The following is a 40,556-nucleotide window of genomic DNA, read 5'->3' as shown; positions in this document are numbered from 1 at the left end:
GCCCGGTTCACGAAGTGGTCGAAGTCCTCCAGCGTCCCCAGCTGGGGGTGGACGCTGTCGTGACCGCCCTCCGGCGAGCCGATCGCCCAGGGCACCCCGACGTCGTCCGGGGTCGCGGTGAGGGTGTTGTTGCGGCCCTTGCGGTGGGTGGTGCCGATGGGGTGGACCGGCGGGAGGTAGACCACGTCGAAGCCCATCTCCGCGATGGCCTCCAGCCGGCGTTCCGCGGTGCGGAAGGTGCCGTGGGGCTGAGCCTCCGTTCCCTCCGAGCGGGGGAAGAACTCGTACCAGGAGCCGTACAGCGCGCGCTCGCGTTCCACCAGCAGCGGCATCGGGTCGGACGCGGTCACCAACTCCCGCAGCGGGTAACGCTCCAGCACCTCCAGCACCTCGGGAGCGAGGGCCGCCGCCAGCCGCCAGGACGCCGGGCGGTTCTCCGCGCGCAGCGCGGCCGCCGCCTCCAGCACGGTCTTCCGCCGCTCCGCCGGCACCCCGGCGGCCGCCCGCTCGTGCAGCCGCGCCCCCTCGTCCAGCACCAGGGCGGTGTCGATACCGGCGGGCACCTTGATCCCCGCCGCGTGCCGCCAGGTGGCGATCGGGTCCGACCACGCCTCCACGGTGTAGGTCCAGTGCCCCGTCGCCTCCGCGCTCACGTCGGCGCCCCAGCGGTCCGTGCCGGGCGCCAACTCGCGCATCGGCGCCCAGGGTCCGGTCCGGCCGCCGGGCCCCCGCAGCACGACATTGGCGTTCACCGCGTCGTGCCCCTCCCGGAACACGGTGGCGCTGACCTGGAACGTCTCTCCCACCACGGCCTTGGCAGGCCGGCGTCCGCGCTGGACGACGGGGCGCACGTCGAGAACAGGGATACGGCCCACGACGGTGGGAGGTTCCTTGGAGTGGGGCGGTACGGGAGGGGCTTCGGCGGACGAGGCCGAGGGCCGCGCGGCGACGGATTCGGCGGGGGAGGAGGGGCGCACATGCTCGGTCCCCGCCGGTCCGGGCCGGGCCCGCGTGGCCTCCGGTCCCGGCCCTCCGCGCTCGCTTCGCGTCGCCTTCGCCGACGCGGCCTCCGGCCCCGGGCGGTCGGCCTTCGCTCGGGCCGTGCCGCTCGCCCCGGTGGGTTTCGGTGTCGCCTGCCCGGGCTCCGGGGCAGCGGGCGGGCTGTCCTGGGGCCTCGGCGGTTTTCTGGCGGTGGGCTTGGGAGTGGGACGGGGGGATGGCGTGTGGTGCTTGGCGGGCATGACCGCTCCTGTCCGCGTCAACGTGGCTATGGGCGGATGGACATGGGGAGGTGGGTCCTGCGGTGGTGCTGTGGTGCGCCTGTGAGGTCGTACCGGAGGAGCCTTCCCACCCGGTTCGGGTGGGCAATCCGGCACTTTGTTAACTACTCGCGCGTATGTCTACGTACAAGACCGGCCCCTTTCCCGGATTCCCGCCGGGACCGCGTTGACTCCCCAAGAGAAGGTCAGCAACCGCCCTCGTGGGAAACAGGGTTGACTCCTGCCCAGGCTGCCCCGGGAGACACGCCCACCCGGCGCCGCCGACCGCGTATTCGGCCGGAAGACGCCGGTGCCCCCGGGTAAAGGCATGTCACCGTTTGCGCCACGTTCCCACCGCTTCACCCGGATGCGTCCCCACCGACCCCCCGGTAACCACTACCGTCGAGGATGACGACGAGACGCACAGCGCTGTGCGTCTCACCTAGCGACGCGTCCGAGGTGGAATGTGAAGGCCATCCGTCGGTTCACCGTCCGTCCCGTTCTCCCCGAACCCCTGCGCCCGCTGAGCGATCTCGCGCGCAATCTGCGCTGGTCCTGGCATGTGGAAACGCGCGACCTGTTCCAGGCGGTGGACCCCGAGCACTGGAAGGCCGCCGGAGGCGACCCGGTGCGGCTGCTGGGCCGGGTGAGCCCCGTACGGCTCGCCGAGCTGGCCGAGGACCGGCGCTTCCTGCGCCGTCTCGCGGCGGTGGCCGGGGACCTCGGGGACTACGTCAGCGGCGACCGCTGGTATCAGCACCAGGGCGACGGGCTGCCCGCCGCCGTCGCCTACTTCTCGCCCGAGTTCGGCATCACCGCCGCGCTGCCCCAGTACTCCGGCGGCCTCGGCATCCTCGCCGGGGACCACCTCAAGGCGGCCAGCGACCTCGGCGTCCCGCTGATCGGCGTCGGGCTGCTCTACCGGCACGGCTACTTCCGCCAGACCCTCTCCCGCGACGGCTGGCAGCAGGAGCACTACCCGGTGCTCGACCCCAACGAGCTGCCCGTCACCCTCCTGAAGGAGGCCGACGGCACCCCCGCGGGCGTCCGGCTCGCGCTGCCCGGCGGCCGCGCCCTGCACGCCCGGATCTGGGTGGCCCAGGTCGGCCGCGTGCCGCTGCTGATGCTCGACTCCGACGTGGAGGAGAACGACCTCGGCGAACGCGGCGTCACCGACCGGCTCTACGGCGGCGGCAGCGAGCACCGGCTGCTCCAGGAGATGCTGCTCGGCATAGGAGGTGTGCGGGCGGTGCGGACGTACTGCCGCCTGACCGGCCACCCCGAGCCCGAGGTGTTCCACACCAACGAGGGGCACGCCGGATTCCTCGGTCTGGAGCGGATCGCGGAGCTGTGCGAGCGAGGACTCGACTTCGACGCGGCGCTGGAGACCGTGCGCTCCGGCACGGTGTTCACCACGCACACCCCCGTCCCGGCCGGGATCGACCGCTTCACCCAGGAACTGGTCGCGCGGTTCTTCGGCGCGGACGGCGAGCTGCCCGGCCTCGACGTGCGGCGGATCCTCGCGCTCGGCACCGAGACGTATCCGGGCGGCGAGCCGAACCTGTTCAACATGGCCGTGATGGGGCTGCGCCTGGCCCAGCGGGCCAACGGGGTGTCCCTGCTGCACGGGCAGGTGAGCCGGGGGATGTTCGCCGGTCTTTGGCCCGGGTTCGACACCGAGGAGGTGCCGATCACGTCGGTCACCAACGGGGTGCACGGACCGACCTGGGTGGCCCCCGAGGTGCTGCGGCTCGGCGTACGGCAGCTCGGCGCACAGCGGGCCGAGGACGCGCTGGCCATCGGCGCCTCGGAGCGCTGGGACGCGGTCGCCGACATCTCCGCGGAGGAGATCTGGGACCTGCGCCGCGTCCTGCGCGAGCAACTCGTCTTCGAGGTGCGCGACCGGCTGCGCGCCTCCTGGCGGCAGCGCGGGGCGGCCGGGGCCGAGCTGGGCTGGATCGACGGGGTGCTCGACCCCGACGTGCTCACCATCGGGTTCGCCCGCCGTGTGCCGTCGTACAAGCGGCTCACGCTGATGCTGCGGGACAAGGAGCGGCTGACCGAGCTGCTGCTGCACCCGGAGCGGCCGGTACAGATCGTCGTCGCGGGCAAGGCGCACCCGGCGGACGACGGGGGCAAGCGGCTGGTGCAGGAGCTGGTGCGGTTCGCGGACGATCCGCGGGTGCGGCACCGGATCGTGTTCCTGCCGGACTACGGCATGGGGATGGCGCAGAAGCTCTACCCGGGCTGCGACGTCTGGCTGAACAACCCGCTGCGCCCGCTGGAGGCGTGCGGCACCTCGGGGATGAAGGCGGCGCTCAACGGCTGTCTCAACCTGTCGGTGCTCGACGGCTGGTGGGACGAGTGGTTCCAGCCCGACTTCGGCTGGGCCATCCCGACGGCCGACGGCGCGGCCACCGACCCCGACCGGCGGGACGACATCGAGGCGGCGGCCCTCTACGAACTGCTCGAACAGCGGGTCACCCCGCGCTTCTACGAGCAGGGCCGGGGCGGGCTGCCCGACCGCTGGATCGAGATGGTCCGCCAGACCCTCACCCTGCTCGGCCCGAAGGTGCTGGCCGGGCGCATGGTCCGCGAGTACGTCGAGCGGCTCTACGCCCCCGCCGCCCAGGCCCACCGCGCGCTGGACCCCGACACCGCGCGGGACCTGGCCGCCTGGAAGGCCCGGGTGCGGGCCGCGTGGCCCGGGGTCAGCGTGGACCACGTGGAGACGACGGCGCCCGTGGCCACCGCCGAGCTGGGGACGAGCGTCGGACTGCGGGTCCGGGTCGGCCTCGGCGACCTCACCCCGGACGACGTGGAGGTCCAGGCGGTCTCGGGCCGTGTGGACTCCGGCGACCGCATCACGGACGCGAGCGCGGTCCCGCTGAAGCCGGTCGGCAACCCCGACCTGGAGGGCCGCTGGCTCTACGAGGGCCCGCTCTTCCTCGACCGCACCGGCCCCTTCGGCTACACGGTGCGCATCCTCCCCACCCACCGCCTCCTGGCCTCCGCGGCGGAGACGGGCCTGGTGACGGTCCCGCCGGAGGACGTGGTGGAGACGTCGGGGGTGGTGCTGCGGTAACGCGTCCGCGGGCGGCCTACGCCTCGTCCTCGTCGGCGCACAGGCGCTTGAGGGTCCTGCCGCAGCGGCGGGCGTAGGCGTGCTGGAAGGCCCGGGCGGCGGGGCCGGCCGCGTGGGCGTACCACTTGGCGGGGCGGCTGTAGGCGGCGACGGTGAGCCAGACGGTGCCGTCGCCGGTGCGGGTGACGACGAAGGCCTCCTCGCCGCACTCGGGGTGGCCGGGGAGGGTGCCGTAGGCCCAGCCGGCGCGGCGGGGCTCGTCGGTCGTCCAGACGACCCGGCAGGGGGCCTTGATCAGGCCCGCGAGGCCGACCGTCACGTCCACGCCGGGGGCGGCGCGGTCGGCGGTGGTGTCCATGCCGATGCCCATCTCGCGGTGCATCTCCCAGGTGAACAGCGCCTGGACGGCCCGGTGGAAGACGCCGGTGCCCTCGCCGATGCGGGTGCGGACGTAGAGGTGGTGGAACCCGGGCGGGCAGACGGTGAGGTCGTCGCGGGTCGCGCCGACGGGTTCGTACGTGTAGGGCGCCGAGGACATGGGTCACAAGAGTAGGGCGCCCACCGGAAGAGCTCCTTCCCGGGGGCGCCCTGACTCAAGTGGCTTTCGGTCAGCTGACGTTGACCGCCGACCAGGCCGCCGCCACCGCGTTGTACTCGGCGCTGCCGGAGCCGTAGAGGGCCGCCGCCGCGTTCAGCGTGCCGGTGCGGGCCGCCTTGTAGTTGGTCGTCGACGTGAAGTACGTCGTGAGCGCCTTGTACCAGATCTGCAGCGCCTTGGCGCGGCCGATGCCGGTGACGGTGGAGCCGTTGTACGTCGGGGAGTTGTAGGACACCCCGTTGATCGTCTTCGCGCCGCTGCCCTCGGACAGCAGGTAGAAGAAGTGGTTGGCGACGCCGGACGAGTAGTGCACGTCCTTGTTGCCGACCGTGGAGGACCAGTAGTCGGCGGAGCCGCCGTCCTTGCTGGGCTTGTCCATGTAGCGCAGCGGGGTGCCGTCGCCGTTGATGTTGATCTTCTCGCCGATGAGGTAGTCACCGGGGTCCGAGGCGTTGTTCGCGTAGAACTCCACGCCGGTGCCGAAGATGTCGGAGGTGGCCTCGTTCAGGCCGCCGGACTCGCCGCTGTAGTTGAGTCCGGCGGTGTTCGACGTGACGCCGTGGCTCATCTCGTGGCCCGCGACGTCCAGCGCGGTCAGCGGGTGGTTGTTGCCCGAGCCGTCGCCGTAGGTCATGCAGAAGCAGGAGTCGTCCCAGAACGCGTTGACGTACGAGCTGCCGTAGTGGACGCGGGAGTAGGCGCCGACGCCGTTGTTCTTGATGCCGGTGCGCCCGAACGTGTTCTTGTAGAAGTCCCAGGTCTCCTGCGCCCCGTAGGCCGCGTCGGCCGCCGCGGTCTCGTCGGTGGTGGAGCTGGAGGCGGTGCCGGTGCCCCACGTGTTCGTGGTGTTGGTGAACAGGGTGCCGGTGCCGGAGCCGCTGGTGTGCTTCAGGTTGTACGTCTTGTGGTTGCCGCGGGAGGCGTCGGTCAGCGAGTACGTCGAGCCCGACAGCGAGGTGGTGAGGCTGACGGTGCCGGAGTAGAGCGTCTTGCCGGTGCCGGTCGCGTTCTCGATGCCCTGGTACTCGTAGAGCTTCTTGCCGGTGGCCGCGTCGGTGATGACGTGCAGCTGGTTGGGGGTGCCGTCGTCCTGGAGACCGCCGACGACCGTCTCGTAGGCGAGCACGGGCTTGCCGGAGCCCGCCCAGATCACCTTGCGGGCGCCGTCCGCCGAGGACTTGGCGGAGCCGAGCGTCTCGGCGGCGCCGACGGCCTGCTTCTCCGCCTTGGCGGCGGTGATCCGCGGCTTGAGCGAGGCCACCTTGATGGTGCTCCTGGTGGCGCGGGTGACGCCCTCGGCCTTGCCGGACTTGGCGGTGTGGACGACGAGGTCGCCGCCGAGCACGGGCAGGCCCGCGTAGGTGCGCTCGTAGCGCGTGTGGACGGTGCCGTCCGCGTCCTTCACGACGTCTCTGACGACCAGCTTCTCCTTGGCGCCGAGACCTATCCGCTGCGCGGTCTCGGGGGCGTCGGTCTGCGCCTGCCGGATGAGTCCGGTGCGGGCGGCCTCCGAGAGGAGGGTGGGGGCGCCGGCCAGCGGCTTGGCGGCGGCCGCGGTGGGCTGCGCGCTGGCGCTGGTGGCCAGGCCGGTGGAGAGGAGGGCACCGGCGGCGACGGCGGTGGCGATGACGAGGGTGGTGCGCTTGCGACGCGCGTAGAGGGGGCTCACAGTAGCTCCTTCACGTGGGGGAGTCCGGGCGGCGTGGGGTCACCGTCCGGGGTGGTGCGTAGGGAAGTTGCTGTGCTGCTGCGGCGGGTGGGGGAAGCGTGGCACCACGGACGCGTACATGTCATGACCCCGCGGTGATGTTGGCCGAAAACAGGCGTCCGATAGTTGTTGCGGCTGTGTGAACGGGTGCCGTCCGGGGCGTGGAAACCCCGGACGGCACCGGGTTCACCGGGCCGTCGGTCGCGGCCCGGCGGCTGTTTACGGGAAGGTCACCTTCCAGCCGTTGATCCGGCCGGTGTCCTGTGCCGCCTTGTCCTGGACCTTCAACGTCCAGGTGCCGTCGGCCGGTTCGGCGGAGGCGTTCACCACATAGGTGTCGTCGACGTCGTCGGCGGAGTCGGAGGAGCTGAAGTCCTTCAGGCGGTACGACGTGCCCGAGGGTCCGAGCAGATCGATCACGAGGTCGCCGCGCCAGGTGTGGGTGATGTCCACCGTCACCCGGAGGTTGCTCGGCGCGTTTCCGCCACGGCCTGCCACCGTGATGGCCGAGGTGACCGCGGGTCCGTTGTCCGGGATCGCCACCTGCGTGGTGCTCTCGTACGAGGTGCCGGTCTCACCGCCGGGCCGGGTGCCGACCCCGACGCCCGCCCACGCGTCCTGCACCGCCGTGTACTCCGGGCTGTCCGTGCCGTACAGCTCCCCGGCGGCCGCCAGGGTGCCGGTGCGGGCGGCCTTGTAGTTGGTGGTGGAGGTCCACTTGGTGGTCAGCGCCCGGTACCAGATCTGGAGCGCCTTGTCCCGGCCGATGCCGGTGACCGGGAGGCCGTCGGCGGTGGGGGAGTCGTAGCCGACGCCGTCGACGACCTTGGCGCCGCTGCCCTCGCTCAGCAGATAGAAGAAGTGGTTCGCCGGGCCCGACGAGTAGTGCACGTCGAGGCCGCCGAGTCCGGAGTACCAACTGTCCTTCGACGCACCGTCCTTGCTCGGCTTGTCCATGTAACGCAGCGGCGTGCCGTCGCCGTTGATGTCGATCTTCTCGCCGATGAGGTAGTCGCCCGGGTCGGAGCTGTTGTTCGCGAAGAACTCCACACCCGTGCCGAAGATGTCGGAGGTCGCCTCGTTCAGCCCGCCCGACTCGCCGGAGTAGTTGAGCCCGGCGGTGTTCGACGTGACGCCGTGGCTCATCTCGTGACCGGCCACGTCGAGGGCGGTCAGCGGGTCGGCGTTGTTCGCACCGTCGCCGTAGGTCATGCAGAAGCAGGAGTCGCTCCAGAAGGCGTTGATGTACGCGTTCCCGTAGTGCACACGGGAGTAGGCGCCCACGCCGTCGTTCCTGATGCCGGTGCGGCCGAACGTGTCCTTGTAGAAGTCCCAGGTGACCGCCGCCCCGTAGTGCGCGTCCGCGCCCGCCGTCGCCGCGTCGGAGATCGTGCCGTTGCCCCAGGTGTCGGAGGACTGGGAGAACAGGGTGCCGGTGCCGGAGGAGCCCCGGTTGAGGTTGTACGTCTTGTGGCCGCCGCGCGCCCCGTCGGTGAGCGTGTACGCCGACCCCGACTGCGTGGTGGTGAGCGGGACCTGCCCGCTGTACTGGGTGTTGCCGACGCCGGTCTCTATCCCCTGGTACTCGTAGAGCTTCTTGCCGGTCGTGGCGTCGGTGACGACGTGCAGCTCGTTGGGCGTGCCGTCGTCCTGGAGACCGCCGACGACCGTCTCGTAGGCGAGCACGGGCCTGCCGGAGGCGGCCCAGACCACCTTGCGCACACGGTCCGCGGCGGACTTGGTGCCGCCGAGGGTCCTGGCCCGGCTCACGGCCTGCTTCTCGGCGGCGCCCCTGGTGACGGCCGGGGTGAGACCGGCGACCTTCAGCGTGGCGCCGGTGGCCCTGATGACGCGCTTGGTCGCGCCGGACTTCGCGGTGTCCACGATCAGGTCGCCGCCCAGCACGGGCAGTCCGGCGTAGGTGCGCTCGTAGCGCGTGTGCACGGTGCCGTCGCCGTCCTTGACGACGTCCCGGACGACGAGCTTCTCCTTGGCGCCGAGCCCGATGGAACGGGCCGTGGCGGCCGAGCCGGTGTCGGCGTGCCGGATCAGCTCGGTGCGCTGGGACGGGGTGAGCCGTACGGCCGTGTGCGCGGCGTCGGCCCTGCCGGGGTGCGGGGCGGCCGGCGCGGCGCTCGCCACACCCGACTGGACGGCGGCGGCCAGCAGGGCGGCGACACCCGCCACGGCGACGACGGCGGTGCGACGGGGGGTGGGGGCGGTGCGTCTGCGGGAGGAACTGCTGCTCAACACTGACTCCTTCTGCGTGGCCGCCGGTCGTGCGGCCAGGGGAGACCGGACGTTGGTCGAGCGCCCGGGCAGAACAGGGCTGTGCGCGGAACCTGTACGCGTGCGGGAACCGGCCCACACGGTGCGCCGTGAGAGCTGTGGGGCTGCTGTGAGCCGGTGCGACAAGGTTGTCAGGTAAGCGGGACGGCTGTCATGACCGCATCGAGAACTTGGCCGGAATGGGCTTGGCCGGGGGCGCGGGCCGGGCGCGGTCCGGCCTCCCGCGCCCGCCGTTCAGCGCTCCGCCAGGCTCTCCCGCCAGGCCCGGTGCAGGTCGGCGAAGCGGCCGGTGCCCTCGATCAGGGTCTTGGGTTCGCCGTCCTCGACGACGCGGCCGTGTTCCATCACGAGGACGCGGTCCGCGATCTCGACGGTGGAGAGGCGGTGGGCGATGACGACGGCGGTGCGGCCCTGGAGGACGGTGGCCATCGCCTGCTGGACGGCGCGCTCGCCGGGGATGTCCAGCGAGCTGGTCGCCTCGTCCAGGATGAGGACGGCCGGGTCGGCGAGCAGGGCGCGGGCGAAGGAGACCAGTTGGCGCTGCCCGGCCGAAATGCGCCCCCCGCGCTTGCGTACGTCGGTGTCGTAGCCCTCGGGCAGGCGGCTGATGAACTCGTGGGCGCCGATCGCCTTCGCGGCGCGCTCGATGTCGGCGCGCTCGGCGTCGGGGCGGCCAATGGCGATGTTGTCCGCGATGGTGCCGGAGAACAGGAAGGACTCCTGGGTCACCATCACGACCGCGCGCCGCAGTTCGGCGGTCGACAGCTCGCGCAGGTCCACCCCGTCGAGCAGCACGCGCCCGGCGGAAGGGTCGTAGAAGCGGGCGACCAGCTTGGCCAGCGTGGACTTGCCCGCGCCCGTCGAGCCCACCACGGCCACGGTCTGCCCGGCCGGGAGCGTCAGGTCGAAGCGGGGGAGCACCTCGCCACCGGTGCGGTAGGCGAAGCCGACCCCCTCGAAGTCGACCTCGCGGCCGGTGAACCCGTCCTGGACCGGCGGGAGTTCACGCGGTGACTCCGGCTCCGGCACCGAGGGCGTCTGGGCCAGCAGGCCGGCGATCTTCTCCAGCGAGGCGGCCGCCGCCTGATAGGAGTTGAGGAACATGCCGAGCCGGTCGATGGGGTCGTACAGCCGCCGCAGATACAGCACCGCCGCCGCGAGCACACCGAGCGCGAGCGAACCGCTCGCCACGCGGTAGGCACCCCACAGCACGATCGCCGCGACCGTGGTGTTGGCGACCAGCCGGGAGCCGACCACGTAACGCGCCATCTCCAGCAGGGTGTCGCCGTTGCGCAGCTCGTAGGTACGGTTCAGCGCACCGAAGGCGGAATCGTTCGCGGCCTCGCGGCGGAAGGCGCGCACCGGACGGATGCCGTTCATCGTCTCCACGAACTTGACGATCACCGAGGCCATCGCCGTCGAGCGCGCCCGGTACGCCCGCCCCGCGCGCCCCTGGTAGATCCGCACCAGCACGTACAGCGGAGCGAACGAGGCCACCGCGACCGCGCCGAGGCCGAGGTCCAGCCACAACAGCAGGGCCGCGATGTACACGAACGACAGCACCACGCTGACGAGTTCCTGCAGGCCCTCGCCGAGGAGTTCGCGCAGGGCCTCCACGTCCGCCGTGGCGCGGGAGATCAGCCGCCCCGAGGTGTACCGCTCGTGGAAGTCCACGCTCAGCGCCTGCGCGTGCCGGAAGATACGGCCGCGCAGATCCAGCAGCCCGTCCTGGTTGACCCGCGCGGACGCCTCGACGAACGCGAACTGGAAGCCCCCGGAGCCGAGCGCGCACAGCGCGTACCCCACCGCGACGGCGAGCAGCGGCCCGTGGTCGTGCCGTCCGAGCGCGGGCACGGCGGTGTCGATGGCGTACGCCACCAACAGCGGCCCGGTCTGCGCGGCCGCCTGCTGGAGCAGCAGCAGGAGCACGGCGAAGAGGACGCGGCCCTTCATGGGGGCGAGGAGCGAGCGCAGCAGGGCACCGGTGGCGCCGTCCGGGGCGGGCAGGACGTCACGGTCGAAGGGGTCGCCGTCCGGAGCGGGCGCGGGCGCGGCGGACTCGGCTTCCGGCAGGTCGTCGCCCGTGCCGGGCGCGGCGGACGCGGTCGTCGTCATCGGCGGTCCTCCGAGGCGTGGGGGGCGGGTTCGTGGGGGACGGGCTCGTGGGAGGAGGTGGGCTCGTGCGAGGTGGGCCCGCCCGACATCAGACGGGCGTACTCGGCGTTGGTGCGCAGCAGTTCGCGATGCGTGCCGACGGCGGTGATCCGGCCGCCGGACAGCAGCGCGACCCGGTCCGCGAGCAGCACGGTGGAGGGGCGGTGCGCCACGATCAGCGCGGTGGTGTCCGCGAGGACCTGTCGCAGCGCCGCCTCGACGGCCGCCTCCGTGTGCACGTCCAGCGCCGAGAGCGGGTCGTCCAGGACCAGGAACTCCGGGCGCCCGACGACCGCGCGGGCCAGCGCGAGCCGCTGCCGCTGGCCGCCGGAGAGGCTGAGCCCCTGCTCGCCGACCCGGGTGTCGGGGCCCTCGGGCAGCTCGTGCGCGAAGTCGGCGCGGGCGACCGCGAGCGCCCGGTCCAGGTCGGTACGGTTCGCGTCCTTCCCCGCGCCCATCAGCACGTTCTCGGCGACGCTCGCGGAGAACAGCGTCGGCTCCTCGAAGGCGACGGCTACCCGGGTGCGCAACTCCGCGCGGGACATCGCGGTGATGTCGACGCCGTCCAGGGTGATCCGGCCGCCGGTCACCTCGTACAGCCTCGGGACGAGCGCCGTGAGCGTCGTCTTGCCGCTGCCGGTGGCCCCGACCAGCGCCATCGACTCGCCGCGCCGGACGTGCAGATCGACGCCGTCCAGCAGCGGAGCGGAGCCGTCCGGGACGTCGGGGTGGCGGAAGGCGACCCCCTCGAACCGCAGCCCGCCCGCCTCCGCCGCCTCGCGCGGGGCGGGGCGTCCGCGCGCGCCGTCGGTGTCCCCCGCGTCCCCGATGTCGCCGGCGTCCTCCGGCGCCTCGTCCATCACCTCGAAGTACCGCTCCGAAGCCGTCGCCGCCTCCTGGCTCATCGCCAGCAGGAAGCCGATGGACTCCACCGGCCAGCGCAGCGCCAGCGCCGTGCTGAGGAACGCCACCAGCGTGCCCGCCGACAGGTCGCCGTCCGCCACCCGCAGCACGCCCAGGACCAGCGCCGCGCCGATCGCCAGCTCGGGCAGCACCATGATGACCGCCCAGATCGCCGCCAGCAGCCGCGCCTTGTGCAGCTCGGTGCCGCGCAGCCCGACCGCCAGCTCCCGGAACGCGCGCGCCTGGCTGTGATGACGCCCGAAGCCCTTGACGACCCGGATGCCGAGCACGCTCTCCTCGACCAGTGTCGTCAGATCGCCCACCTGGTCCTGGGCGCGCCGCGACGCCAGCGCGTACCGCCGCTCCACGACCGCGCAGGTGACCAGCACCGGCAGCGCGGGCCCGAGGACGACCAGACCCAGCGCCCAGTCCTGCACCAGCATGATCACCACACCGGCGGTGATCGTCACCGAGTTGACCACGAGGAACGTCAGCGGGAAGGCGAGGAACATCCGCAGCAGCATCAGGTCGGCGGTGCCCCGGGAGAGCAACTGGCCCGAGGGCCAGCGGTCGTGGAAGGACACCGGCAGCCGCTGGAGGCGCCGGTAGAGCGCGGCCCGCATGTCCGCCTCCACCCGCGACAGCGGCCGCGCCACCAGCCACCGCCGCAGCCCGAACAGCAGCGCCTCGGTGATCCCGAGCAGCAGCAGCCACAGCGCGCCGAGCCACACCCCCGCCGGGTCGCGACGGGCGACCGGGCCGTCCACCATCCACTTCAGCACGAGCGGGATCACCAGCCCGGTGCACGAGGCGACCACCGCCACGAAGACGGCACCGCCCAGCCTGGCCCGCACGGGCCGGACGAACGGCCACAGCCGCAGCAGGGTGCGCACGGTGGAGCGCTGGACCTCGGAGTTCTCGTGTGTAGTGGCCATCAACGCGAGCGTACGGACGGACACCGCCGCCGCCCACCGAGTTTCGGCCGGACCCGCGTCCGTCGCTGGTCCTACGACCAGGGGTTTCCCGCGCGAGCACGCGGAGGTCGTAGCCGAGGATCAACCGATCGGATGATGCCGCTTCGAGCGCGACGGCCGATGCGGCGGGCTTCCCGTACCCGCGAACCTCGGAGCATGGCATCCGTCATCGAAGTCACCGACCTGCGCAAGTCGTACGGCGGCCGCGCCGTGGTGGACGGCGTCTCCTTCACGGTCGAGGAGGGCGAGATCTTCGGCGTCCTCGGCCCCAACGGCGCCGGCAAGACCACCACCGTGGAGTGCGTGGAGGGGCTGCGCGTCCCCGACGCCGGCCGCGTCCGTGTCACCGGACTCGACCCCGTCGCCGACCACGCCGAGGTCTCCCGGGTCCTCGGCGCCCAGCTCCAGCAGAGCGAACTCCAGCCCAAGCTCACCGTGCGCGAGGCCCTGGAGCTGTACGCCTCCTTCTATCCGGCCCCGGCCGACTGGCGCACCCTGGCCGAACGCCTGGAACTCACCGCCACGTCGGACACCCGGTTCGCCAGGCTCTCCGGGGGGCAGCAGCAGCGGCTGTTCATCGCGCTCGCGCTGATCGGCAGCCCGCGTGTCGTCGTCCTGGACGAGCTGACCACCGGGCTCGACCCGCGTGCCCGCCGGGACACCTGGCAGCTCATCGAGGAGGTCCGCGCGAGCGGGGTAACCGTCCTGCTCGTCACCCACTTCATGGAGGAGGCCCAGCGCCTCTGCGACCGCGTCGCGGTGATCGACAAGGGCCGGGTGGCCGCCCTCGACACCCCGGCCGGGCTGATCCGGCGCTCGGCGGGCGCGACCGTCATCGGCTTCACCCCGTCCGCCCCGCTGGACGACAAGGACCTCGGCGCGCTTCCCGGTCTCGCCTCCGTCGCCCACAAGGACGGCCGGATCACGCTCTCCGGCACCGACGAGACGGTCGACGCCGTCCTCACCCTGCTCGCCCGTCACCGCGTCACCGCCCACCAGTTGCGCGTCGTCGACGCCACCCTCGACGACGCGTTCCTGGACCTCACCAAGGAGGCCGCCGTATGAACACCCCGGCCCCGAGCACCCCGGACCCCCACACCGCGCTTCTCAACACAGCGGTACTGCGGACCGAGTTCCGCCTCTTCCGCCGCGAACCCGGCGCCGTCTTCTGGATCCTGCTCTTCCCGACCCTGCTGCTGGTGATCCTCGGCTCCATCCCCAGCTTCCGCGAGAGCGACGACGGGCTCGGCGGGCAGCGGCTGATCGACGTCTACGTCCCCGTCGCCGTCCTCGTCTCCCTGATCATGGCCGGAGTCCAGTCGATGCCACAGACCCTCACCGGCTACCGCGAGCGCGGCATCCTGCGCCGGATGTCCGCCACCCCCGTACGCCCCGCCGCGCTGCTGACCGCCCAGATGACCGTGCAGGGCGTCGCCGCCCTGTGCTCGGCGCTGCTCGCGCTCGCCGTCGGCCGGACCGCCTTCGGCGTACGCCTGCCCGAGCAGCCCCTCGGCTATCTGGTCGCGCTCGCCCTCGCGGCCCTGGCAGCCCTCGCCCTCGGCTCGGTCGTCGCCGCGCTGTCGGGCACCACGAAGATCGCCGGGGCGGTCGGCACGATGGTGTTCTTCCCCATGATGTTCTGCGCCGGGCTCTGGCTGCCCGTGCAGTCCATGCCGCGCACCCTCGCGCACATCGTCGCTCTCACGCCCTTCGGGGCCGCCGCCCGCGCCATGGGCGAGGCCGCCACCGGTCACTGGCCGGGCTGGGAGCACCTCGGCGTGCTCGCGATCTGGACGGTCCTGCTCACCGCGGCGGCGGCCCGCTGGTTCCGCTGGGAGTGAGCCCGTGCCCGGCACCGGCACGGGAGTACCCGACACTGAGGGGATGACGCAGGCGGCGGAGCGCGACCGACGAGCCTTCTTCGACAGTTGGGGGCCCTACGCCCTGCTCGCCGCCGGGGCGCTGACAGCGGCCGGTTCTGCCCGGCTCGTCGGCATGAGCCGGGCCGGACTGTACGTCTCCGGTGTGCTGGTGGTGTTCGCCGTCGCCCTGCAACTGGCCTGGGGACGCGTCAGTCGCGGCCGGCCCGGACCGAGCCGGACCGGGGCGGCCTTCTACTTCGTGCGGTGGGCCAACGGGTTCGTCCTGACGTGGCTCAACCCGTTCTTCGCCTTCTACGCCGTCACCGGCTACTACAACGGCGCCCGGCGCCTGCCGCGCCGGCTGATGATGCCCGGCCTGTGCCTGACCGCCGTCACCATGGCGGGCAGCGAGATCGGCGGGATGCCCCCGCGCGGACCCTTGCTCTGGCTGGGCTTCGTGGTGGTGTTCGGGGTCAACATCGGCATGGTCGCCCTCTTCACCCGGTTCAACGAACAGGAGGAGGCCCGCGCCCGCGTACAGGCCGGGACCATCGCCGAACTGGAGCGCACCAACACCGCGTTGCAGCAGGCACTCGACGAGAACGCGGCCCTTCACGCCCAACTCCTCCTCCAAGCACGGGAAGCGGGAGTGGCCGACGAACGCCGCAGACTCGCCGCCGAGATCCACGACACCATCGCCCAGGGTCTGACCGGCATCATCGCCCAGCTCCAAGTCGTCGCCAACGCACGCGACCTGGCCACCGCCCGCACCCATCTGGAACGCGCCTCCGCACTCGCCCGGCACAGCCTCGGCGAAGCCCGCCGCTCGGTGCACAACCTCGCCCCCGTGGCCCTCGCCGCCGACGGACTTCCCGAGGCGCTGAAGAAGACGGTCGCCGAATGGGGCGAACGCACCGGTGTCCGCGCCGAGTTCACCCTCACCGGCACCGCCGAGCAGCTCCACGAGGAGGTCGCGGCGACCCTGCTGCGCATCGCCCAGGAGGCCCTGTCGAACGCGGCCCGGCACGCTCGCGCCCACCGCCTCGGCGCCACCCTCTCCTTCATGGGCGACGAGGTCGTCCTCGACATCCGCGACGACGGCACCGGCTTCGACCCGGACGCCCTGCCGCCCCGCACCCGCACCGGGGGCTTCGGCCTGGACGGTATGCGCGCCCGTGCCGAGCGCATCGCGGGCACCCTCACCGTCGAGTCCGAGCCGGGCCACGGCACGGCCGTATCGGCTCGCGTACCGTTGGTGCGCGATGACCGCTGACACCCCGATCACCCTGCTCGTCGTGGACGACCACCCCGTCGTACGGGACGGGCTGAGCGCCATGTTCGCCGCCGCGCCCGGCTTCACCGTGCTCGGCGAGGCGGCCGACGGCGTGGAGGCGGTCGAGCGGGTGGCCGCGCTGGACCCGGACGTGGTGCTGATGGACCTGCGGATGCCCGGCGGCTCCGGCGTCGAGGCCATCCGCGAGCTGACCCGGCGCGGCGCCCGCGCCAAGGTGCTCGTCCTCACCACCTACGACACCGACTCCGACACCCTCCCGGCCATCGAGGCGGGCGCCACCGGCTACCTCCTCAAGGACGCCCCGCGCGACGAGCTGTTCACCGGAGTCCGCGCCGCCGCCGAGGGCCGCACCGTGCTCTCCCCGGCCGTCGCCTCCCGCCTGGTCTCGGCGGTCCGCGCGCCCGCCGCCCCCGGCAGGGAGCCGCTGTCCGCGCGCGAACGCGAGGTCCTCGCCCTGGTCGCCCGGGGCACCTCCAACCGCGAGATCGCCCGTGAGCTGTTCATCAGCGAGGCGACCGTGAAGACCCACCTCACGCACCTCTACACCAAGCTGGGCGTCAAGGACCGCGCCGCGGCGGTGGCGGCGGCGTACGAGCGGGGCATCCTCGGGCAGCCGCCCCCACAACAGGCTTGAGAAGAGCCGAGTTCAGAGCGCCCGCAGCAACAGCACCGACCGCGCCGGAAGCGTGATCTCCGTCCCCGCCGGATGGATCGCGTCCGGCGCACCGGTCTGCTCCTCCAGCGAGGTGTCGACCACCACCTCGTACGACCGCGCCCACGGCGCCCCCGGCAGCGTGAAGCCCACCGGCTCCCCGCCCGCGTGCAGCACGGCGAGGAAGCTGTCGTCCAGGACCGGCGCGCCCCGCTCGTCGCGCCCCGGAATGTCCCGGCCGGACAGATACATGCCGAGCGTGGCCGCCGGGGCGTACCAGTCGCCCTCCGTCATCTCCCTGCCCCGCGCGGTGAACCACGCCAGGTCCCGCAGCCCGTCCGCAGAGTGAGCGCGGCCCGAGAAGAAGGCGCTGCGGCGCAGCACCGGGTGCCGGTGGCGCAGGGCGATCAGCCGCGTGGTCAGGTCGAACAGCGGGCGCCACTCGGGGTCCTCCAGCAGTGACCAGTCCACCCAACTGGTCTCGTTGTCCTGGCAGTAGGCGTTGTTGTTGCCGCCCTGCGTGCGCCCGAACTCGTCCCCGGCGACCAGCATCGGCACCCCCGTGGACAGCAGCAGCGTGGTCAGCAGGTTCCGCAACTGCCGCCTGCGCAGGGCCCGTACGCCCTCGTCCGCCGTCTCGCCCTCGGCTCCGCAGTTCCAGGAGCGGTTGTCGTGGGTGCCGTCGCGGTTGTCCTCGCCGTTGGCCTCGTTGTGCTTGTGCTCGTACGACACCAGGTCGCGCAGGGTGAAGCCGTCGTGCGCGGTGATGAAGTCGACCGAGGCGTACGGGCGCCGCCCGCCCCAGGCGTACAGGTCGCTGGAGCCGGAGAGCCGGTAGCCCATCTCCCGCACGTCCGGCAGCGCGTGGCGCCAGAAGTCGCGCACGGTGTCGCGGTAGCGGTCGTTCCACTCGGTCCACAGCGGAGGGAAGGCGCCCACCTGGTAGCCGCCCGAGCCGATGTCCCACGGCTCCGCGATCAGTTTGACCCGGCGCAGCACCGGGTCCTGCGCGATGACCGCGAGGAACGGCGAGAGCATGTCCACGTCGTGCATCGAGCGGGCAAGGGCGGCGGCGAGGTCGAAGCGGAAGCCGTCCACGCCCATCTCGGTGACCCAGTAGCGCAGCGAGTCGGTGATCAGCCGCAGCACCTGGGGGCGGACCACGTGCAGGGTGTTGCCGCAGCCGGTGTAGTCCGCGTAGCGGCGCGCGTCCTGCTGGAGGCGGTAGTAACCCCGGTTGTCGATGCCCTTCAAGGACAGCGTGGGGCCCAGCTCACCCGCCTCCGCCGTGTGGTTGTAGACCACGTCGAGGATCACCTCGATCCCGGCCGCGTGCAGCGCGCGCACCATCCGCTTGAACTCGCCGACCTGCTGCCCGGCCGTACCGGAGGCGGAGTAGGCGGCGTGCGGGGCGAAGTAGCCGATGGAGTTGTAGCCCCAGTAGTTGGTCAGGCCCCGGCGGAGCAGATGGTCCTCGTGCGCGAACTGGTGGACGGGTAGCAATTCGACGGCCGTCACGCCCAGTCGGGTCAGGTGCTCGATCGCGGCGGGGTGGGCGAGCCCGGCGTAGGTGCCGCGCAGCTCCTCGGGGACGCCCGGGTGCAGTTTGGTGAAGCCCTTGACGTGCAGCTCGTAGATGACCGAGTCCGCCCAGGGTGTCTTCGGGCGGCGGTCGTCGGACCAGTCGTCGTCGTCGTGCACGACCACGCCCTTGGGCACGAAGGGCGCCGAGTCCCGGTCGTCGCGCACGGTGTCCGCGACCCGCTGGTCCGGCCAGTCCCGGACGTGCCCGTACACCTCCGGCGGCAGCGTGAACTCCCCGTCCACGGCGCGCGCGTACGGGTCGAGCAGCAGCTTCGCCGGGTTCCAGCGGGCGCCGGTCCAGGCGTCCCAGCGGCCCTCCACCCGGTAGCCGTAGCGGGTGCCCGGCAGCACGCCCGGCACGAAGCCGTGCCAGATCTCGTGCGTCAGCTCGGTCAGCCGTACCTGCGTCTCGCGGCCCCGCTCGTCGAACAGGCACAGCCGGACCGCCTCGGCCCCGCCCGCCCACAGCGCGAAGTTGGTGCCCGCCACCCCGTCCGGGCCGGTGCGGAACCGGGCCCCCAGCGGGGTCGACGACCCCGGCCACACCGCCGGGCCCGGCACCGCCGCGCGGTGGCCCTCGCGCACCACGGCGGGCACCGGGCCGCCCTGTGCGGGCGGCTGTCCGGCCCGCGCCCGCCGCTCGGCTGCGCTCGTCACCAGTCGGCCCCTCTTTCACGGCTCGGTCCCGGGGCGCGCACGGCCGTACCGGGCGGCCTGCCGCGTCCCGGGGCGTCCGACCCCAGGACGCGCCCGGTCCCGCCCGGTGCGACTGCGCCCGACGGCTCCACAGCGGGCTGCGGACGCCCCGCCGGAGCCGGTCGCACCGACCCCGGCGGGGCACCCTTCCTGTCGTCCTCCCCACTGTTCTGCCCAGCCCTGGCGTCGCACTCACGTGCCCCCGGGACGGGCTTGGTCGTTATGTCCGGTGTGAGGCATCTACAAGGACGCGCGCGGCGCGCGCTGGCCGCACTGGCCACTGCACTGACCTGGGCGGGACTGGTGGCCGGGGCCGCCGGCTGCACCGCCGACGGCTCCGGACCGCTGGGCATCGGCGGACCGCCGGACGCATCCCCGGCCCCCGAGGACGTCATCCGCGTCACCCCGCGCGACGGCGGCACGGGCGTGCGCCCGGCCGAGCGACTGCGCGTGCGGGTGCCCGAAGGGAAGCTGGAGAAGGTCACCGCCACCCGCTCCCAGGACGCCCAGGACACCCCCGTCACCGGGAGGATCAGTGCGGACGGCCGCAGCTGGGAGCCCGACGACAAGCAGCTCGCGCTCGCCGCCCGCTACACCCTGGACGTGGTGGCGGTCGACGACGAGGGCCGCCGCTCGGCCCGGCACACCACCTTCACCACCTACGTCCCCGACGAGCGGTTCATCGCCTACGTCACCCCCGAGAACCGCTCCACCGTCGGCACCGGCATGATCGTCTCCCTCGCCTTCAGCCGGGACATCGCCGACCGGGACGCGGTCCAGCGCGCGGTGCGCGTCACCGCCAAGCCCGCCGTCGAGATCCGCCCGCACTGGTTCGGCAAGAACCGGCTCGACTTCCGCCCCGAGAAGTACTGGAAGCCCGGCACCAAGGTCACCGTCGACCTCGATCTGCGCGACGTCCAGGGCGCCCCCGGCGTCTACGGCCTCCAGCACAGGACCGTCGCCTTCACCGTCGGCCGCAGCCAGGTCTCCAAGGTGGACGCCTCCGCGCACACCATGCAGGTCCGCCGCGACGGTGCCCTTCTCGCCACCGTGCCGATCACCGCGGGCGCACCCAAGACCCCCACCTACAACGGCAAGATGGTCGTGATGGACATGCTGGAGGTGACCCGCATGAACGGCAGCACCGTCGGCTTCGGCGGCGAGTACGACATCCCCGACGTCCCGCACGCCATGCGGCTCACCGACTCCGGCACCTTCCTGCACGGCAACTACTGGTCGCCCGACGCCCCCGGCGAGACCAACGTCAGCCACGGCTGCGTGGGCCTCAGGGACGTCAAGGGCGGCGGCGCGGACACCCCGGCGGGCTGGTTCTTCGACCGCAGCCTCGTCGGCGACGTCGTCGAGATCGTCCACAGCAAGGACAAAACCGTCGCCCCGGACAACGGGCTCGGAGGGTGGAACATGGCATGGAACCAGTGGAAGGCGGGCAGCGTGCTCAAGTGACCGTGTGAGCTGCGGGGTTCCGGTGTGCGGGGGCTGGTTGAAGTTGCGACGGAACGGTGACACGGGGCGGGCGTTCAGGCCGGAACCCGGCGGCTAACATCCCTGGTGTGCGCGGGACGCGCCGGGGTGTGCGGGCCTGTTTGAGCCAGGCCACGGAGGGGAGACCGACTTGAACGTGCGGCCGATATCGGGGGCTTCGGCGGGGAGCCGGCGCAAAGGTCGTGGTGGACTCGCGCTGATGGCGGGCGCGCTGGTGCTGTCGCTCGCCGCGTGCGGCGGCGGAGGCGACACCGGGAGCGGGTCCAAGGACGGAAAGGGCGGCTCGGCCGCCCAGCAGGAGAAGCAGTCGGTCGCGGCTGTCAGCATCTCGCCCAAGTCCGGGGCGAAGAGCGTGAACACCAGCGGGGCGCTGAAGGTCCGGGTCGCCAAGGGGCGGCTGACCAAGGTCGTCGTCAAGGACGCCAAGGGCGCCGAGGTCGACGGGAAGATGACGGACGGCGGAGCCACCTGGACCCCGTCGGCCCATCTGTCCGCGAGCACCAAGTACACGGTGCACGCGGTCGCCGAGGACTCCCGGGGCCGTGAGGCCGCCGAGGACTCCTCCTTCACGACGCTCACGCCGAAGAACACCTTCGTCGGCTACTTCACCCCCGAGGACGGCTCCACGGTCGGCGTCGGGATGCCGTTCTCGGTCCGCTTCACCCGGGGCATCACCGACCCGGCGGCCGTCGAGAAGGCCATACGCATCAAGACCGAGCCGGCCGTCGACGTCCAGGGCCACTGGTTCGGCAACGACCGCATCGACTTCCGACCCGAGAAGTACTGGAAGTCCGGCACCAAGGTCACCGTCGACCTCGACCTGGACGGCGTCGAGGGCCGAGACGGGGTCTACGGCAAGCAGCACAAGACGGTGAAGTTCACGATAGGCCGCAACCAGGTCTCGTACGTGGACGCGGGCAAGCACACCATGAAGGTCACCCAGGACGGCAAGACCGTACGGACCATCCCGGTGACGACCGGCAAGCCCGGGTACGACACCTGGAACGGCCAGATGGTCATGACCGAGAAGCTCAGCGTGACCCGCATGAACGGCGAGACCGTGGGCTACGGCGGCGAGTACGACATCAAGGACGTGCCGCACGCCATCCGGCTCACCGACTCCGGCACCTTCATCCACGGCAACTACTGGGGCGGCGGCGCGTTCGGCAACTACAACGCCAGCCACGGCTGCGTCGGCCTGCGCGACGTCAAGGGCGGCTACGACAAGGGCGTCCCGGCGGCCTGGTTCTTCAACCACTCCATGGTCGGTGACGTGGTCGTCGTCAAGCACTCCCACGACCGCACGGTCTCCCCGGACAACGGCCTCAACGGCTGGAACATGAGCTGGGCGGACTGGAAGAAGTAGGACCGCGCGACGACGGGCCCGGCGCTGTGACACACGGCACCGGGCCCGCTGTCGTTAGCGGGCGTTAACCTGCTGCGCATGACCGTGAATCTCGAAGTCTCCGAGGGCGTCGGCACGCTGCGGCTCGACCGGCCGCCGATGAACGCGCTGGACACCGCCACCCAGGACCGGCTGAAGGAACTCGCCGAGGAGGCCACGCGCCGCGACGACGTGCGTGCCGTGGTGATCTACGGCGGGGAGCGGGTGTTCGCCGCCGGGGCGGACATCAAGGAGATGCAGGCGATGGACCATCTGGGCATGGTCCGGCGGGCCCGCGCGCTCCAGGACGCCTTCACCGCCGTCGCCCGCATCCCCAAGCCCGTCGTCGCGGCCGTCACCGGGTACGCGCTCGGCGGCGGCTGCGAACTGGCTCTGTGCGCCGACTACCGCATCGCCGCCGACGACGCCAAGCTCGGCCAGCCCGAGATCCTGCTCGGCCTCATCCCGGGCGCGGGCGGCACCCAGCGGCTGCCCCGGCTGATCGGGCCGTCCAAGGCGAAGGACCTCATCTTCACCGGCCGCATGGTCAAGGCGGACGAGGCCCTCGCCCTCGGCCTGGTGGACCGGGTCGTCCCGGCCGCCGAGGTGTACGAGCAGGCCCGTGCGTGGGCCGCCCGGCTCGCCCAGGGCCCGGCCGTCGCGCTGCGCGCGGCCAAGGAGTCGATCGACACCGGCCTGGAGACCGACCTCGACACCGGGCTCGCGATGGAACGCAACTGGTTCGCCGGGCTGTTCGCCACCGAGGACCGCGAGCGGGGGATGCGCAGCTTCGTGGAAGAGGGACCGGGCAAGGCCAAGTTCCTCTGAGTGTCGGGTGAACGCGTCGGAACGGTCTCCAGCAGTGCCGGAATTCCGGACCAAGTGCCCGGACGACCCTTGCAATTGACGCGTCGTCTGATTCGGACCCCTCGGTGTACCGGTTTATGGGAGCCTTAACCCCACCTTAAGCCTGCCTCGCCGAGGGGAGTCCTTCGCTTGCCAGGAACCGAGCCGTCCCCGCAGGTCGGAGAGGTCTCCGCGGAGCCTGTCGTGCCACTGGCATATGCCGGGCGCATGGAGCGCGGCAGGGGCGTACAGGGGGCGTATTCCATCGGAACACCCCCGGAGGCGCCCGATGACGGCCATCATGGGGGCATGGCGGGGCTGGAGGGCATCGAACAGCCACGGGGACACAGCCGTGCGGCCGCGGCACGCTGGTCGCCCGCGGTCGAGGACGAGCGGGCGCTCAAGGCGCTGGAGCTGTTCGGCAATCCGGTCGAGGCGGAGGTCCGGCTTCCGTCCCGCCCCGAGTCCGCCGCCACCGCACGCCGGCTCGTCCAGGTCGTCGTGCTGCGGCACTGGGGGCTGAGCCCCAAGATGACCGAGGACACGGTCTTACTCGTCTCCGAACTCGTGGGCAACGCCGTACGGCACACCGGCGCCCGCGTCTTCGGACTCCGGATGCGCCGACGGCGCGGCTCGATCCGCGTCGAGGTACGCGACCCCTCCCGCGGCCTGCCCTGCCTCCTCCCGGTCCGCGAGCTGGACGTCAGCGGCCGCGGTCTCTTCCTCGTCGACAAACTCTCCGACCGCTGGGGCGTGGACCTCCTCCCCCGCGGCAAGACCACCTGGTTCGAGATGCGGCTGGCCGACCGCTGAGCAGGTCCGTCGGCAGCCCTCCCCGCGCCCGCTTGAGTCTCCAGCGGGTGGAGACCGCAGACTCGGCTCCGTGAACGACGACGGCACAGGCTTCCTCACCATCGGCGATCTGGCGCGGGCCACCGGTCTGACCGTACGCACCATCCGGTACTGGTCCGACGAGGGCGCCCTTCCGCCGGTGACCCGCTCCAGCGGCGGTTACCGGCTCTACGACGCCGCCTCGGTGGCCCGGCTGGAGCTGATCCGGACGCTGCGCGAACTGGGACTCGGTCTCGCCGACGTGCGGCAGGTGCTGGCCGGGGAGCGGACGGTGGCGGAGGTCGCCGCCGCCCATGTGGTGGCGCTGGACGCGCAGATCAGATCGCTGAGGGTGACCCGCGCGGTGCTGTCGTCCGTCGCGAGACGAGGTTCGAGCGCGGAGGAGACGACCCTGATGAACAGACTGGCCCGGCTGTCGGCTGCCGAACGACGGCGGATCATGGAGGAGTTCGTGGAGGAGATGTTCCACGGGCTCGACACCGCGGACCCGGATATCCGCACCCGGATGCGCGACAGCGCGATGAGTCTGCCGGACGACCCCACCCCGGAACAGGTGGACGCGTGGGTGGAGTTGGCGGAGCTGGTGCAGGACCCGGAGTTCCGGGCGCAGATGCGGCGGGCGGCGGAGTTCAACGCGGCCGACCGGGGGCAGGGCGCACCGCCCGGCGTGGCCATGTGGTTCGCCCGGCGACTGGTCCAACTCGCGGGCGCCGCACGGGAGAAGGGTATCGACCCGGCGTCCCCCGAGGCCGAGCCGGTGCTGCGGGAACTGCTCGGCGACACCGACCGGGACAAGGTGCTGGAGCGGATGCTCGCCTCGCACAATCCCCGGCTCGCGCGGTACCGCAGGCTGCTCGGCGTCCTCAAGGGAACGCCCGTCTTCGACCACGAAGAGGACTTCGGGTGGGTGGTCGCCGCACTGCGGGCGCGTACGGACGGTTAATCTGACCAGCGTCAGTATGCCGGTACGGCAGCGCACACACGAGGAAAAAGGGGCGGATCGGTGGCCGACATCGAGGAAGCACGCAAGCAGTTCCAGCGGATCGACGCGGACGGTGACGGGTTCATCACCGCGTCGGAGTTCAAGAGCGCCCTCGCTCAGCAGGGCGACTGGAACGTGACCGAGACGGTGGCGGCGGCCATCATCAAGACCCGCGACCTCAACGGCGACAAGGTCCTGTCGTTCGACGAGTTCTGGGCCTACCTGGCCAAGTGACGCGTGTGCGAGAGGGGGCGCCCTGACGGGGCGCCCCTTTTTCGTGTCCGGCCGCCGTCACCCGTTCGCCGTACGGGCCGGAATAGCCCGCCCCGCAGCTCGGTTGTCGCCCACGGCAGAAGAATGCACATGCATGAACCCTGAGAGGTTTTCATGAAGATCGGCATCATCGGCGCGGGCAACATCGGCGGCAACCTCACCCGGCGGCTCACCGCCCTCGGCCACGACGTGTCCGTGGCCAACTCGCGCGGCCCCGAGACGCTCAAGGAGCTGGCCGAGGAGACCGGCGCGACACCCGTACGGGCCGAGGAGGCGGCGAACGGCGCCGAGGTCGTCGTGGTCACCGTCCCGCTCAAGGCGGTCCCGGACCTGCCCGCCGGGCTGCTCGACGGCGCCGCCGAGGGGGCCGCCGTGATCGACACCAACAACTACTACCCGCGTGAGCGCGACGGCCGGATCGCCGGCATCGAGGACGAGGGCATCACCGAGAGCCGCTGGACCGAGCGCCACCTCGGGCGCCCCGTCGTGAAGGCGTTCAACGGCACCTACGCCCAGGACATCCTGGACCGGCCCCGCCCCGCCGGCGACCCGGACCGCCTGGCCCTCCCGGTCGCCGGGGACGACGGGGCCGCCAAGGCGAAGGTCCGCGCGCTCATCGACGAACTCGGCTTCGACACCGTCGACGCGGGCGGCATCGACGACTCCTGGCGCCAGCAGCCCGCCACCCCGGTCTACGGCCTGCGCGAGGGCGTGGACGCGGTCCGCGCCGCCCTGGCGGCCGCCTCCCCGGAGCGCCCGGCGGAGTTCAAGGGCTGACCCCCGCCGGAAGCCGGCAAGGCCGCCCGGTGCCTCCTACGTGCTGAGGTGGGCCCAGGCCACCAGGGCGGCCTTGCTGGAGAAGTCGGCCACGTCCTTGTCGAGCGGCTCGCTGGTGTACTGGTGGAACCGCCACTTGGCCTTGATGCGCGGCTTGCCCGCGCTCACGTAGTCGGCGATCCACAGGCCGTCACCGGCGTACGAGGTCGTGTCCACGTTCAGCCAGTAGTTGCGGTTCGTGTACAGCACGACCCGGTTCTTCGGGCGCAGTTGCTTCAGCTTGCGGATGAACGCGTCCTTCTCCGCGTTGCTGGCGTGGGTGCCGTCACCGGTGGTCTCCCAGTCGACGGCCAGGATGTCCCCGGGCTTGTCCGGCGCCTTCGCCACGAAGTACTCGGCCTGCTCCGTGAGATTGCCGGGCCACAGGAAGTGGTAGAAGCCCACGACCAGACCGGCGTCCCGCGCGGTCTTCGTCTGGGCCGCGAGTCTGGAGTTGACGTACGACCGGCCTTCCGTCGCCTTGATGAACGCGAAGGAGAGCCCGTCGGTGTCGTACGACGAGGACTGGTAGGCGCTGACGTCGATCCCATGGAGCATGAAGAGGTTGTGCCCCCGGGAGGGGCACTCGGAACATGGGACTCCCTTTGTGGTGACGGCGGTTGTGAGCGCGCGGACACGGCGGATCCCCGCTCTGGGCGCCGTCTCCCGCCCCTGGCCTCGGACTTCGCGGGAGGCGTGAAGATCCGGTCCAGGTGGTGACGCGGTACCTCCGCCGCCGATTCGGGACCCCGCCGGCCGACCAGGACGCTCGTGCCCGTGCCGGCCCCCATGGCGAGCAGCCCGATCGCCTCCCTACGGGCGTCCGCCCCGGGTCGGCACGACCCTGGTGCGGACGTACTGCACGGCGCGGCGTCACCGTCACGCCCACGCGCACTGGGGCTGCTGCTGCGCGGCCTCAGCACTCGATGATGTTCACCGCCAGACCGCCCCGCGCCGTCTCCTTGTACTTCACGCTCATGTCCGCCCCCGTCTCCTTCATCGTCTTGATGACCTTGTCGAGGGAGACCATGTGGGCGCCGTCGCCGCGCATGGCCATCTTGGCGGCGGTGACCGCCTTCACCGCGGCCATGCCGTTGCGCTCGATGCAGGGGATCTGGACCAGGCCGCCGACCGGGTCGCAGGTGAGGCCGAGGTTGTGTTCCATGCCGATCTCGGCGGCGTTCTCGACCTGCTCGGGGGAGCCGCCGAGGACCTCGGCCAGCGCGCCCGCCGCCATGGAGCAGGCGGAGCCGACCTCGCCCTGGCAGCCGACCTCGGCGCCGGAGATGGAGGCGTTCTCCTTGAAGAGCATGCCGATCGCGCCCGCCGCCAGGAGGAAGCGGATCACGCCCTCCTCGTCGGCGCCGGGCACGAAGTTGACGTAGTAGTGCAGCACCGCCGGGATGATGCCGGCCGCGCCGTTGGTGGGGGCGGTGACCACGCGGCCGCCCGCCGCGTTCTCCTCGTTGACCGCCATCGCGTAGAGGGTGATCCACTCCATGGCGTGCGCGAGCGGGTTGCCCTCGGCGCGCAGCTGACGGGCGGAGACGGCGGCGCGGCGGCGGACGCGCAGGCCGCCCGGGAGGATGCCCTCGCGGGACATGCCCCGGCGCACGCACTCGCGCATGACCTGCCAGATCTCCAGCAGACCCTCGCGGATCTCCTCCTCCGTGCGCCAGGCCCGCTCGTTCTCCAGCATCAGGGAGGAGATCGACAGGCCCGTCTCCTTGGTCAGACGCAGCAGCTCGTCGCCCGTGCGGAAGGGGTACTTCAGCACCGTGTCGTCCAGCACGATGCGGTCCGCGCCCACCGCCTCCTCGTCCACGACGAAGCCGCCGCCGACCGAGTAGTACGTCTTGGTGAGCAGCTCGGCGCCCGAGGCGTCGTACGCCCACAGGGTCATGCCGTTGGCGTGGTAGGGCAGGGCCTTGCGGCGGTGCAGGAGCAGGTCGTCGTCGAAGGAGAACGGGATCTCGCGCTCGCCGAGCAGGCTGAGGCGACCCGCCTTCTTGATCCCCTCCACCCGGTCGTCCGCGCCCTCCACGTCCACCGTGCGCGGGGAGGCGCCCTCCAGGCCGAGCAGGACCGCCTTCGGGGTGCCGTGGCCGTGGCCGGTCGCGCCGAGCGAGCCGTACAGCTCGCAGCGCACGGCGGCGACGGAGTCCAGCAGACCCTCGTTGCGCAGGCGGCGGGCGAACATGCGTGCCGCGCGCATCGGGCCCACCGTGTGGGAGCTGGACGGGCCGATGCCGATCGAGAATAGGTCGAAGACCGAGACGGCCACGGTGACTCCTCAATGACGAACAAGTACAAAAGTGATGCTGACAGAGCACGGGTGCCCCGCCCACGGGACGGTGGGCGGGGCACCCAAGTGAACTTCGGGGTACTACTCGCCCAGCGTGGGGTACAGCGGGTGCTTGTCGGCCAGCGCCCGCACCCGGCCGCGCAGCGCCTCGACGTCGTACGACGGCTTCAGCGCCTCCGCGATCACGTCCGCGACCTCGGCGAAGTCCTCGGCCGTGAAGCCGCGGGTCGCCAGCGCCGGCGTGCCGATCCGCAGACCCGAGGTGACCATCGGGGGCCGCGGGTCGTTCGGGACGGCGTTGCGGTTGACCGTGATGCCCACCTCGTGGAGGCGGTCCTCGGCCTGCTGCCCGTCCAGCTCCGACTCACGCAGATCCACCAGGATCAGGTGCACGTCGGTGCCGCCGGAGAGCACGTTCACCCCGGCCGCGCGGGCGTCCGGCGCGGTCAGCCGCTCGGCGAGGATACGGGCACCCTCCACCGTACGACGCTGCCGCTCCTTGAACTCCTCCGAGGCGGCGACCTTGAAGGAGACCGCCTTCGCCGCGATCACGTGCTCCAGCGGGCCGCCCTGGAAACCGGGGAAGACCGAGGAGTTCAGCTTCTTGGCGAAGTCCTTCTTGGCGAGGATGATGCCGCCGCGCGGACCGCCGAGCGTCTTGTGCGTGGTGGAGGTCACCACGTCCGCGTACTCGACCGGGTTCGGGTGCAGCCCCGCCGCGACCAGACCGGCGAAGTGCGCCATGTCGACCCACAGGTGGGCCCCGGTCTCGTCCGCGATCCGCCGGAACTCCGCGAAGTCGAGCTGCCGCGGGTACGCCGACCAGCCCGCGATGATCACCTTCGGGCGGTGCTCCTTGGCGAGGCGCTCGACCTCGGCCATGTCGACCAGTCCGGTCTCCTCGTCCACGTGGTAGGCGACCACGTCGAACTGCTTGCCGGAGAAGTTCAGCCGCATCCCGTGGGTGAGGTGGCCGCCGTGCGCGAGGTCCAGACCCAGGATGGTGTCCCCGGGCTGGGCCAGCGCGAACAGCGCCGCCTGGTTCGCGGAGGCGCCCGAGTGCGGCTGCACGTTGGCGTACTCGGCGCCGAACAGCTCCTTCACCCGGTCGATGGCGATCTGCTCGGCCACGTCCACGTGCTCGCAGCCGCCGTAGTAGCGGCGGCCCGGGTAGCCCTCGGCGTACTTGTTGGTCAGGACGGAGCCCTGCGCCTCCATCACCGCGAGCGGCGCGAAGTTCTCGGAGGCGATCATCTCGAGGGTGGACTGCTGGCGGCGCAGCTCGGCGTCGACCGCGGCGGCGACCTCGGGGTCCAGCTCGTGCAGGGGCGTGTTCAGGACGTCAGTCATACGGCTCCGGCTCCTCAGCCTGCGGTGTAGGCGGTGTACTCGTCGGCGGAGAGCAGCTCCTCGGGCTTCTCCGCGGCGCGCACCTTGAACAGCCAGCCGCCCTCGAAGGGCGCGGAGTTCACCAGGGACGGGTCGTCGACGACGTCCTGGTTGATCTCCGTGATCTCACCGGTGACCGGCGAGTACAGCTCCGAGACCGACTTGGTGGACTCCAGCTCGCCACAGGACTCGCCCGCGGTCACCGTGTCGCCGACCTCGGGGAGCTGGACGAAGACCACGTCGCCGAGCGCGTTGGCCGCGTGCTCGGTGATGCCGACCGTCGAGACGCCGTCCTCGGCGTCCGACAGCCACTCGTGCTCCTTGGTGTAGCTCAGCTTCTGCGGGTTGCTCATGACCTGAATTCTCCTGTACGCGAGGGCGTGCTGGACGGACGAAGGGGACGTAAACCGCTGATGAGCGGGGAAAATGTGCGCAGGGTCACGCCGAAGCGGCAGCGAGGACGCGCGGCGCCCTGTGGCTACTTCTGGCGCTTGTAGAACGGCAGCGCCACGACCCGGTACGGCTCGTGGCTGCCCCGGATGTCCACGCCGACGCCCTCGGTGCCCGGCGCCGCGTGCGCCGCGTCCACGTAGGCGATGGCGATCGGGCTGCCCAGGGTGGGGGAGGGGGCGCCGGAGGTGACCTCGCCGATCACCTCGCCGCCCGCGACGACGGCGTACCCGGCGCGCGGCACCCGGCGGCCCTCGGCGATCAGGCCGACCAGGACGCGCGGCGGGTTCTGCTCGGCGCGCTCAGCGGCCTCGCTCAGCGCGGCGCGGCCCACGAAGTCGCCGTCCTTGCCGAACTTCACGACCCGGCCGAGACCGGCGTCGAACGGGGTCAGCTCGCGGGTCAGCTCGTGCCCGTACAGCGGCATACCCGCCTCGAGGCGCAGGGTGTCGCGGCAGGACAGACCGCAGGCGACCAGACCGGACGCCTCGCCCGCCTTGGTCAGCGCCTGCCACAGCTCGACCGCGTGCACCGGCTTCACGAACAGCTCGAAGCCGTCCTCGCCGGTGTAGCCGGTGCGGGCGATCAGCGCGGGGACGCCCGCGACGGTGCCGGGGAGCCCGGCGTAGTACTTGAGGTTGTCGAGGTCGGCGTCGGTGAGCGACTTGAGGATCGCGGGGGACTCCGGGCCCTGGACGGCGAGCAGCGCGTAGGCGTCGCGGTCGTCGCGGACCTCGGCGTCGAAGCCCGCCGCGCGCTCGGTCAGCGCGTCGAGGACGACCTGGGCGTTGGAGGCGTTGGCCACGACCATGTATTCGGAAGAAGCCTCGGTCTCGCCGAGCCGATAGACGATCAGGTCGTCCAGGATGCCGCCGTCGGCCTGGCAGATCATGGTGTAGCGGGCGCGGCCGAGACCCACCGAGGCGATGTCGCCGACCAGCGCGTAGTTCAGCAGCGCTGCCGCGTCGGGGCCGGTCACGGTGATCTCGCCCATGTGCGAGAGGTCGAAGAGACCGGCCCGGGTGCGCACCGCCAGGTGCTCGTCGCGCTCGGAGCCGTAGCGCAGGGGCATGTCCCAGCCGGCGAAGTCGGTCATGGTGGCGCCGAGCGCGCGGTGCACGGCGTCGAGCGCGGTGTGACGGAGTTCGGTGCTGCTCATCGGTCGGTCGTCTCCCAGGGCAACGGGGGATGGGGCGAGGAACGTTCCTCCCCATCTGTCATCGGAACCTGAGAGGTTCGCCATGACCCGCACGGTCACGGTTTGCACCTTGGGTGGAGCCACTGACGGCAGCGGCCCGCTTTTCAGATGTGCCTCGCCCGCGCGGTAACGGGGCCTGAGAGATTCAAGGGAGGGACTTGCTCCTTCGGCGCCCCGGCGACGTACTGCCAGGGACTCTCCCGCGCGGATTCAAGCGGCCGGTATGCAGTTGGCGGCCACATCATCGCACGGCGATCGCCGCCGCTGAAGGGGCGGCCGCCTGTGACCGGACCGTGGCAGGACGGACACGGAACCACCGACTTCCCGCATTACCTTCTCTTTACATGGGATGGGCAAGGGATTACCGAACCCAAGGGGAGGACGATCTCGGTGAACAGGACTCCGGCGTACGCCGCCACCGGCCTGGCGGTGCCGCGCCAGCCCTCCGCCCCGGCACGGGAACGCCGGGCCGCCGCCCGCCCCGCCCCCCTCGTACGCGACCTGCGCGAGTGCCCCGGCGGCACGCCTCGCGAGCTGCGCTTCGGCCCCCGCGACCTGGTGGTCGTCACCGGGCTGCCCGGCAGCGGCAAGTCCACCCTCATGCACCGCGTCGTCCCCGGCCGCCGCATCGACTCCCAGGACACCCGCGACCGCTGGCAGACCCGGCTGCCCGCCCTGCCGTACGCGCTCTACCGCCCCCTGGTCCGCCTCGCCCACTACGCCGGGCTGCGCCGCGCGCTGGCCACCGGCGAGGGCGTCGTCGTCCACGACTGCGGCACCCAGCCCTGGGTGCGCGCCTGGCTCGCCCACGAGGCCCGGCGCAGGGGCACCGCCCTCCACCTGGTCCTGCTCGACGTCGACGCCGAGGTCGCCCGCCACGGCCAGCGCGAGCGCGGCCGGGGCGTCTCCCGCTACGCCTTCGGACGGCACCGGCACACCACGGCGCGGCTGCTGCGCGCCGTGGAGCGCGGCGAACTGCCCCCGGGCTGCGCCTCGGCGGTGCTGCTGGACCGCGCCTCGGCGGACGGGCTGCGCCGGATCGACTTCGCGGCGTGAGGTCCGCCGCCCGCACCGGTTAGCCTTCTGCACCACAGCATGGTTTCCCGGCAGGCGGTAGGAACATGGACTTCCCGGCGGACTTTCCCGCGGACTTCCCGGCACAGGCGCACCCCCATCCGCACGGCGGGTGGCCCGGCAACGAGTTGGAGGAGGTGCTCTCGGCCTCCCTCGGCGTGCCCTCGGCGGGCGCCCGGATCGTCGAGGTCCTCTCCCGCAGCTTCGTGTGGATACCGCTGCCCAACGGCGGTGGCCCGCAGAGCGGTTCGCTCGACCTGCCCTCCGTGGAGATCGAGGGCCAGGTGTTCATCCCGGTCTTCAGCTCCGAGGAGCAGTTCCGCCAGTCGCCGGGCGCCCACCTCTCCTTCACCGTCGCCCCGGCCGTGGAATTCGCGCGCGGGCTGCCGCCGCAGGCGGGCATCGTGCTCAACCCCGGTGGCGTGGTGGGCGTTCCGCTGCCGCCCGAGGCGGTCGCCGAGCTGTGCCGGGCCGACCGCACGGCGCTCGACGGTCCGGCGGGCGGCGCCCGGGTCCGGCTCTTCGAGCCCGACTGGCAGGAGGACCCGGTGGACTTCCTCGCCGCCGCCTCGGCCGAGTTCGCGGGCACGGGCGTCGTCGTCACGGCCCGCCGCTGCCTCGCCGCCATCGAGACGGCCGATCCGGTCCTCTTCATCGGCGTCGAACTCTCCCAGTGGGAGGGCGACTTGCGCGCCCTGCCGTTGGAGGCGCTGGAGCGCGCCCTCGCTCAGTCCCCGGCGCCCTGGCCCGTCAACCTCGTCCTCCTGGACGTGGCGCAGGACCCGGTGGGCGACTGGCTGAAGACGAACGTGCGCCCCTTCTACCAGTACGGCAACTAGCCATCGGTACGGCAAGCAGTCCTCCATGGGGATCACGGCGATCGCCGCTTAAGCTGTCCTCCACACTGGGGCAAGAATCGAAGGGGCGGTAAGACAGGTGAGCGCGAGCCCGAGCGCCGGCGTCGAACACACACTCCGCCAGGTCACCCCCGGGCGTTACGACGCCTACGAGGCACTGCTGCGCGCCCTCGCCACCCCCTCGACCGGGCAGATCTGGATGCTGCTCTGGCACGGCCAGGCCGGCTCCCCGGACGCGCAGTACGGGAACATGGAGGTCGACGGCTTCGGCTACGCCCCCTGTGTGACCTCCGCGCAGGAGCTGTCCGCCAGCGGCTGGAGCCGGTCGTACGAGGTGGCCGAGGGACTCGACGTGGCCCGCACCCTCTACCCCGACCACTACGGTCTCTGGCTCAACCCGCACGCCCCCGGCGGCGGCGTCGGCATCCCCTGGCTGGACCTGCGCCGCATCGCCACGGGCCTGGACCGCCAGCCCGCGGGCCCCCTCAGCCTGTCCGAACCCGCCATCGAGGTGCCGGCGTTCTACGCCCTGCTCGCACAGAACGCCCACCGCACCCCCGCCCTGCGCTCGCTGCGCCGCGCCTGGGTGCAGCCCGCGCTCGGCGCGCCGTACCTCGCCATCGGCCTGGACGTGTACGAGACGACCCCGGCGGCGGTCGACTCGGTGCGGGCGATGATGCAGCAGTCGATCGGCGCGGTCCCCGACGGGCTGCCCGTCTCCACCGTCGCGATGACCGACGACTACGACCCGGTCGTGATGTGGATGCGGGCGAACGCGCGCCCCTTCTACGACCGCGAGGCGCACGTGGTCGGCGCGCAGCCCCAACTCCCGCCGTCCGTACGCCCTCAGGCACCCACCGCTGGCTACGGCTACCCACCCGTGCGCGGCAGTTACTGATCAACAGGCCCTCTCCGGAGGGCCTTTGGTTTTCCGCGAGCAAAGTTTGCGCAGTGGAAGGGCAAGGCGCCCGAGCGGCGGCGCCGTTCCATCCCAACCGCGTGGAATTGCCAGTCTGTCCCAACTGGCCACCATTCGGAGATGGTTACCCGCGGATCCGGTAACGGAAACCCCCTTCGGTGGATCACGGTTGCGCATCCTTTCCCCGTCAGGGCTGGCGGGTGATCGCGACGACGCTGAAGACTCCCGAATAGAACACGAGGTGGAGACCTTGTGTTCGAGTGCAAGTCGACATAGCCGCAATCCGCGGCAGGCACAGGCCGGTCACCACCGGCGAGAGGGGTCGGGTCACTGTGACCGCACCGATCGAGACCACCGGGGCGGCAGCCGAAGCACAGCCGGAAGCTGTGCTCGACGGCGCCGGCAAGGGGAAGATCGAGGGTCGTTCTCTCGGACAGATCGCCTGGACGCGGTTCAAGAAGGACAAGGCCGCCGTAGCCGGGGCCGTCATCGTCATCCTGCTGGTCGTGCTGGCGGTGCTCGCGCGTCCGCTCCAGGCCGCCTTCGGCCTCGATCCCAATGCCTTCCACCAGGATCTGATCGACGCCAACACCTCGCTGCCCAAGGGTGGTTGGGGCGGCATGAGCATGGAGCACCCGCTGGGTGTGGACCCCAAGTTCGGCCGTGACATCGCGACCCGCATCCTCGAGGGCTCCTGGGTGTCCCTCGTGGTCGCCTTCGGTGCGACGATCCTGTCCAACGTGATCGGCGCCATCCTCGGCGTCGTCGCCGGTTTCTACGGCGGCCGCGTGGACTCGATCATCAGCCGGCTGATGGACACTTTCCTCGCCTTCCCGCTGCTGCTCTTCGCCATCGCGATCTCGGCCACCCTCCAGGGCGGCGCCTTCGGTCTCACCGGCCTGCCGCTGCACCTGAGCGTGCTGATCTTCGTCATCGGCTTCTTCAACTGGCCCTACCTGGGCCGCATCGTGCGCGGCCAGACCCTCGCCCTGCGCGAGCGCGAGTTCGTCGACGCCTCGCGCGGCATGGGCGCCAAGGGCCCGTACATCCTCTTCCGCGAGCTGATGCCGAACCTGGTCGGCCCGATCATCGTCTACTCGACGCTGCTCATCCCGACCAACATCCTCTTCGAGGCATCGCTGAGCTTCCTCGGTGTCGGCATCCAGCCCCCGCAGGCGTCCTGGGGCGGCATGCTCCGCGACGCGGTCAACTTCTACGAGGTCGATCCGCAGTACATGATCGTCCCCGGTCTCGCCATCTTCGTGACTGTCCTGGCGTTCAACCTGCTCGGCGACGGTCTCCGCGACGCTCTCGACCCGCGCAGCCGCTGACGTCTGCCGCGGAGAGCCCAACCAAGTTTCCGATTCTGAAGGGGAAAGCGCCCATTATGCGAAGGTCAGCGCTGGCCGCTATCGCGGTCCTCGGGTCCGCGAGCCTGTTCGTCACAGGCTGCAGCAAGGCCGATTCCAACAAGAACGACGCCAAGTCGGCCCCGGCCAACGCCGCGACCAAGGGTGTCGTCAACGCCTCGGACAAGAAGGGCGGGACGGTCACCTACGAACTGTCCGACGTCCCGGACTCGTTCGACCCCGGCAACACGTACTACGCGTACATGTACAACCTCAGCCGGCTGTGGGCCCGCCCGCTCATGACCTTCCAGCCCGCCCCGGGCCAGAAGGGCAACACCCTGGTCCCCGACCTCGCGGCCGGCAAGGGTGTCCCGAGCGACGGCGGCAAGACCTGGACGTACAAGCTGCGTTCGGGCCTGAAGTACCAGGACGGCACGCCGATCACCTCGAAGGACGTCAAGTACGCCGTCGAGCGCTCCAACTTCGCGCGTGACGTGCTCTCCCTCGGCCCGAACTACTTCCAGCAGTACCTGGCCGGCGGCGACAAGTACAAGGGTCCCTACAAGGACAAGAGCGACAAGGGCCTCGCGTCCATCGCCACGCCGGACGACACCACGATCGTCTTCCACCTGAAGCAGGCCTTCCAGGAGTTCGACTACCTGGTCGCCGCGCCGCAGACCGCGCCGGTGCCGAAGGCCAAGGACAACGGTGTCGACTACGTCAAGAACATCGTTTCCTCCGGCTCCTACCAGTTCAAGAGCTACGACGAGGGCAAGCAGGCCGTCCTCGTGCGCAACAAGAACTGGGACGCCAAGACGGACCCGCTGCGCAAGCAGCTCCCGGACCAGATCGTCGTCAAGCTGAAGGTCAACCCGGAGACGATCGACAAGGACGTCCAGGCGGGCAAGGCCATCGAGCTGGCCGGCACCGGCGTCCAGGCCTCCACCCAGGCCCAGGTCCTCTCCGACCCGGACCAGAAGGCCAACACGGACAACACCTTCGGTGGCCGTCTCGTCTACCTGGCGATCAACACCAAGGTCGCCCCGTTCGACAAGGTCGAGTGCCGCAAGGCCGTGGAGTACGCGATCGACAAGGCCTCGGTGCAGACCGCCGAGGGCGGCCCGATCCGCGGTGACATCGCCTCCACCGTCCTGCCCCCCGACATCACCGGCTACCAGAAGGCCGACGCCTACGCGACGGCCGGCAGCAAGGGTGACGCCGCCAAGGCCAAGGAGCAGCTCAAGGCCTGCGGCAAGACGAAGATCAGCACCAACATCTCCGCGCGTTCCGACCGCCAGCAGGAGGTGGACGCGGCCACCGCGATCATCAACTCGCTGAAGAAGGTGGGCATCAACGCCTCCCTGAAGCAGTTCCCGTCGGGCAAGTACTTCACCGACTACGCGGGCGTGCCGAAGTTCACCAAGAAGCAGAACATCGGCCTGATGATGATGCAGTGGGGTGCCGACTGGCCCTCCGGCTACGGCTTCCTGCAGCAGATCCTGAACGGCAAGGCGATCAGCCAGTCGGGTAACACCAACCTGTCGCAGTACGACAACAAGGACGTCAACAAGCTCCTCGGCCAGTCCATCGCGACCCAGGGCGACTCCGAGCGCAACGCCCTGTACGCGCAGATCGACAAGAAGGTCATGGACGACGCGGCCCTGGTTCCGCTGACCTACTTCAAGGTCCTGCTGGCCCGCCCGTACAACAACACCAACCTGGTCTCCACTGCTGCCTTCAGCGGTCAGTACGACTACCTCAACATCGGCTCCAACAAGAAGTAGCAGCCCCGGAAGGCAGGTGAAGGCATTGGTGCCCGCGGGTCTACAGCCCGCGGGCACCAGCGCCGGTCCCCGTGATCTCGTACATCCTCCGCCGGACGTTCGCGGCAGTGATCCTGCTGCTGGTCGTCTCCGCGGTCACCTTCGCCATCTTCTTCCTGCTGCCACGGCTCGCCGGCCAGACAGCGGATCAACTGGCGCAGCAGTACATCGGCAAGAGCCCGTCGAAGGCGGACATCGCCGCGGTCAAGCACAACCTCGGTCTGGATCAGCCTGTCTACATCCAGTACTGGCACTTCATCAAGGGGATCGTGGCCGGCGCGACCTACGACCTCGGCCCCACCACGGTGCGCTGTGCCGCGCCGTGCTTCGGCTACTCCTTCAAGACCCACCAGGCCGTCTGGCCGGAGCTGGTCGACCGTCTTCCGGTCACCCTCTCGCTCGCCGTCGGCGCGGCCGTCCTGTGGCTCGTCTCCGGTGTGATCGCCGGTGTCGTCTCCGCCCTGAAGCCCCGCTCGGTCCTCGACCGCACCTTCATGGGCGTCGCCCTCGCCGGTGTCTCCCTGCCCATGTTCTTCACGGGCAACCTGGCGATCCTGCTCTTCGTCGACACCTGGCCGATCTTCGGTGACACCTACGTGCCGTTCACCGAGAACCCCAGCCAGTGGGCCAACACCCTCTTCCCGGCATGGTGTTCGCTGGCTCTGCTGTACTCGGCCATCTACGCGCGCCTGACCCGTTCGGGCATGTTGGAGACGATGAACGAGGACTTCATCCGCACGGCCCGCGCCAAGGGCCTGCGCGAGCAGCGCGTCGTCTTCCGGCACGGTCTGCGGGCCGCCCTGACGCCGATCATCACCGTGTTCGGCATGGACATCGGCCTGCTCCTGGGCGGTGCGGTGATCACCGAGTACGTGTTCTCGCTGCACGGCATCGGCGAGTACGCGGTGCAGGGCATCACCGACAACGACCTGCCCAAGATCCTCGGCGTCACCATGCTCGCCGCATTCTTCGTCGTGATCGCAAATCTCCTGGTGGACGTGGTGTACGCGGCCGCCGACCCGCGCGTGAGGCTCTCGTGACCGAACTTTCCAAGACCGGCGCCGCCGTGGAGGAGCCCGCCGGCTCCTCGGGCAAGGCCTCCCAGGCGTTCCTGGAGGTCCGTGACCTCAAGGTGCACTTCCCGACCGACGACGGTCTCGTCAAGTCCGTCGACGGGCTCACCTTCTCGCTGGAGAAGGGCAAGACCCTCGCCGTCGTGGGTGAGTCCGGCTCCGGCAAGTCGGTGACCTCGCTGGCGATCATGGGCCTGCACCGGCTCGGCGCGCGCGGCAAGAACGTCCAGATGTCCGGCGAGATCCGTCTCGCCGGCAAGGAACTGGTCTCCGCCTCCCCGGACGAGGTGCGCAAGCTCCGCGGCCGCGAGATGGCGATGATCTTCCAGGACCCGCTGTCCGCGATGCACCCGTACTACACGATCGGCAACCAGATCGTGGAGGCGTACCGGGTCCACCACAAGGTCAGCAAGAAGGTGGCCCGCACGCGCGCCATCGAGATGCTGGACCGCGTGGGCATCCCCGAGCCGGGCAAGCGCGTCGACAGCTACCCGCACGAGTTCTCCGGCGGTATGCGCCAGCGCGCCATGATCGCCATGGCCCTGGTCAACAACCCCGAGCTGCTCATCGCGGACGAGCCGACCACCGCGCTCGACGTGACCGTGCAGGCGCAGATCCTGGACCTGATCCGGGACCTGCAGAAGGAGTTCGGCTCCGCGGTCATGATGATCACCCACGACCTGGGTGTCGTCGCCGAGATCGCGGACGACGTGCTGGTGATGTACGGCGGCCGGTGCGTGGAGCGCGGTCCGGTCGACGAGATCTTCCAGCGGCCGCAGCACCCCTACACCTGGGGCCTGCTCGGCTCGATGCCGCGCATCGACCGGGTGACCGAGGAGCGGCTCATCCCCGTCAAGGGCCAGCCGCCGAGCCTCATCAACATCCCCTCGGGCTGCGCCTTCAACCCGCGCTGCCCGTACGCGGACATCCCCAAGGGGAACGTCACCCGCACCGTGCGCCCCGAGCTGGAGCTGGTGGACTCCGGGCGGCACTGGACCGCCTGCCACCTCTCGGCCGAGGACCGTGAGCGGATCTGGACCGAAGAGATTGCGCCGAAGCTGTGACTGAGACCAAGAAAATCGGCGGGGCCGCGATCCCGCGTCCGGCGGGCTCCGAGGACGGGGCGGCGGACAGCGACGTGCTGCTCCGGGTCGAGGGCCTGACCAAGCACTTCCCGATCAAGAAGGGCATTCTCCAGCGCCAGGTCGGCGCGGTGAAGGCCGTCGACGGGATCGACTTCGAGGTGCGCAAGGGCGAGACCCTGGGCGTCGTCGGCGAGTCGGGCTGCGGCAAGTCGACCATGGGCCGGGTCATCACCCGGCTTCAGGACCCGACCGGCGGCAAGATCACCTTCGAGGGCCAGGACATCACCCGGCTCAGCACGGGACGGATGCGGCCGCTGCGGCGCGACATCCAGATGATCTTCCAGGACCCGTACGGCTCCCTGAACCCCCGTCACACCATCGGATCGATCGTCTCGGCGCCCTTCCGGCTCCAGAACGTCACGCCCGAGGGCGGGGTGAAGAAGGAGGTCCAGCGCCTCCTGGAGCTGGTCGGTCTGAGCCCCGAGCACTACAACCGCTACCCGCACGAGTTCTCCGGCGGTCAGCGCCAGCGCATCGGCATCGCCCGCGCGCTCGCGCTCAAGCCGAAGCTGGTCGTGGCCGACGAGCCGGTCTCCGCGCTGGACGTGTCGATCCAGGCGCAGGTCGTCAACCTCATGGACGACCTCCAGGAGGAACTGGGCCTGACGTACGTGATCATCGCGCACGACCTCTCCGTCGTCCGGCACGTCTCGGACCGGATCGCGGTGATGTACCTCGGCAAGATGGTCGAGCTGGCGGACCGCAACTCGCTGTACGAGTCGCCGATGCACCCGTACACCAAGGCGCTGATGTCGGCGGTGCCGGTGCCGGACACCAACCGCCGGGGCCAGAAGAGCGAGCGCATCCTGCTGCGCGGCGACGTGCCCTCGCCGATCGCGCCGCCGTCGGGCTGCCGGTTCCACACCCGGTGCTGGAAGGCCACGCAGATCTGCAAGACGACCGAGCCGCTGCTCAAGGAGCTGCGTCCCGGTCAGCGGGTCGCCTGCCACCACCCGGAGAACTTCGCCGACCAGGCGCCGCAGGACGTGGTCCTGCTGACCGCGGCGAAGGCGGCCTCGGAGCTCGTACCGGACGCGGTCCTGGAGGAGTCGGCGGAGACGTCGGCGGCTCTGGCTGCGGAGGTCGCGGCGGAGACGTCGGCGGAGACCGCCGAGGAGCCCGTGGCGGAGGCGCCGGCGGAGACCGTCGAGAAGCCCGCGGCGGAGACGTCGGCCAAGACCGTCGAGAAGCCGGCGGTGGAGGCGGAGGCCGTGGCGGAGACGTCGGCGGAGACCGTCGAGGAGCCTGCGGCGGAGACGT

General features: G+C 71.2%; 32 protein-coding genes and 2 riboswitches. Of the genes, 20 read left to right on the top strand and 12 right to left on the bottom strand.

Annotated elements, in window-relative coordinates; translation table 11 throughout:
* A partial coding sequence (locus ACWEEU_RS27260) for a maltotransferase domain-containing protein (protein ID WP_451735645.1) occupies positions 1–875 on the bottom strand: 875 nt, incomplete at its 3' end.
* A gap of 850 nt (positions 876–1,725) precedes the next feature.
* Here ACWEEU_RS27260 and ACWEEU_RS27255 point away from each other — a divergent pair.
* A complete protein-coding gene (locus ACWEEU_RS27255) occupies positions 1,726–4,344 on the top strand; it encodes a glycosyltransferase family 1 protein (protein WP_451735643.1) in 2,619 nt (872 codons plus the stop codon).
* Between the two features lie 16 nt (positions 4,345–4,360).
* On the opposite strand, the gene ACWEEU_RS27250 is transcribed toward ACWEEU_RS27255, so the two are convergent.
* The 5 genes from ACWEEU_RS27250 to ACWEEU_RS27230 all read right to left on the bottom strand — a co-directional run bounded on the left by ACWEEU_RS27250 (position 4,361) and on the right by ACWEEU_RS27230 (position 12,931).
* Complete coding sequence (locus ACWEEU_RS27250) at positions 4,361–4,882, bottom strand: DUF1990 domain-containing protein (protein WP_451735640.1); 522 nt, start codon at positions 4,880–4,882, stop codon at positions 4,361–4,363.
* Between the two features lie 70 nt (positions 4,883–4,952).
* Positions 4,953–6,611, bottom strand: a complete 1,659-nt coding sequence (locus ACWEEU_RS27245; protein WP_451735637.1) for a M4 family metallopeptidase — start codon at positions 6,609–6,611, stop codon at positions 4,953–4,955.
* 258 nt (positions 6,612–6,869) lie between these two features.
* Positions 6,870–8,900, bottom strand: coding sequence for a M4 family metallopeptidase (locus tag ACWEEU_RS27240; protein ID WP_451735635.1), 2,031 nt, complete (start codon positions 8,898–8,900; stop codon positions 6,870–6,872).
* A 273-nt stretch (positions 8,901–9,173) separates the two neighbouring features.
* A complete protein-coding gene (locus ACWEEU_RS27235; RefSeq protein WP_385746579.1) occupies positions 9,174–11,054 on the bottom strand; it encodes an ABC transporter ATP-binding protein in 1,881 nt (626 codons plus the stop codon).
* Positions 11,051–12,931: an ABC transporter ATP-binding protein gene (locus ACWEEU_RS27230; RefSeq protein WP_451735631.1), complete on the bottom strand. Its 1,881-nt coding sequence runs from the start codon at positions 12,929–12,931 to the stop codon at positions 11,051–11,053. The genes ACWEEU_RS27235 and ACWEEU_RS27230 overlap by 4 nt, the downstream gene beginning before the upstream one ends.
* 195 nt (positions 12,932–13,126) lie before the next feature.
* Between ACWEEU_RS27230 and ACWEEU_RS27225 the strand changes: the two genes are divergently transcribed.
* From ACWEEU_RS27225 to ACWEEU_RS27210, 4 genes are read left to right on the top strand one after another with little or no spacing between them, the layout of a single operon-like run.
* Positions 13,127–14,035 (top strand): ABC transporter ATP-binding protein, encoded by a 909-nt coding sequence (locus ACWEEU_RS27225; RefSeq protein ID WP_451735628.1) that lies wholly within the window; start codon positions 13,127–13,129, stop codon positions 14,033–14,035.
* Positions 14,032–14,811 (top strand): ABC transporter permease, encoded by a 780-nt coding sequence (locus ACWEEU_RS27220; RefSeq protein WP_451735625.1) that lies wholly within the window; start codon positions 14,032–14,034, stop codon positions 14,809–14,811. The genes ACWEEU_RS27225 and ACWEEU_RS27220 overlap by 4 nt, the downstream gene beginning before the upstream one ends.
* A gap of 43 nt (positions 14,812–14,854) precedes the next feature.
* Entirely contained in the window at positions 14,855–16,105 is a 1,251-nt protein-coding gene (locus ACWEEU_RS27215) for a sensor histidine kinase (RefSeq protein WP_385746587.1), read from the top strand.
* Positions 16,095–16,760, top strand: coding sequence for a response regulator (locus tag ACWEEU_RS27210; RefSeq protein WP_385746589.1), 666 nt, complete (start codon positions 16,095–16,097; stop codon positions 16,758–16,760). The genes ACWEEU_RS27215 and ACWEEU_RS27210 overlap by 11 nt, the downstream gene beginning before the upstream one ends.
* A 12-nt stretch (positions 16,761–16,772) precedes the next feature.
* Here ACWEEU_RS27210 and glgX read toward each other — a convergent pair whose 3' ends face one another.
* Entirely contained in the window at positions 16,773–19,019 is a 2,247-nt protein-coding gene (glgX, locus tag ACWEEU_RS27205; RefSeq protein ID WP_385746591.1) for a glycogen debranching protein GlgX, read from the bottom strand.
* A 270-nt stretch (positions 19,020–19,289) separates the two neighbouring features.
* Here glgX and ACWEEU_RS27200 point away from each other — a divergent pair, with 270 nt between their 5' ends.
* From ACWEEU_RS27200 to ACWEEU_RS27170, 7 genes are all read left to right on the top strand, one after another.
* A complete protein-coding gene (locus tag ACWEEU_RS27200; protein WP_451735621.1) occupies positions 19,290–20,522 on the top strand; it encodes an Ig-like domain-containing protein in 1,233 nt (410 codons plus the stop codon).
* A 169-nt stretch (positions 20,523–20,691) separates the two neighbouring features.
* Positions 20,692–21,927, top strand: coding sequence for a L,D-transpeptidase (locus ACWEEU_RS27195; RefSeq protein ID WP_385746595.1), 1,236 nt, complete (start codon positions 20,692–20,694; stop codon positions 21,925–21,927).
* Positions 21,928–22,005: 78 nt separating this feature from the next.
* Positions 22,006–22,773, top strand: coding sequence for an enoyl-CoA hydratase/isomerase family protein (locus ACWEEU_RS27190; RefSeq protein ID WP_451735618.1), 768 nt, complete (start codon positions 22,006–22,008; stop codon positions 22,771–22,773).
* Positions 22,774–22,995: 222 nt separating this feature from the next.
* A complete protein-coding gene (locus tag ACWEEU_RS27185; RefSeq protein ID WP_385746599.1) occupies positions 22,996–23,604 on the top strand; it encodes an ATP-binding protein in 609 nt (202 codons plus the stop codon).
* Between the two features lie 70 nt (positions 23,605–23,674).
* Positions 23,675–24,586, top strand: coding sequence for a helix-turn-helix domain-containing protein (locus tag ACWEEU_RS27180; protein ID WP_385746601.1), 912 nt, complete (start codon positions 23,675–23,677; stop codon positions 24,584–24,586).
* A 60-nt stretch (positions 24,587–24,646) separates the two neighbouring features.
* Positions 24,647–24,859, top strand: a complete 213-nt coding sequence (locus tag ACWEEU_RS27175) for an EF-hand domain-containing protein (RefSeq protein ID WP_199585449.1) — start codon at positions 24,647–24,649, stop codon at positions 24,857–24,859.
* Positions 24,860–25,012: 153 nt separating this feature from the next.
* Positions 25,013–25,675, top strand: a complete 663-nt coding sequence (locus ACWEEU_RS27170; RefSeq protein WP_451735614.1) for an NADPH-dependent F420 reductase — start codon at positions 25,013–25,015, stop codon at positions 25,673–25,675.
* 36 nt (positions 25,676–25,711) lie between these two features.
* Here the strand turns inward: ACWEEU_RS27170 and ACWEEU_RS27165 are convergent, their stop codons facing one another.
* From ACWEEU_RS27165 to gcvT, 5 genes are all read right to left on the bottom strand, one after another.
* Positions 25,712–26,272 carry a glycoside hydrolase family 25 protein gene (locus tag ACWEEU_RS27165; protein ID WP_385746606.1) on the bottom strand — a complete coding sequence of 187 codons (561 nt, stop codon included), beginning with the start codon at positions 26,270–26,272 and terminating at the stop codon, positions 25,712–25,714.
* Between the two features lie 358 nt (positions 26,273–26,630).
* Positions 26,631–27,998 carry an L-serine ammonia-lyase gene (locus ACWEEU_RS27160; RefSeq protein ID WP_451735612.1) on the bottom strand — a complete coding sequence of 456 codons (1,368 nt, stop codon included), beginning with the start codon at positions 27,996–27,998 and terminating at the stop codon, positions 26,631–26,633.
* Between the two features lie 102 nt (positions 27,999–28,100).
* Positions 28,101–29,369 (bottom strand): serine hydroxymethyltransferase, encoded by a 1,269-nt coding sequence (glyA, locus tag ACWEEU_RS27155; RefSeq protein ID WP_385746610.1) that lies wholly within the window; start codon positions 29,367–29,369, stop codon positions 28,101–28,103.
* A 14-nt stretch (positions 29,370–29,383) separates the two neighbouring features.
* Positions 29,384–29,761 (bottom strand): glycine cleavage system protein GcvH, encoded by a 378-nt coding sequence (gene gcvH / locus ACWEEU_RS27150; RefSeq protein WP_385746611.1) that lies wholly within the window; start codon positions 29,759–29,761, stop codon positions 29,384–29,386.
* 125 nt (positions 29,762–29,886) lie between these two features.
* Positions 29,887–31,017 carry a glycine cleavage system aminomethyltransferase GcvT gene (gene gcvT, locus ACWEEU_RS27145; RefSeq protein ID WP_451735609.1) on the bottom strand — a complete coding sequence of 377 codons (1,131 nt, stop codon included), beginning with the start codon at positions 31,015–31,017 and terminating at the stop codon, positions 29,887–29,889.
* A gap of 45 nt (positions 31,018–31,062) precedes the next feature.
* Positions 31,063–31,170: riboswitch (glycine riboswitch) on the bottom strand.
* Positions 31,171–31,269, bottom strand: a riboswitch (glycine riboswitch).
* 177 nt (positions 31,270–31,446) lie between these two features.
* On the opposite strand from gcvT, the gene ACWEEU_RS27140 reads away from it, so the two are divergent.
* From ACWEEU_RS27140 to ACWEEU_RS27105, 8 genes are all read left to right on the top strand, one after another.
* Positions 31,447–32,112 carry an AAA family ATPase gene (locus tag ACWEEU_RS27140; RefSeq protein ID WP_385746616.1) on the top strand — a complete coding sequence of 222 codons (666 nt, stop codon included), beginning with the start codon at positions 31,447–31,449 and terminating at the stop codon, positions 32,110–32,112.
* A gap of 65 nt (positions 32,113–32,177) precedes the next feature.
* Complete coding sequence (locus ACWEEU_RS27135) at positions 32,178–32,969, top strand: enhanced serine sensitivity protein SseB (protein WP_385746619.1); 792 nt, start codon at positions 32,178–32,180, stop codon at positions 32,967–32,969.
* 97 nt (positions 32,970–33,066) lie between these two features.
* Complete coding sequence (locus ACWEEU_RS27130) at positions 33,067–33,885, top strand: enhanced serine sensitivity protein SseB C-terminal domain-containing protein (RefSeq protein ID WP_385746621.1); 819 nt, start codon at positions 33,067–33,069, stop codon at positions 33,883–33,885.
* Between the two features lie 353 nt (positions 33,886–34,238).
* Positions 34,239–35,237 (top strand): ABC transporter permease, encoded by a 999-nt coding sequence (locus tag ACWEEU_RS27125; RefSeq protein WP_385746623.1) that lies wholly within the window; start codon positions 34,239–34,241, stop codon positions 35,235–35,237.
* 56 nt (positions 35,238–35,293) lie between these two features.
* Positions 35,294–37,039: an ABC transporter substrate-binding protein gene (locus ACWEEU_RS27120; RefSeq protein ID WP_385746624.1), complete on the top strand. Its 1,746-nt coding sequence runs from the start codon at positions 35,294–35,296 to the stop codon at positions 37,037–37,039.
* Between the two features lie 71 nt (positions 37,040–37,110).
* The gene (locus ACWEEU_RS27115) at positions 37,111–38,118 is read left to right on the top strand and encodes an ABC transporter permease (RefSeq protein ID WP_385746626.1); all 1,008 of its coding nucleotides are present in this window, start codon (positions 37,111–37,113) and stop codon (positions 38,116–38,118) included.
* Positions 38,115–39,215: an ABC transporter ATP-binding protein gene (locus ACWEEU_RS27110; protein ID WP_385746629.1), complete on the top strand. Its 1,101-nt coding sequence runs from the start codon at positions 38,115–38,117 to the stop codon at positions 39,213–39,215. Before ACWEEU_RS27115 ends, ACWEEU_RS27110 begins: the two co-directional genes overlap by 4 nt.
* Positions 39,212–40,556: dipeptide ABC transporter ATP-binding protein (locus tag ACWEEU_RS27105; RefSeq protein WP_451735602.1), on the top strand; the 1,345-nt coding region annotated here is incomplete at its 3' end. The genes ACWEEU_RS27110 and ACWEEU_RS27105, both read left to right, overlap by 4 nt.

This window comes from Streptomyces sp. NPDC005004, assembly GCF_053600675.1.
This window is presented reverse-complemented; position numbering and strand designations above follow the sequence as displayed.

Excerpts from the sequence above, each read along its gene's own strand:
- ACWEEU_RS27250 (WP_451735640.1), bottom strand. The coding sequence starts at position 4,882 with ATGTCCTCGGCGCCCTACACGTACGAACCCGTCGGCGCGACCCGCGAC.
- ACWEEU_RS27235 (WP_385746579.1), bottom strand. The coding sequence starts at position 11,054 with ATGACGACGACCGCGTCCGCCGCGCCCGGCACGGGCGACGACCTGCCG.
- ACWEEU_RS27230 (WP_451735631.1), bottom strand. The coding sequence starts at position 12,931 with ATGGCCACTACACACGAGAACTCCGAGGTCCAGCGCTCCACCGTGCGC.
- ACWEEU_RS27225 (WP_451735628.1), top strand. The coding sequence starts at position 13,127 with ATGGCATCCGTCATCGAAGTCACCGACCTGCGCAAGTCGTACGGCGGC.
- ACWEEU_RS27220 (WP_451735625.1), top strand. The coding sequence starts at position 14,032 with ATGAACACCCCGGCCCCGAGCACCCCGGACCCCCACACCGCGCTTCTC.
- ACWEEU_RS27215 (WP_385746587.1), top strand. The coding sequence starts at position 14,855 with ATGACGCAGGCGGCGGAGCGCGACCGACGAGCCTTCTTCGACAGTTGG.
- ACWEEU_RS27210 (WP_385746589.1), top strand. The coding sequence starts at position 16,095 with ATGACCGCTGACACCCCGATCACCCTGCTCGTCGTGGACGACCACCCC.
- ACWEEU_RS27190 (WP_451735618.1), top strand. The coding sequence starts at position 22,006 with ATGACCGTGAATCTCGAAGTCTCCGAGGGCGTCGGCACGCTGCGGCTC.
- ACWEEU_RS27170 (WP_451735614.1), top strand. The coding sequence starts at position 25,013 with ATGAAGATCGGCATCATCGGCGCGGGCAACATCGGCGGCAACCTCACC.
- ACWEEU_RS27165 (WP_385746606.1), bottom strand. The coding sequence starts at position 26,272 with ATGCTCCATGGGATCGACGTCAGCGCCTACCAGTCCTCGTCGTACGAC.
- glyA (WP_385746610.1), bottom strand. The coding sequence starts at position 29,369 with ATGACTGACGTCCTGAACACGCCCCTGCACGAGCTGGACCCCGAGGTC.
- gcvH (WP_385746611.1), bottom strand. The coding sequence starts at position 29,761 with ATGAGCAACCCGCAGAAGCTGAGCTACACCAAGGAGCACGAGTGGCTG.
- gcvT (WP_451735609.1), bottom strand. The coding sequence starts at position 31,017 with ATGAGCAGCACCGAACTCCGTCACACCGCGCTCGACGCCGTGCACCGC.
- ACWEEU_RS27135 (WP_385746619.1), top strand. The coding sequence starts at position 32,178 with ATGGACTTCCCGGCGGACTTTCCCGCGGACTTCCCGGCACAGGCGCAC.
- ACWEEU_RS27120 (WP_385746624.1), top strand. The coding sequence starts at position 35,294 with ATGCGAAGGTCAGCGCTGGCCGCTATCGCGGTCCTCGGGTCCGCGAGC.